The organism is Ensifer sp. Root278 (assembly GCF_001429285.1).
GTDB lineage: Bacteria > Pseudomonadota > Alphaproteobacteria > Rhizobiales > Rhizobiaceae > Ensifer.
Window position 1 is genome coordinate 1 of sequence record NZ_LMJJ01000010.1, and the last position, 55,072, is coordinate 55,072.

General features: G+C 60.6%; 52 protein-coding genes, 1 tRNA gene and 9 pseudogenes (1 of these 62 cut by a window edge). 21 read left to right on the plus strand and 41 right to left on the minus strand.

Annotated elements, in window-relative coordinates:
- From ASE60_RS34510 to ASE60_RS10425, 8 genes and pseudogenes are all read right to left on the minus strand, one after another.
- A pseudogene (locus ASE60_RS34510) lies at nucleotides 1-118 on the minus strand (S-(hydroxymethyl)glutathione dehydrogenase); the annotation flags it as partial.
- A gap of 49 nt (nucleotides 119-167) precedes the next feature.
- Nucleotides 168-854 (minus strand): ABC transporter permease subunit, encoded by a 687-nt coding sequence (locus ASE60_RS10395; protein WP_057249947.1) that lies wholly within the window; start codon nucleotides 852-854, stop codon nucleotides 168-170.
- Between the two features lie 3 nt (nucleotides 855-857).
- Nucleotides 858-1,565 carry an ABC transporter permease subunit gene (locus ASE60_RS10400; protein ID WP_057249949.1) on the minus strand — a complete coding sequence of 236 codons (708 nt, stop codon included), beginning with the start codon at nucleotides 1,563-1,565 and terminating at the stop codon, nucleotides 858-860.
- A gap of 98 nt (nucleotides 1,566-1,663) precedes the next feature.
- A complete protein-coding gene (locus ASE60_RS10405) occupies nucleotides 1,664-2,461 on the minus strand; it encodes a transporter substrate-binding domain-containing protein (protein WP_057250142.1) in 798 nt (265 codons plus the stop codon).
- A gap of 79 nt (nucleotides 2,462-2,540) precedes the next feature.
- Entirely contained in the window at nucleotides 2,541-4,505 is a 1,965-nt protein-coding gene (locus ASE60_RS36025; protein WP_082615802.1) for a DUF2817 domain-containing protein, read from the minus strand.
- Nucleotides 4,506-4,622: 117 nt separating this feature from the next.
- The gene (hisC, locus tag ASE60_RS10415) at nucleotides 4,623-5,732 is read right to left on the minus strand and encodes a histidinol-phosphate transaminase (protein ID WP_280137706.1); all 1,110 of its coding nucleotides are present in this window, start codon (nucleotides 5,730-5,732) and stop codon (nucleotides 4,623-4,625) included.
- A gap of 58 nt (nucleotides 5,733-5,790) precedes the next feature.
- The gene (locus ASE60_RS10420; RefSeq protein ID WP_057249952.1) at nucleotides 5,791-6,891 is read right to left on the minus strand and encodes an FAD-binding oxidoreductase; all 1,101 of its coding nucleotides are present in this window, start codon (nucleotides 6,889-6,891) and stop codon (nucleotides 5,791-5,793) included.
- Between the two features lie 12 nt (nucleotides 6,892-6,903).
- The gene (locus ASE60_RS10425; RefSeq protein WP_057249954.1) at nucleotides 6,904-7,950 is read right to left on the minus strand and encodes an aromatic ring-hydroxylating dioxygenase subunit alpha; all 1,047 of its coding nucleotides are present in this window, start codon (nucleotides 7,948-7,950) and stop codon (nucleotides 6,904-6,906) included.
- Between the two features lie 124 nt (nucleotides 7,951-8,074).
- Here ASE60_RS10425 and ASE60_RS10430 point away from each other — a divergent pair, with 124 nt between their 5' ends.
- Nucleotides 8,075-9,013, plus strand: coding sequence for a LysR family transcriptional regulator (locus tag ASE60_RS10430; RefSeq protein WP_057250148.1), 939 nt, complete (start codon nucleotides 8,075-8,077; stop codon nucleotides 9,011-9,013).
- 230 nt (nucleotides 9,014-9,243) lie between these two features.
- On the opposite strand, the gene ASE60_RS10435 is transcribed toward ASE60_RS10430, so the two are convergent.
- Nucleotides 9,244-9,465, minus strand: a complete 222-nt coding sequence (locus ASE60_RS10435) for a hypothetical protein (protein ID WP_057249957.1) — start codon at nucleotides 9,463-9,465, stop codon at nucleotides 9,244-9,246.
- Nucleotides 9,466-9,526: 61 nt separating this feature from the next.
- Between ASE60_RS10435 and ASE60_RS10440 the strand changes: the two genes are divergently transcribed.
- On the plus strand, nucleotides 9,527-11,233 hold the full coding sequence (locus tag ASE60_RS10440; RefSeq protein WP_057249959.1) for an adenylate/guanylate cyclase domain-containing protein: 1,707 nt from the start codon (nucleotides 9,527-9,529) through the stop codon (nucleotides 11,231-11,233).
- Nucleotides 11,234-11,597: 364 nt separating this feature from the next.
- On the opposite strand, the gene ASE60_RS10445 is transcribed toward ASE60_RS10440, so the two are convergent.
- A complete protein-coding gene (locus tag ASE60_RS10445; protein ID WP_057249961.1) occupies nucleotides 11,598-12,071 on the minus strand; it encodes a YbhB/YbcL family Raf kinase inhibitor-like protein in 474 nt (157 codons plus the stop codon).
- Between the two features lie 368 nt (nucleotides 12,072-12,439).
- Here ASE60_RS10445 and ASE60_RS10450 point away from each other — a divergent pair.
- Nucleotides 12,440-12,767: pseudogene (locus ASE60_RS10450) on the plus strand (LysR substrate-binding domain-containing protein); the annotation flags it as partial.
- Nucleotides 12,768-12,936: 169 nt separating this feature from the next.
- Here the strand turns inward: ASE60_RS10450 and rpsU are convergent.
- Nucleotides 12,937-13,167 (minus strand): 30S ribosomal protein S21, encoded by a 231-nt coding sequence (gene rpsU, locus ASE60_RS10455; RefSeq protein WP_057249963.1) that lies wholly within the window; start codon nucleotides 13,165-13,167, stop codon nucleotides 12,937-12,939.
- Nucleotides 13,168-13,542: 375 nt separating this feature from the next.
- Here rpsU and ASE60_RS10460 point away from each other — a divergent pair.
- A pseudogene (locus ASE60_RS10460) lies at nucleotides 13,543-14,196 on the plus strand (GSU2403 family nucleotidyltransferase fold protein); the annotation flags it as partial.
- A gap of 847 nt (nucleotides 14,197-15,043) precedes the next feature.
- Here the strand turns inward: ASE60_RS10460 and ASE60_RS10470 are convergent.
- On the minus strand, nucleotides 15,044-16,369 hold the full coding sequence (locus ASE60_RS10470) for an FAD-binding oxidoreductase (protein WP_057249967.1): 1,326 nt from the start codon (nucleotides 16,367-16,369) through the stop codon (nucleotides 15,044-15,046).
- Between the two features lie 233 nt (nucleotides 16,370-16,602).
- On the opposite strand from ASE60_RS10470, the gene ASE60_RS10475 reads away from it, so the two are divergent.
- Nucleotides 16,603-17,079: an Lrp/AsnC family transcriptional regulator gene (locus tag ASE60_RS10475; RefSeq protein WP_057249969.1), complete on the plus strand. Its 477-nt coding sequence runs from the start codon at nucleotides 16,603-16,605 to the stop codon at nucleotides 17,077-17,079.
- A 156-nt stretch (nucleotides 17,080-17,235) separates the two neighbouring features.
- On the opposite strand, the gene ASE60_RS10480 is transcribed toward ASE60_RS10475, so the two are convergent.
- The 7 genes from ASE60_RS10480 to ASE60_RS10510 form a co-directional block, all read right to left on the minus strand.
- Complete coding sequence (locus ASE60_RS10480) at nucleotides 17,236-18,891, minus strand: ABC transporter ATP-binding protein (protein ID WP_057249971.1); 1,656 nt, start codon at nucleotides 18,889-18,891, stop codon at nucleotides 17,236-17,238.
- Nucleotides 18,891-19,754: an ABC transporter permease gene (locus ASE60_RS10485; protein ID WP_057249972.1), complete on the minus strand. Its 864-nt coding sequence runs from the start codon at nucleotides 19,752-19,754 to the stop codon at nucleotides 18,891-18,893. The genes ASE60_RS10480 and ASE60_RS10485 overlap by 1 nt, the downstream gene beginning before the upstream one ends.
- On the minus strand, nucleotides 19,751-20,701 hold the full coding sequence (locus ASE60_RS10490) for an ABC transporter permease (RefSeq protein WP_057249974.1): 951 nt from the start codon (nucleotides 20,699-20,701) through the stop codon (nucleotides 19,751-19,753). The genes ASE60_RS10485 and ASE60_RS10490 overlap by 4 nt, the downstream gene beginning before the upstream one ends.
- An 85-nt stretch (nucleotides 20,702-20,786) precedes the next feature.
- Complete coding sequence (locus ASE60_RS10495) at nucleotides 20,787-22,397, minus strand: ABC transporter substrate-binding protein (RefSeq protein ID WP_057249976.1); 1,611 nt, start codon at nucleotides 22,395-22,397, stop codon at nucleotides 20,787-20,789.
- Nucleotides 22,398-22,466: 69 nt separating this feature from the next.
- Complete coding sequence (locus tag ASE60_RS10500; protein WP_057250150.1) at nucleotides 22,467-23,180, minus strand: HAD-IA family hydrolase; 714 nt, start codon at nucleotides 23,178-23,180, stop codon at nucleotides 22,467-22,469.
- 242 nt (nucleotides 23,181-23,422) lie between these two features.
- Nucleotides 23,423-24,799, minus strand: coding sequence for an aspartate aminotransferase family protein (locus tag ASE60_RS10505; protein WP_057249978.1), 1,377 nt, complete (start codon nucleotides 24,797-24,799; stop codon nucleotides 23,423-23,425).
- 13 nt (nucleotides 24,800-24,812) lie between these two features.
- Entirely contained in the window at nucleotides 24,813-25,649 is an 837-nt protein-coding gene (locus tag ASE60_RS10510; RefSeq protein ID WP_057249980.1) for a GNAT family N-acetyltransferase, read from the minus strand.
- Between the two features lie 317 nt (nucleotides 25,650-25,966).
- Between ASE60_RS10510 and ASE60_RS10515 the strand changes: the two genes are divergently transcribed.
- Nucleotides 25,967-26,635 (plus strand): haloacid dehalogenase type II, encoded by a 669-nt coding sequence (locus tag ASE60_RS10515; protein ID WP_057249982.1) that lies wholly within the window; start codon nucleotides 25,967-25,969, stop codon nucleotides 26,633-26,635.
- 15 nt (nucleotides 26,636-26,650) lie between these two features.
- Nucleotides 26,651-27,925 (plus strand): FAD-binding oxidoreductase, encoded by a 1,275-nt coding sequence (locus tag ASE60_RS10520; protein WP_057249984.1) that lies wholly within the window; start codon nucleotides 26,651-26,653, stop codon nucleotides 27,923-27,925.
- Between the two features lie 339 nt (nucleotides 27,926-28,264).
- Here ASE60_RS10520 and ASE60_RS10525 read toward each other — a convergent pair whose 3' ends face one another.
- The 6 genes from ASE60_RS10525 to argE form a co-directional block, all read right to left on the minus strand.
- A complete protein-coding gene (locus tag ASE60_RS10525; protein ID WP_057249986.1) occupies nucleotides 28,265-29,719 on the minus strand; it encodes an NAD-dependent succinate-semialdehyde dehydrogenase in 1,455 nt (484 codons plus the stop codon).
- A 19-nt stretch (nucleotides 29,720-29,738) separates the two neighbouring features.
- The gene (locus tag ASE60_RS10530; protein ID WP_057249988.1) at nucleotides 29,739-30,782 is read right to left on the minus strand and encodes a tartrate dehydrogenase; all 1,044 of its coding nucleotides are present in this window, start codon (nucleotides 30,780-30,782) and stop codon (nucleotides 29,739-29,741) included.
- 10 nt (nucleotides 30,783-30,792) lie between these two features.
- Nucleotides 30,793-32,256: an aldehyde dehydrogenase family protein gene (locus ASE60_RS10535; protein ID WP_057249990.1), complete on the minus strand. Its 1,464-nt coding sequence runs from the start codon at nucleotides 32,254-32,256 to the stop codon at nucleotides 30,793-30,795.
- A 350-nt stretch (nucleotides 32,257-32,606) separates the two neighbouring features.
- Nucleotides 32,607-32,960 (minus strand): cupin domain-containing protein, encoded by a 354-nt coding sequence (locus tag ASE60_RS10545; RefSeq protein WP_057249992.1) that lies wholly within the window; start codon nucleotides 32,958-32,960, stop codon nucleotides 32,607-32,609.
- 26 nt (nucleotides 32,961-32,986) lie between these two features.
- Nucleotides 32,987-33,910, minus strand: a complete 924-nt coding sequence (locus tag ASE60_RS10550) for a glyoxylate/hydroxypyruvate reductase A (protein WP_057249994.1) — start codon at nucleotides 33,908-33,910, stop codon at nucleotides 32,987-32,989.
- 22 nt (nucleotides 33,911-33,932) lie between these two features.
- Nucleotides 33,933-35,057 (minus strand): acetylornithine deacetylase, encoded by a 1,125-nt coding sequence (argE, locus tag ASE60_RS10555; protein WP_057249996.1) that lies wholly within the window; start codon nucleotides 35,055-35,057, stop codon nucleotides 33,933-33,935.
- 244 nt (nucleotides 35,058-35,301) lie between these two features.
- On the opposite strand from argE, the gene ASE60_RS10560 reads away from it, so the two are divergent.
- Complete coding sequence (locus ASE60_RS10560) at nucleotides 35,302-36,195, plus strand: GNAT family N-acetyltransferase (RefSeq protein ID WP_057249998.1); 894 nt, start codon at nucleotides 35,302-35,304, stop codon at nucleotides 36,193-36,195.
- 232 nt (nucleotides 36,196-36,427) lie between these two features.
- Here the strand turns inward: ASE60_RS10560 and ASE60_RS10565 are convergent, their stop codons facing one another.
- Nucleotides 36,428-36,661: a hypothetical protein gene (locus ASE60_RS10565; RefSeq protein WP_057250000.1), complete on the minus strand. Its 234-nt coding sequence runs from the start codon at nucleotides 36,659-36,661 to the stop codon at nucleotides 36,428-36,430.
- Nucleotides 36,658-36,930 (minus strand): hypothetical protein, encoded by a 273-nt coding sequence (locus tag ASE60_RS10570; RefSeq protein WP_113133077.1) that lies wholly within the window; start codon nucleotides 36,928-36,930, stop codon nucleotides 36,658-36,660. Before ASE60_RS10570 ends, ASE60_RS10565 begins: the two co-directional genes overlap by 4 nt.
- Before the next feature lie 996 nt (nucleotides 36,931-37,926).
- Between ASE60_RS10570 and ASE60_RS10575 the strand changes: the two genes are divergently transcribed.
- The gene (locus ASE60_RS10575; RefSeq protein ID WP_057250003.1) at nucleotides 37,927-38,568 is read left to right on the plus strand and encodes a peroxiredoxin-like family protein; all 642 of its coding nucleotides are present in this window, start codon (nucleotides 37,927-37,929) and stop codon (nucleotides 38,566-38,568) included.
- A gap of 435 nt (nucleotides 38,569-39,003) precedes the next feature.
- On the opposite strand, the gene ASE60_RS10580 is transcribed toward ASE60_RS10575, so the two are convergent.
- Entirely contained in the window at nucleotides 39,004-39,387 is a 384-nt protein-coding gene (locus tag ASE60_RS10580) for a type II toxin-antitoxin system VapC family toxin (protein ID WP_057250005.1), read from the minus strand.
- Nucleotides 39,384-39,584, minus strand: coding sequence for a type II toxin-antitoxin system VapB family antitoxin (locus ASE60_RS10585; protein WP_057250007.1), 201 nt, complete (start codon nucleotides 39,582-39,584; stop codon nucleotides 39,384-39,386). Before ASE60_RS10585 ends, ASE60_RS10580 begins: the two co-directional genes overlap by 4 nt.
- Before the next feature lie 509 nt (nucleotides 39,585-40,093).
- Here ASE60_RS10585 and ASE60_RS10590 point away from each other — a divergent pair.
- Nucleotides 40,094-40,327: a DUF6429 family protein gene (locus ASE60_RS10590; protein WP_057250009.1), complete on the plus strand. Its 234-nt coding sequence runs from the start codon at nucleotides 40,094-40,096 to the stop codon at nucleotides 40,325-40,327.
- Here ASE60_RS10590 and ASE60_RS33625 read toward each other — a convergent pair.
- The 5 genes and pseudogenes from ASE60_RS33625 to ASE60_RS35595 form a co-directional block, all read right to left on the minus strand.
- Nucleotides 40,308-40,445: pseudogene (locus ASE60_RS33625) on the minus strand (transposase domain-containing protein); the annotation flags it as partial. The gene ASE60_RS10590 and the pseudogene ASE60_RS33625 sit on opposite strands and share 20 nt — an antisense overlap.
- Before the next feature lie 56 nt (nucleotides 40,446-40,501).
- Nucleotides 40,502-40,834, minus strand: a complete 333-nt coding sequence (locus ASE60_RS10595) for a type II toxin-antitoxin system RelE/ParE family toxin (protein WP_057250011.1) — start codon at nucleotides 40,832-40,834, stop codon at nucleotides 40,502-40,504.
- A complete protein-coding gene (locus ASE60_RS10600) occupies nucleotides 40,834-41,109 on the minus strand; it encodes a type II toxin-antitoxin system Phd/YefM family antitoxin (protein WP_057250013.1) in 276 nt (91 codons plus the stop codon). The genes ASE60_RS10595 and ASE60_RS10600 overlap by 1 nt, the downstream gene beginning before the upstream one ends.
- 78 nt (nucleotides 41,110-41,187) lie before the next feature.
- Nucleotides 41,188-41,460: pseudogene (locus ASE60_RS36185) on the minus strand (hypothetical protein); the annotation flags it as partial.
- A pseudogene (locus tag ASE60_RS35595) lies at nucleotides 41,412-41,637 on the minus strand (AbrB family transcriptional regulator). The pseudogenes ASE60_RS35595 and ASE60_RS36185, both read right to left, overlap by 49 nt.
- 216 nt (nucleotides 41,638-41,853) lie before the next feature.
- On the opposite strand from ASE60_RS35595, the gene ASE60_RS10610 reads away from it, so the two are divergent.
- The gene (locus ASE60_RS10610; RefSeq protein WP_057250017.1) at nucleotides 41,854-42,510 is read left to right on the plus strand and encodes a DUF6766 family protein; all 657 of its coding nucleotides are present in this window, start codon (nucleotides 41,854-41,856) and stop codon (nucleotides 42,508-42,510) included.
- 367 nt (nucleotides 42,511-42,877) lie between these two features.
- Entirely contained in the window at nucleotides 42,878-43,102 is a 225-nt protein-coding gene (locus tag ASE60_RS10615) for a hypothetical protein (protein WP_057250019.1), read from the plus strand.
- A gap of 6 nt (nucleotides 43,103-43,108) precedes the next feature.
- Here ASE60_RS10615 and ASE60_RS10620 read toward each other — a convergent pair.
- Nucleotides 43,109-43,182: transfer RNA gene (locus ASE60_RS10620), tRNA-OTHER, on the minus strand.
- A 61-nt stretch (nucleotides 43,183-43,243) separates the two neighbouring features.
- Between ASE60_RS10620 and ASE60_RS10625 the strand changes: the two are divergent.
- The 3 genes and pseudogenes from ASE60_RS10625 to ASE60_RS10630 form a co-directional block, all read left to right on the plus strand.
- Nucleotides 43,244-43,808, plus strand: a pseudogene (locus ASE60_RS10625) (PIG-L deacetylase family protein); the annotation flags it as partial.
- A gap of 134 nt (nucleotides 43,809-43,942) precedes the next feature.
- Nucleotides 43,943-44,065, plus strand: a pseudogene (locus ASE60_RS35600) (NADPH-dependent FMN reductase); the annotation flags it as partial.
- 474 nt (nucleotides 44,066-44,539) lie between these two features.
- Nucleotides 44,540-44,944, plus strand: coding sequence for a hypothetical protein (locus ASE60_RS10630; RefSeq protein WP_057250023.1), 405 nt, complete (start codon nucleotides 44,540-44,542; stop codon nucleotides 44,942-44,944).
- 91 nt (nucleotides 44,945-45,035) lie between these two features.
- On the opposite strand, the gene ASE60_RS10635 is transcribed toward ASE60_RS10630, so the two are convergent.
- Nucleotides 45,036-45,425, minus strand: coding sequence for a hypothetical protein (locus ASE60_RS10635; protein WP_057250025.1), 390 nt, complete (start codon nucleotides 45,423-45,425; stop codon nucleotides 45,036-45,038).
- A 306-nt stretch (nucleotides 45,426-45,731) separates the two neighbouring features.
- On the opposite strand from ASE60_RS10635, the gene ASE60_RS10640 reads away from it, so the two are divergent.
- The 4 genes from ASE60_RS10640 (at nucleotide 45,732) to ASE60_RS10655 (ending at nucleotide 50,743) form a co-directional block, all read left to right on the plus strand.
- Nucleotides 45,732-46,625 (plus strand): SDR family oxidoreductase, encoded by an 894-nt coding sequence (locus ASE60_RS10640; RefSeq protein ID WP_057250028.1) that lies wholly within the window; start codon nucleotides 45,732-45,734, stop codon nucleotides 46,623-46,625.
- Nucleotides 46,626-46,719: 94 nt separating this feature from the next.
- Nucleotides 46,720-49,344 (plus strand): DNA ligase D, encoded by a 2,625-nt coding sequence (gene ligD, locus ASE60_RS10645; RefSeq protein WP_057250152.1) that lies wholly within the window; start codon nucleotides 46,720-46,722, stop codon nucleotides 49,342-49,344.
- Between the two features lie 6 nt (nucleotides 49,345-49,350).
- Nucleotides 49,351-50,247, plus strand: a complete 897-nt coding sequence (locus tag ASE60_RS10650; protein ID WP_057250029.1) for a hypothetical protein — start codon at nucleotides 49,351-49,353, stop codon at nucleotides 50,245-50,247.
- Nucleotides 50,222-50,743, plus strand: a complete 522-nt coding sequence (locus ASE60_RS10655; RefSeq protein WP_057250031.1) for a DUF4334 domain-containing protein — start codon at nucleotides 50,222-50,224, stop codon at nucleotides 50,741-50,743. Before ASE60_RS10650 ends, ASE60_RS10655 begins: the two co-directional genes overlap by 26 nt.
- Nucleotides 50,744-50,787: 44 nt before the next feature.
- On the opposite strand, the gene ASE60_RS10660 is transcribed toward ASE60_RS10655, so the two are convergent.
- Both ASE60_RS10660 and ASE60_RS10665 read right to left on the minus strand, forming a co-directional pair.
- Complete coding sequence (locus tag ASE60_RS10660) at nucleotides 50,788-51,600, minus strand: Ku protein (protein WP_057250033.1); 813 nt, start codon at nucleotides 51,598-51,600, stop codon at nucleotides 50,788-50,790.
- A 14-nt stretch (nucleotides 51,601-51,614) separates the two neighbouring features.
- Nucleotides 51,615-52,508 carry a Ku protein gene (locus ASE60_RS10665; protein ID WP_057250034.1) on the minus strand — a complete coding sequence of 298 codons (894 nt, stop codon included), beginning with the start codon at nucleotides 52,506-52,508 and terminating at the stop codon, nucleotides 51,615-51,617.
- Nucleotides 52,509-52,770: 262 nt separating this feature from the next.
- Here ASE60_RS10665 and ASE60_RS10670 point away from each other — a divergent pair, with 262 nt between their 5' ends.
- Nucleotides 52,771-52,971 carry a hypothetical protein gene (locus ASE60_RS10670; RefSeq protein ID WP_057250036.1) on the plus strand — a complete coding sequence of 67 codons (201 nt, stop codon included), beginning with the start codon at nucleotides 52,771-52,773 and terminating at the stop codon, nucleotides 52,969-52,971.
- Nucleotides 52,972-53,223: 252 nt separating this feature from the next.
- Here the strand turns inward: ASE60_RS10670 and ASE60_RS35605 are convergent.
- Nucleotides 53,224-53,579, minus strand: a pseudogene (locus ASE60_RS35605) (alpha/beta fold hydrolase); the annotation flags it as partial.
- A gap of 223 nt (nucleotides 53,580-53,802) precedes the next feature.
- On the opposite strand from ASE60_RS35605, the gene ASE60_RS10675 reads away from it, so the two are divergent.
- The gene (locus tag ASE60_RS10675; RefSeq protein ID WP_057250038.1) at nucleotides 53,803-54,066 is read left to right on the plus strand and encodes a hypothetical protein; all 264 of its coding nucleotides are present in this window, start codon (nucleotides 53,803-53,805) and stop codon (nucleotides 54,064-54,066) included.
- A 263-nt stretch (nucleotides 54,067-54,329) separates the two neighbouring features.
- Here ASE60_RS10675 and ASE60_RS10680 read toward each other — a convergent pair whose 3' ends face one another.
- Entirely contained in the window at nucleotides 54,330-54,923 is a 594-nt protein-coding gene (locus tag ASE60_RS10680) for a general stress protein (RefSeq protein WP_057250040.1), read from the minus strand.
- Nucleotides 54,924-54,944: 21 nt separating this feature from the next.
- Nucleotides 54,945-55,072, minus strand: partial view of a PepSY domain-containing protein gene (locus tag ASE60_RS10685; protein ID WP_057250042.1) — the 3' portion only. 193 nt of this gene lie beyond the right edge of the window; the window shows 128 of its 321 coding nt (coding positions 194-321); its start codon lies beyond the right edge, outside the window; it ends in the stop codon at nucleotides 54,945-54,947.

The following is a 55,072-nucleotide window of genomic DNA, read 5'->3' on the forward strand; positions in this document are numbered from 1 at the left end:
AGATGCCGGTGGCCTTGACCTCGATCAGCACTTCGCCGGCCTTTGGGCCTTCGAGTTGAACCGTCATGACCTCGAGCGGCTTGCCTGCCTGAACGGCAATGGCGGCACGTACATCCATCATATTCCTCTTCCTGTTCAAGGTTTTCAGTTATTTCAGGCGGTCAGGCCTATCGGGGCAGGTAGCGTGTAAGACGGGCTTCCAGAAGCCGCACGAGCGTGATCAGCAACAGGTTGATCAGGAGATAAAGCACGCCAGCGATGGCGAATATTTCGAGGATTGCGTAGGTCTGGCTCATCAACCGCTTTGCATGGCCGGTGATCTCCAGAACGGTAATGGTGGAGGCGAGGCTCGTTCCCTTGACGACGAGGACAAGCTCGTTGCCATAGGCTGGCAAGGCTTGCCGGATGGCCAGGGGAAACGTGATCCGGCGAAAGCGGAGGAGCTGCGACATGCCGCAGGCCTGCGCAGCTTCGACGAGCCCTGCCGGAATGGACATGAGGCCGCCCCGCAAGATCTCGGATGTATAGGCAGCGGTGTTGAGCGCGAGTGCCATGACCGCGCAATGGGCGCCATCACCGACGACCCACCAGAGCACAGGATTGTCCCGAACGAACGAAAGCTGGCCGAGGCCGTAGTAGAAGAGGAAGAGCTGTACCAGCAGGGGCGTGCCGCGAAAAACGGTGCTGTAGCCTTTGGCAAAACTGCTCATGGCCCTGTTTTTCGACAAGCGCATGACCGCAAGCGCCAGGCCGAGGTTAAAGCCAATGGCGACCGAGGTGATCGTCAGGATCGCGGTGAGCCACAGTCCCTTGGCGAGGGTCGGAACTGCGAGGAAAACGAGTTCGAAATCCATGACCTATTTCCTCGTACGGGGGCGCAGAATGCGTTCGATCCAGTCGAAACCACCCTGGCTGACCAAGGTGATTGCGAGGTAGACGAGAGCGGCGATGAAATAGAAGATGAAGGGATGGCGGGTGGAGCCCGCGCCGACAAACGCGGCTCTCATCAATTCCTGCAGGCCGACCACGGAGACGAGCGCGGTGTCCTTGATCGTGGTCTGCCAGACATTGTTCATGCCGGGAACGGCGATCCGCAGCATCTGCGGCGCGATAATGCGGCGAAAGATCCGCCTGCCGGGAATCCCGAGTGCGCGCGCCGCCTCGATATGCCCGCTCGGAATGGCTGCCAGCGCCCCTCGCACGACTTCTGTCGAATAGGCCCCCGATATGGCGGCGATTGCGACGACCGCGATGGTGAAGGCGTAACCGTTGCCGGCCAGTCCCTCGTAGCCGAACGCCGCAGCCACTCGGGCCACGAACTCGACGGAGGAAAAAAAGAGGAGATAGATGATCAGAAGTTCCGGCACGCCGCGCACGACCGACGTGTAGAAATCCACTGCCAGTGTCAGCGGGAAAATCCGGGCCCATTTAATCAGGCCACAACCAACGCCGATGACGGCGCCAAAGGCCATGCTCGCCATGCCGAGGGCGATGGTGATTGCCGCGCCGCGCAGGATTGCCGATATCCAGCCGCCTTCCCATACCTGCCAAAGTCCAAGTTCCATCGAGCCCGCCCAACCTATGCCTTGTCCTGTCGGATGAAGCCTCCCGAGAAAGGATCGACCTTCCGGCCTTTCGTTCTCCCGGGAGGGTGCTGTTGCCGTTACTGGCAGGGACGGGAGATGTCCGTCTTGAACCAGGTCTGGCTTGCCTTGCCGATCGAGCCGTCGGCGACCAGTTCGCACAGCGCCTTGTCGATACGGGCCTTCAGGTCGGTGTTCTCCTGCGAGATACCGACGCCGATGCCCTCGCCGAGTGTCGGGTCGAAGGTGCTCAGCACCTTGACGTCGACGAACTGGAAGTCCTTGCCGTCGGGGCGGCCGAGGAAGTCCTGAAGGGCGGATGAATCGGCAAATGCGGCCTCGACGCGGCCACTGGCGAGATCGATCTGCATCTGGTCGAGCGTGTCATAGGTCTTCAGGACCGCGGACGAGGCCCGCTTTTCCATGAAGTGCGCATGGGTCGTGCCAGCCTGGACACCGACCGTACGGCCGTCGAGCGATGTCAGCAGCGTCTCGATGTCCTTGACGCCGGCAAGATCGGAATCCTTCTTGACCACGAACATGTTGGCGAGTTCCGCATAACCGACCGAGAAGTTGATCTGCTTCTTGCGTTCGGCGGTGATCGACATGCCGGAAATGATGATGTCGAAACGCTTGGCCTTCAGCGCCGGAATGAGGCCGTCGAAGGCCTGCACAACGAAGTGACACTTCATTTCCAGTTTTGCGCAGAGCAGGTTTCCTACGTCGGCATCGAAACCGGTGACGTTGCCGGCGGCGTCGGCCATGCTCCACGGCGGATACTCGCCTTCCGTGCCGATCGACAATTCTCCTTCGGCTGCGTGGGCCGCGGCGAGGCCGGTGGAGAAGATCGTGGCGAGCAATAGACTTTTCAGCTTCATGTTTTGGTTCCCCTTGCTGAGCATTCTTGTTGGCCCCCGTTCCGGGGGAGGGCCCCGGACGGGTGATGACGGCGGGCTGTCAGAGCGTACGGGCCAGGAACTGGCGCATGCGTTCGGAGCGCGGGTTGGTGAAGACATCCGCCGGGGCACCCTCCTCCTCCACCTTTCCCTGGTGGAGGAAGAGGATCTTGTGCGAGACCTCGCGCGCGAACTGCATTTCGTGCGTGACGAGGATCATCGTATTTCCTTCTTCGGCCAGTTGCCGGATGACGCGCAGGACTTCGCCGACCAGCTCGGGATCAAGTGCTGAGGTCGGCTCGTCGAGGAGAATGAGCTTCGGGCGCATGGCGAGCGTGCGGGCGATGGCGGCACGCTGCTGCTGGCCACCGGATAGCTGCCCGGGGTATTGGGCATGTTTGTCGGAAAGGCCGACTTTCTTCAGCAGGGCGTGGGCGTGATCGACGGCCGCTTGTCGTCCCTCCTTCAGGACGTGCATCGGCGCCTCGACGATGTTTTCGAGGACCGTCATGTGCGGCCAGAGATTGAAGTTCTGGAATACCATGCCGACGCGCGAGCGGATGCGCTCGACCTGGCGGATGTCGGCTGGCGCAGCACCGCCGTCCGGCGTCTTCTTCATGCGGATTTCTTCGCCGTCGATGACGATGCGCCCGTCGTTCGGTTGCTCGAGCAGATTGATGCAGCGCAGGAAGGTGCTTTTCCCCGAGCCGGAAGAGCCGATCATCGACACGACCTCACCCGGCTGTGCAGAGACGCTGACGCCGTTGAGCACGGAGAGGGGGCCGAAGCGTTTGTGGATGTCGTGCACCTCGATCGCCGGTCTTTCGCCAAGCCTTGGGCCGCCGGACTCCGGATGGGCGACGACGATGACTGCGGCTGCGGTGGGCACGGATTTTTCCGGTCGCGCACCGCCTAATGCCTTGAGATCGGCAAAGGCTCGGTCGAAGTGGCGCAAGGATGCCTCAAGACAGGCGCGCTGCCAGTCGGCGTCTTCGGGAATGAAGGCGGCGCACAGGTCCTTCTTGATCCGGTCGCCGAGCGGCGTGTCGATCTTGCCGAATAGGTGGAGCCAATTGTCCGCCTGGACCGCATCCGAGACTGTGGCGCCGTCGAGGGTGCCGCATTCGACGACCAGCGGCAGGACGCGCGCCTTCGGCAGCGCACCGCACACGGCGGCCGAGACGTAGCCTGTGGCTGTCGCGGCGATGCCGGTATCGGTCGTCGCATCCTCCCCGGTAACGACGACCGAGAGCGCGGGACCGAAGATGCGTCGGCCCCATTCCAGACCGGCGTGCTCGCTCTCGGCGACCGAGAGGAGGGCGGGGTAGCCGTAAGGCCCTGCGCCTGTGTGCAGGTCGAAGATGACAACCTCGGCCGCCTTCTGTGCGAATGTCGACAGGATCTCGATCAGGGTTCGGTTCGACCAGACCGGACCGTCGCCGCCATAGAACAGGCCGTCCGGAAAGTCGTATTGTCCCGCTTCCACAATCGGAGCGATGCCGGCGTAGCCACCGAGCCTCCGCTTGGCGTCTTCGTATGCTTCGATTGCTGCGTCACGCTCCGGGCCGTCCCAGGCGCGACAGACCAGGGCCCTGTGCAATGCGGCGTAGCGTTCGTTCTTCGGCGGCGCCTTTCGCCAGTCGATGAAGTTGCGATTGAGATCGACATTGTCTTCGTTGACACGGCGCGCCCATGCCGTGCCCCAGGGGTTGATGAGGTGGATCGCCAGAACGGCGGTATCGTCAGGAAGTTTCCAGGGAGAGTTCTGCGAAAGCCACGCGCTCTGGCAGGCCGAGCCGAAGGGACCTTCAACGCCATGCGTCCCGGAGATCAGTACCATCAGCTTTTCAGCATCGTTGCGCCCGAGATAGGCAACGTCAGTCGCTAGGCGCTCTCCCTTCGGACCGTGCAACGGGTGTAAATATTCGACCAGGCTAGCGCCAGCGGTGCGCGCGGCGGCGAGAAATCGAGCGCGCAAGGCGGAAAAGTCACCGGTGAAAAGGCCGGATGGCGCTGAAGGGGACATGCGATGGGGCTCCCGGTTTGCTCTGGACAGGCTTGCGTTTCCGCTCATTTGTTCGTTCCCTTGAGGCCGTGCCAGACCCCCTTTTTGTGTTTTGGCTTGAAGCGCGCGCGGCAGCCGTCACGGCCTGGCGAGGCTGCGAAGCGCATCCAGAAAGCGGTCGTTTTCCAAGGGAGTGCCGATCGTCACACGGATGAAGGTGTCGTAACCTTCCTCCTTCCATGGCTTGACGATGATCCCCTTTGACAGGAAGTGATCGAACGCGATCGGGCTTTCCCGCCCGACATCGATGAACAGGAAGTTCGTCTGCGACCTGGCCGTCGAAAGCCCCATGGCGGCCACAGCGTCGGCGACGCGCTCCCTCTCGTGTTTCAACCTCGCGACCGAAGACCGCATCCATGCTTCGTCGGCAAGCGCTGCGACGGCTGCGACCTGCGCGGCGGCATTGACGTTGAACGGCGTCTTGGCGGCGCTCACCGCCCGGGCGAGCCGGACATCGGATGTCACGGCATAACCGACCCGCAGGCCTGCAAGCCCATAGGCCTTGGAAAAAGTCCTGAGCACCACCCAGGAGAGGTTCGTCGCCGAGAGCGCGGCAAGGCCGTCGGGCGTGTCTTCGTCCGTGAACTCGAAATACGCCTCGTCGAGCACGAGAAGCGTTTCATGCCTGACTGCCGCGAGAATGCGCGTCAGCCCCTCGTGATCGAGCGCCGGACCGACCGGATTGGACGGGGACGAGAGGAAGAAAATCGCCGGCCCGCGCTCGAGCATGGCGATGATCGCCGGTATGTCGAAATCGAGATCCGGCCGTATACCGACCTTCTCGACGCTTGCGCCATTGGCAAGCGCCTCGATCTCGTGCAGCCCAAAGCCGGGACAGACCGTTGCCACGAATGCACCGGGACGCAGCACGGCGCGACAGATTGCGGCGATCATCTCCTCCGAGCCGTTCCCGGCGACGATCCGGTCGGGGGAAACGCCGAGCTTTTGGCTGAGCACCGCCCGCAGCGCCGTACAGGCGGGGTCGGAGTAGCGGGAGGGCTCAAGGTTTGCGAGCGCGGCTGTGACACGCGGTGAACAGCCGTCCGGGTTCTCGTTGCTGGCAAGTGCTGCGATGTCTTGCCGACCGCTCTGCCGCCGCGCCGCAGCGATGTTCATGCCCGCGTTGTAGGGCGGAAGGCCGGCCACATGCGGATTGAGCGGGAGCTCGGTATGAAGCGGTTTCGTCACGGATCTTCCTTCAAAGCTTGGACATCTGGATGGCGCCACGGCCATTCGGACAGTGCAGTCAGAGATCGAGCACGATCGAGGACTTTGGCCTGGTGCAGCAGAGCAGCACCCGGCCGTCCGGCACCTGATCGAGAGGCTCCTCGAAGTAGTCGACTTCACCTGAGACGAGGCCCTGCTCGCAGGTGCCGCAGACGCCCGCCCGGCAGGAGAATTTCGGCTCGATCCCCTGCGCTTCCAGGAACGCGAGGATGGAGTCGCTTGCGCTGTCCCAGGTAAGGCTGAGGCCCAATTTGTGAAGGACGACGCAGGGGGCTTCACCGTCGATCACTGGCTTGGGGGTGGAAGCCATTTTCGATCGCTGCGCGGTCTGAGCGGTCTCCGTCAACAGGCTCGCCGGCCCGAAGAACTCGTAGGCGATGCGCTCCTTAGGCACCCCGAGGCCGGTCAGAATGCTGTAGAGCGCCTGCATGAAAGGTGGCGGCCCGCACATGTAGATGTCGTAGTCGTCGAGCGGCAAAAGGCTCTGAAGCGTGCCGCGCGTCAGGAAGCCCGTTGAATGGCAGCGGGCAACCGTGAGATCGGCGCCTTCGGCGAAACGGTAGCAGTAGTGCACGGTGATACCGGGCCTGAGAGCGGCGAGATGTTCGACCTCGTCCCGCAGTGCGTGGACGGCTGCACTGTCGCAGGCATGGATGAACCAGACCGGGCGGTTGGTGTCCCTGGCCAGCACATCGAGCATCGAAACTGTCGGCGTCAGCCCGACGCCACCAGAGAGAAGGACGACGGGCCGGGCGCTCGCGCTGTCGAGCTTGAAGGCGCCGCGCGGCGGGTCGATCTCGACGACCGCACCCGGCTCGATCTGGTCGTGCAGCCAGCAGGAGCTCAGACCATCAGGCAAATCCTGTGCCGGTGCGGCCTCACGCTTCACGGTGATCCGGTAGGTTCCCTCCTCGCGTGGGGAAGACGAGACGGTGTAGTTGCGCAGGACATGCCCGCCCTTGCGATCGGGAACACGCATCGTCAGGAACTGTCCCGCCTCGAACGACCGCCAGTGCTGGTGTTCGAGTGGGGCAAGGCGGAAAGAGGTGATGGTGGCGCTTTCGCGTACCTTCGAGATGACTTCGAAGGGACGGAAGCGCGAGGCGGCTGCATCGAGCATCCGGACCGCTCCCTACTCGGCTGCGACGCTGGAGGGATCGGTTTTCGTCTCGGCGGCGATCAACTGAGCCAGCTTGCGCCGGAAGCGCATCGGGCCGACGTCGATTTTCAGGTCGAGATTCGGTGTCTGCTGGTTCGCCATTCCGTGATGAACCGCTTCCAGAACGACGCGGTCCTCTTCGAAAGCGCCGCGCACGGACTTAGCAAAACTCTCGGAAACCTTGACGTCATCAGGCGCAAAGTTGCGCATCTGGAACCAGTAGTACTTGGTCCGGTTTTGATCGACCGGCGTCATGAAGTTGTAGCTGTCCATCAGGAATGTATTTTCCGGCAGCGCGCGGCCTTCGCCGCCGGTGTGGGCGGGGGCGAAGATAGCCTTGATGATCGCGTTGCTCGGATAGCGCACCTCATAGTGCTGCTTGCGGTCAGTGTTGCCCTTGAACAGCAGGAAGGGCGCATAGAACGGGGCCGGTTCGGAATCGATCATCCAGCGCCAGACGGTGACGCCGTCATCTTTCACGGTCGTCTCAAGCGGCGTTTCCTCGCAGGCGGAGCTGGCGAAGGACGACTGGTGGACCCAGGCGACATGGGACGGATCGAGTAGGTTGTCCGTCATGTAGAGATAATTGCAGTTCAGCGTCATCGACTCGCCGCGATTGATGCCCCAGGCGGGGTCGCCGAAATGCTCGACCTCAAAGATATCCTTCGGATCCGCCTTGTCGGCATCTCCCATCCAGACCCAAAGCAGGCCGTATCGCTCATGGATCGGGTAGGAACGCACCTTGGCGACATGCGGGATCCGCTCGGCCCCCGGCACGCGTGTGCAGATGCCCGAACAGTCGAAGGTGAGGCCATGGTAGCCGCATTCGACGTCGTCGCCCTTGATGCGCCCCATGGAGAGCGGCAGCTTGCGATGGGGACAGGCATCCTCGAGCGCGGCGGCCTTACCGTCCTGCTTTCGGTAGAGGACGATGTTTTCGCCGAGCATCGTGACGGGCTTCAACTCGCGGTCGACCTCGTGATCCCAGGCTGCGACATACCAGGCGTTCTTGAGAAACATTTCGCTCTCCTTGCGTTTTGTTAAGCGAATGTTCGACGTTTTTTACGTGCCAACAAGTTGCCAGCGCCTGCGTTCTTTTTTAGATTTTCTAAATTGGAGCGAATGGCTGAAGGAGTGCTTTACGATGCCGAACCCGTCCTTGCGCGGCTTGCAGGCCTTTGAGGCGATCGGACGATGTGGCACTGTCACAGCTGCGGCGGAGGACCTCGGCGTCTCGCCGGGCGCCGTGAGCCAGTTGGTGCGAAACCTGGAGCACTGTCTTGGCCTGACGCTATTGGAAAGGCGCGGACGCCGCGTTGAGCTTTCTTCCTGGGGCCGGTTGTACTATCGGGAAGTCGCCAAAGGCTTCCAGCAGCTCTCCCATGCTGCCAATGTTCTCACCCGCGCGCGCAACGAGACCGGGATCGTTCTGAGCGCGCTGACGTCGGTCGCCAACAAGTGGGTCAATCGCAAGATCTTCGACTGGCAAACGCTCTGTCCGGAATCGAGCGTCCGCATTCTCGGGCAGGAACAGGAGCCTCGCATCGGTGCCGATCAAGTGGATTTCCGTATTACCTACGGCCGGCGCTCCTATGTGCATGAGCACGTAGCCACGTTGTTCACGGACTGGATGGTCCCTGCCTGCTCGCCGACGCTGCTCGCCGGACGCAGCCTTGAAACGCCGCGCGACATCCTGACGTTTCCGCTCCTCCATGTGGAATGGGAGGCGGACTACAAGGCTTCTCCGCAATGGAACGACTGGGCAACCCTGGTGCACGCCGATGGGGCTAAGAAGTTCTCCGGCCTCTCCTTCACCTTGTCGAGCAGTGCGATCGACGCGGCCGTGAACGGCAGGGGGTTCGTTCTTGCGCAAGTCTCCATGATCAAGGATGAGATCGCCTCTGGATCTCTGGTTGTGCCCTTCGACATTCGTATGAAACTGCCCGAAAGCTATTATCTCGCCTGGGATCGGGCCGCCCTCGAAAAGCCGTTTGGACAGAAGTTTCACAAATGGTTGCTTGGGGTTGCTAGACAGCAAGACCAAATGTCAGATCCAGGCCCTCGTTCGAACCGGCTAACATGAGAATTTAGTCTCAATAAGAGTCTTGTCTGCCCTCGGCTGGGGCGTGGTGGGCGGTTCGATTGCGTTCAAGGAGAGGGATAGGAGACATCCGTGCTGCCGGCTTCCGCTCGTCGAGTGATCTGAACGCCCGAGGAGCGTCAGGAGCTGATACTTGGTCAGTGCGACCCGAGCGTCTCAATTGGGCCGGAAGGAGACTGGCCGCATCTGGAGAGTTGGTCAGAAATGCCGACTTAGCGCAGTTGCAGTTCGGGTCTCCCCCGGAACGCAATTTCGCGAACAGAACTGGGCACTTCCGCCGAAAGCCCCCGCTCTCCGCCCGTCACCAGGCGTTCAAGAACCGTCCGCTTTCCGTGGATACTCATTTCCGTGTTGTCCACTTCGACGCCGTCGGTCACAAAGAAGGATGACGGCTCGATGGAGGTGGAGATCGCCTGGACATTACCTCTGACCATTTGTTGACTCACCCGCGGTCGAACAATAACTTACGAACTCGGTCGTTAGGCTTGTCCTCACATGACGGATCAGTCTCTTCAGCGTCGCCTTGCCGCCATCGTCGTTGCCGATGTGGTGGGATATTCACGCCTGATGGAGGCTGATGAAGTCGCAACGCTGGCGAACCTCAGGGAACTCCGTTCTGGCGTTATCGAGCCGGCTGTGATGCGCCACAACGGTCGCATCTTCAAGCTCATGGGCGACGGATTCTTAATCGAATTCGTTAGCGCGGTGGACGCGGTCACAGCAGCGTTGGAAATGCAACGGGCCACCACTGCTGTTGAGGCTTCCGGAGACCGGCGCCTGCTTTTGCGTGTAGGCGTCAATCTGGGAGATGTCATTGACGACGGTTCAGACGTCCTCGGCGACGGCGTCAATGTCGCGGCGCGCCTGGAGACGCAGGCCGCACCGGGAGGTATCTGCATTTCAGCCAAAGTTCACGGCGAGATCGTCGGCAAGATCGGCGAGCGGTTCTTTGATGCAGGCGAACGCTACCTAAAGAACCTGACTCGCCCGGTCCACGTGTGGCATTGGCCGGATGCGCTGCAGAGCATATTGCCGCTGCCCGAATGTCCCTCGATCGCTGTATTGCCGTTCACGAATATGAGTGGGGATGAAGCGGACGCGCCTTTCGTCGACGGCTTGACCGAAGACCTGATCACCGACCTTTCCCGTACGGCTGGCCTGTTCGTCATCGCGCGCAATTCCGTGTACGGCTACAAGGGCAAGCCGGTCGACGTACGGCTGGTCGCCCAGGAGCTCGGCGTCCGCTACGTCCTCGAGGGGAGCGCCAGACGCGCAATGGGCCGTGTCCGCATCAATGCCCAATTGATCGACGCGCTTGGCGGCCAGCACTTGTGGGCCGACCGGTTTGACAGGACGGTGGAAGATGTTTTCGAATTACAGGATGAAGTTAACGCGAAGATCGTTGAAGCCCTCGTCGGCCGGCTGAGCATCCCGACGCAGCGCAATCGGCCGAAGAACTTTGAGGCGTACGATCTGTGCGTGCGCGCCCGCCTCCTGACGGAAGAGTCGCCGCAAACTGAGCGTGAGGCCTATATGCTGCTCCAACGCGCGGTTGAGCTCGAGCCATCATATGCCGAGGCGCTCGGTCTGCTCGCCTATAACCGTTGGCTTGCCTGGACTCATTTCGGCGAGCCCGAAGATCCTAACCGTCGGATGGCGGCGATGTTCGCGCAGAAGGCGGTCGACCTAGATCCCAACGATGCCGGCTGCCGTTACGTTCTGGGGACCATTTTGGCTTATGAGCGGCGATGGGAGGAATCGGAGGCCGCCTTCGCCAAGGCCCTGGAGCTGGACCCCAACCACGCCGACACCTGGGCCGCCATGTCGGACATGTCCGTGCTGGACGGCAGGGTTGCCGACGGACTAGCGCAGATCGAAAAAGCTCTGCGGCTCAATCCCTATCCAACCTGCTGGTATCTTTGTCATCTTGGGCAGGCGCAATACGCCGCGCGTGACTATGAGGCGGCAACCGCTACACTCCGCAGGAAAGACACGTATCGTACCAACTCACGCAAATTCCTGGCTGCTTCGCTTGCGCAGTTGGGCCACCGTGAGGAGGCGCGGCGAGAAGCAGAATTGTTCCTGATCACCCACCCTCATTTCACGATCAGCCATTGGCTCAGCTCCCAGCCGCTGCGCGATGCATCTGTACGAGACCACTTTGTCGACGGCTTCCGAAAGGCTGGCCTGCCGGAGATGTGATAGCGGTGGGGGCAATCCCGACGCGTTCGAGGACTTGATCAACGGATATGCGCTGCGCGAGAACGGCGGTCTGGATCGCAGTTTCGCAAAGCATCCTGTCTTCATTGCTACGGGGTCATCTCCACCATGATGCAAGGCGGGTGCCAGCTCACGAGCCAAAATCCCAAAATTGACTGCTCAATCTTGGCTATGCGATCTTGAACGACAGCAATGTAAGCATTCGCGGAGGGCCCAGCATCAAAGCATCAACGTTATCGCTGAGGTTCGCAGTTCTGACGTCGGTCAGATCGTAGTCCGCACTACCCCACTCCATCTTGATCAATCGGCGACAAGGTTTGTTCGAGTACATCGGTCCGCATATCGGTCACTTCCCTGTTTTGCCATAGGTGCCGACTAGCTCGGTTCCGGCAATGACGTGATCGCGCATTTGCGCTTCGATTTGGTCCTTGCTAGCCGCCGCCGATAGGGTGAGCCGGTCATCGAGTGCATAGAGCTTGAAGAAGTAGCGGTGCACACCGATCGGAGGACAAGGGCCGCCATACGCATTGCTGTTCCACCCATTCCTCGCTGTCTGAGCGCCTGATGGCAGTTGCGAAATCCCTTCCACAAGCCCCTTCAGATCGGGGGGCAGATTGAAAACAATCCAGTGTATCCAGGTCATTTTCGGATGGGCCGGATCCGGCGCGTCCGGGTCGTCGACGATCAATACAAGGCTTCTGGTTCCGGTCGGGATGTCTGTCCATTCGAGAGGCGGGGAAATACCTTGCCCTTCGCAGGTGTAAAGCCTGGGAATGGTTCCGCCATTGTTAAAGGCGGGCGATGCGATAGTGAACGCCATATGGAGCCTCGGCGAGTTCAAGAAACCGTTTCGTTGCCGCACGCACGATATACCCGTGCCCACGCAATCTGTGGGCGCCTCCAGACCAACGACAGCATCGGCCTATTGGCGCACGATGTCCAGGATGTCGACCCGCAACCAGTTTCAGCATAATTCTATAGCGACCCATATCTACACGCTGCCTGCGAGTGTCAGCAAAATTAGCGCGAACGTCTGTCGATGATAAAGGACGTTATCATAGGATATCGGATGGACGATGATGCCAACGCCCCACATATGGTGGGAGCGCAAATAGCTCCTTGCAGTTGCGGGTTTACGGTTCGAATCCCTTCACATCAGGATTTTTGTCAATGGTTCATTCAGATGACATCGAGGATCTACGCTCGGAAAAGATCATCGCCTTTTCCCGTCAGAACCTCTCCTACAGCGAACGCTATTTCTCCGAGATGTTCGAGACCCATGGTCTGACCGGCAACATCGCCTCTGCGACGACACCTTCTCGCTGGTGTCGCTCGTCTCGGCAGGCCTTGGCATCGGCTTTGCACCGGAATGGACGAAGGATCTTCCGAACCGCAACTTCGAGCTCGGGCCCGTGCGTGGCGTCGATCTGGAGATCGGGCTTGGGGTTGCCTGGAACAAGGAAGACCGGACGACATCATCGACATTGCCCGGTCGCTGACGCGCCCGGGCAGGTGAGGGCGGCGCCTGATATTCGAGCGCTGGTGGAAGCCAGAACACTATCATCGTGCGGCTTAAAATGGTTGAGCCTCCGCAGGGGGTGGAGACTCAACCAAGGTGCGCGTTCGTAAATTGAGGGGCGCGCTCTACCCCACCGTCACAGCGGCGGCCTTGAGCGTTCATCAAGCTATCTGCTCTTTTTCGGCTTCGACGGGAGCAGGCCTTCGCGTTGCATTTGCTTGCGGGCATTCTTGCGCTGGCGGCTCACCGCCTCGGCTTTCTCGCGCGCTCTCTTAACCGAGGGCTTTTCAAAAGCCTCGCGCATCCGCATTTCACGAAAAATGCCCTCGCGCTGGAGTTTCTTCTTCAGAACGCGGAGCGCCTGATCGACATTGTTATCACGTACTAGAACCTGCATTGGCCGCTCGTAGGTTGGAAAAGGTCGCTCAACTTACAAGTTTTCGAGCTGATTCCTAGTTCACAGTTCGCAGGAATTCGAGCTTTCTAAGATGTAAAGCGAGGCGACGCTGAAACCGGGTCAGGTGCGAAATTATGGAGCAAGTGCCACAAGATTCCGATGAAGGCCGATGCTATCTCCTGAGGGTGCCTCGAGAGTGTTGCGTATGGTCGAAGTCGTAGACGAATTGAAAGCGAAACTGGGTGAGATCGATGCCCGGATCGAGGAGCTGCTCAGCGCGCCAGTGGGTTCGAAGTCCCGAAAACCGACCCCCGCGCGGCGGACGCCATTCCTTGCATCGACTACGCCCTCAGACTGAGCCCCCGCGAGGCTTTTCTCGTCGGATCGGTCGCCTTCTCGACCTATGCGGGACATCTTGGCGTCCGTCTGCCTGCTGCGTCATTCCAGACCGGAGATGCCGACTTCGCCCAGGACTATGCGAACTCGGCCGAAGTAGAGGACAGCCTTCCACCTATTCTCGAAATCCTGAAGGGCCTCGATCCGACATTCCGGCCGATCATGCATCGCTCGGGGTCACTGCGTGTGACCAGCTTCATCAATCGCAGCGGCTACAAGGTCGAGTTCTTGACCGGAAACAGGGGATCGGATGACCACATGGACAAACCGGCCGATATGCCCGCCCTTGATGGAGCCTCGGCCGAACCGCTGAGATTCCTGGACTTCCTGATCTATGAGCCGATCAGAGCCGTCATGCTGCACAAGTCAGGCATCAGCGTGATCGTACCAGCTCCGGAGCGCTACGCGATCCACAAGCTGATCGTCGCCAGCCGCCGCGTCGTTGACACGCTTGGTTCCGCGAAACGAGACAAGGACTTGAGGCAGGCCGTTCTCCTGTTCGAAGCACTCGATGTCGCCAATCGGCTCAATGAGCTGTCGGACGCACTGCATGAGGCATGGGAGAGGGGAGAGGCCTGGCGCTACGCGATCAAGACCGGGATCGGCTACATGAGCCGCGCTGATCGGGCGTAGGCGGAAGCGTTGTTCAAGGAGCTCGCCGTCGATCCATTCAAGGAAGATAGGTAGGGGCGGCTATTTCACAGATTTATCCGGGATGAGACTTCAAAGTCGGCGTTGATCTTCACGACGAGTACTTTGCCGAGTTGCCTGATACCTTCACGGAAACCTCGTCCTTGGATTTGAATGGCGTGATCGGTTTGATCTCAACGTGATCGTTGCCAAGCCTACCATCGGCACCCTCCGTAGGTGATGGCGCCGAAGAGTTCTCCTATGTCTCCGTACACATTGGGGTGGGATCGCGGGTTCGATTCCCATCAAGGCGAGGGACTCGCAGTCGGCTTGCCGCCGTGTCGCTTGGGCAAGCGCCTGTCGTGGAGAGCGGGCACTAGTTACCACGGTGCCTGACAGCGGCACTGCGACAAAAACCGGACAATGGACCGTCGCCGTTGCGGTTATGACTCATGCACTAACCGCATAGTAGCCATTCGTTGCGCTAGCCGTGCCGAATCCCGCTCTGGGAGGTCGGAAGTTGCTACCCGGAGTCAATAATCAATAACCAAGATGGTAGACGTCCGCCCGGCGGACTGGTCGCGCGCGACCAATTCCCACTAGCAAAGATCCCAGACGCGATGACGCTGCGCGAACGCTCGGATTTGATAACGTCAGTTGCGAGTGGGCTTGTGGCGACCGCCGAGAAGCCGCAGGAAATCCGAAACGACAGATTTGCGGCGACCTTGATCGGTCTGGCTAGGATCATAAACGGCTGCGCTGGCGACGGTGTTGCCTGCCGCCAGGACTGGATCGTCGCAGTCGGAACCGACTTCAGCGAATTCGCCACAGCACCTCGGGTCCCGCCTCCCTAGAAATCGGCGACCTTACCCCAGGCAGATTTTCGGAAGCGGTCCGGATGGTACGCGCGTGGGTCGACGATTGGCTCGTCACCAGTGACGATGTCGGCGATCAGGTGACCGGCGCCGGGACCAATGCCGAAGCCGTGCCCGCTGAAGCCGGCGGCGAGGATGAACCCCGGTATGGCGGCGATTTCGCCGATGCCAGGCACACCGTCCGGCGTGCTGTCGATATAACCCGCCCATGCGGCGGTGATGCTGGTGTTCTTAAGGTCGGGCAGGAGGTCGAGCGCGCGCGAATGGGTGAGGCGAATAGTGTCTTTATCGACTGCAGGATCAAGAATACGCATGCGCTCCATTGGCGTCGGGGCATCGAGGCGCCAGCGAGTCAGGCTCTCGTGACCGGAACGGAAGCCTTCGGTGCCGCCGGGTGCAAGGCTGCGCCAGCGCCGGGCGAACATCGGCAGAAACTGCGGCGCGAAACGCAATTGCTGCGGCGTCGGATCGACACGGCCGCGGCCACTGATGGCGAGCGTGTAGCCGCCGTCCCCGCGGCGCGTCACCGAAACGGCGGCCGTATGCAGCGCATCCGGAAGGCGGATGGCGCCTGGCGAGACGGCCAGGATTGATGATCGGATCGCGGCTTGGGGAAAGCGGATGCCGAGCTGACGGCAGAAGGAGGAGGCCCAGGCGCCGCCGGCAAGGATCGCCGTCTTCGTGCGGATGGTGCCATGCTCGGTAACGACACCAGAAAGGCGACCGCCTTCTGTCTCTATGCCGCGGGCGGCGCAGGACTGATGCACGGTGCCGCCGAGCTTGAGGATCGCACGTGCGACCGCGGGTGCCGCACTTGCCGGATCGGCGGTGCCGTCGGTCGGCGAAAAGACGCCCCCCTTCCACGGCTTTCCGGTGGCGCGGCCGCGTTCGGTCGCCTCGGCTCTGTCGAGCATATACGTTGTGACGCCGAGCGCACGGGCAAAGTCGCGCCAGCGGGCCCAGCCGGCCAGTTCCTCTTCGCTGTTGCTGAGGTAGAACAACCCGCAGCGTCGGAAGCCGGTATCCTCGCCGCTCTCGGCGGCGAAACGCTCCCAAAGATCGAGGCTCTTCGTCGCCATCGGCAATTCGCGGGCGTCCCGGTTCTGCTGGCGGCACCAGCCCCAGTTGCGGCTCGACTGCTCCGCGCCGATCCGGCCCTTCTCCACGACGGCTACCTTTAATCCGCGGCGGGCAAGATAGTAGGCCGCAAACACACCGACAATGCCGCCGCCGATTACCACGGCATCGGCGTCTTCGGGCAACTGCGGCGTTGTGTCGATGAGTTTCAGCGGTGCGGGCATGGCGTGACCTCCGTTACGACCACAGTCTAGCGGCTTTGGCGCAACGGCGTTGCCGGACTACGACTGCGCGCAGCACAAGATTCCGTATTGCGGGAGCAATGCCGCCCTTTCTGCTTTGGCCTATAATGCCAAACGAAATCGACACGACTCTCCAGTGTGTTAAGGTCATAGCTGGGAACGTCGCAGCACAATCTGCTGTTCCGTTGGCCACTTAGCAAGGGGGAAGGCGCGCCATGAAACTCGACCGGATCGACATCAAGATTCTGTACGAACTGCAGAAGAATGGCCGCATCACCAATGTGGAACTCGCCGAATTGGTCAACCTGTCGCCGAGCCCCTGTCTGATGCGAGTCAAGAAGCTGCAGTCGGAGGGTTACATTGAGGGCTATTCGGCGCAGATCAACGTCAGCAAGCTCGGGCAGACCCTGACAGTATTCACCGAAATCACGCTGAAGAACCACCGGCAGATCGACTTTGCCCGGTTCCTGGCGGCGATAGACAAGGTCGACAACGTTATGGAATGCCATCTAGTGTCAGGAGGCTACGACTACCTTCTAAAATTCGTCACGGCCGGGATCGGCGAATACCAGACGATCATGGAGCGCCTCACCGACATGGACGTCGGCATCGACAAGTATTTCAGTTTCGTCGTCTTGAAGTCGCCGATAGTCAAGGTGCACATGCCACTGACCAGCCTGTTTCGGATGTAGGATCTTGGGATCGGTTTGCGCCGGCTTGCGCGGCCGACGCTTGCGATTTGGCCCGCTCCTCCGGTGCCTCACCCGACAAAGCATGATGTCGTCCGCGTCTCCTTCTGTCCGCCTTCGGGCTGAGGCGATGACAGCAGGTTGGGATGAGCCGGCGCCTCAGCGCCGGCAATAGGCTCGCACGAGCTCCGGATCCTGTTCGAGCCCATCGAGCCACGTGGGATCGAGCCTCGGCACCGACGAGAAGAGCAGTTGCGAATAGGGGTGTTGCGGTGTCTTGACTTTCGCCGGCGTGATTTCCTCTAACTTTCTGCCACCATACATCACGACGATCTCGTCGCAGATCGCCTCCACCACGGAGAGGTCATGGCTGATGAAGATGTAGGAAAGACCGAGCTCGCGCTGCAATTCCTTGAGGAGATCGATGACGGCGGCCGCGACCACGGTGTCCAGTGCAGAGGTGATCTCGTCGCACAGGATCAGCTTCGGCTCGGCGGCGAGGGCGCGGGCGAAGTTGACACGCTGCTTCTGGCCGCCCGAGAGCTCCCCCGGGCGGCGATGACGCAGGTTGCGCGGCAGGCGCACCATGTCGAGCAGCTCGTCGATGCGTGCGCTGCGCGCCTTGGCATTCATGCCGTGATAGAAGGCAAGCGGCCGGGCTAAGATTTCCTCGACGGATTTCGCCGGATTAAGCGCCGTATCGGCATATTGGAAGACGATCTGCATTTCGCGCAGTTCATCGCGCGAGCGCGCGTGGGCGCTGCGGCCGAGTTCCTTGCCGTCGAAGACGATCTTGCCGACAGCGGCCGGCAATATGCCGGCGATGGTGCGCGCGAGCGTCGACTTGCCGCAGCCGGACTCGCCGATGATACCGAGGTTGCGCCCCTTCTCCACCTTGAGACTGACATGCTCGACGGCGCGCACGAGGGGCAGGCCGTCGGCCTGGGCCTGGCCGTAGCCTGCGACAAGATTTTCGATTTCGAGCAGCGGGGCCGGACCACTTTCTGCCGCGCCCGCAGCGCCACGGGGTTTCGGCTCGAAGGCGGCGAGCAGCTCCCGCGTGTAGGGGTGCTTCGCGCCGTCGAGGATCTCTTTGGTGGTGCCGATCTCCTTAGTCTCTCCGCCTTTCAAGACGACGATGCGGTCGGCGATCTGGGCGACCACGGCGAGGTCGTGCGAGACGTAAACGCCGGCGATGCCGCCTTTCTTCATGACCGACTTGAAGGCGCGCAGCACCTCGATCTGCGTCGTCACGTCGAGCGCCGTCGTCGGCTCGTCGAAGATGACGAGCTTCGGGTCGCCGATCAGCGCCATGGCCGCAGAAAGCCGCTGCAACTGGCCGCCGGAGACCTGGTGCGGATAGCGGGTGCCAATCGTTTCGGGCTCAGGCAGCGACAACGCCCTGAAAAGCTCGACGGCACGGAGGCGGGCCTCGTCGGCGGACATAAGCCCATGAATTCGGGTGACCTCGATTACCTGGTCCATGATCGTGGCGGCCGGGTTGAATGCGGCGGCGGCTGATTGCGGAACATAGGTGACCTCGGTGCCGCGCACCCTGGCGCGCTGCTTTTCGCTCAGCGTCACCATGTCCTTTCCGGCGACGGAGACGCTGCCGCCGGAGATGCGACAGCCGGGGCGGGCGTGGCCCATCAGCGTGAGCGCGATCGTCGTCTTGCCGGAGCCGCTTTCGCCGATCAGCGCCACGATCTCGCCCTCGGCAATGTCGAAGCTGACGCCGTTGATGATCTCGACGCGTCGGCCGGAATCGGTGGTGGCTTCGACCTTCAGGTCACGGATTTCTACGAGATTGACCATCATTCGCTCCGATCGCGGATCTTCTTTGGCAGGTTGTCGATCAGCAGGTTGACGCTGATGGTGAGGCTGGCGATCGCAAAGGAGGGAGCCATCACCGCCGGTGCGCCAAAGGGCAGGCCGCCGATGTTTTCGCGCACAAGAGCCCCCCAGTCGGCATAGGGCGGCTGGACGCCAAGGCCGAGGAAGGAGAGGCCGGAGAGCAGGAGAACGATGAAGACGAAGCGGATGCCGAGGTCGGCAAGTACCGGTCCGACGATGTTCGGCAGGATTTCCGAGCGGATCAGATAAAGGGTACTTTCGCCTCGGATGCGGGCGACGGTGATGAAATCCATCGCGTTGATGTTGACGGCAAGCGCGCGGGCGAAACGGTACGCGCCGGGGATATAGATCACCGACAGCGTCAGGATCAGCACGGGAATGGAGGAGCCGACGGCAGCGACGATCACAAGGCCGAACAGCTTGCTCGGGATCGAGCTGAGGGCGTCGAGGAAGCGGCTCAGGACCGTGTCGAGCCAGCCGCCGGCGACCGCTGCGATCATGCCGAGCATCACGCCGCTGAAGCAGGCGATCGTAACTGCCGCAAGCGAGATGCCGACCGTGTAGCGGGCGCCCATCAGGATTCGCGAGAGCATGTCGCGGCCGAGATAATCGGAGCCGAGCCAGAAGTCGCGGCTCATCGGGCCGAAGTAATCGAGGTCGACAATTTCGCCGACAGGGTAGGGGATGATCAGCGGCGCGAAGATCGCGATCAACACCCATAAAAGGATGACCGAGAGACCGACCATGCCGATGATGTTGAAGCGATAGCCGAGCCGGGTTCCGGAAATCCGGTCAGACTTGGTCTCAGAACTGGTCATTGTCATCGGAGCCTCGGATTGGAAAGAATGGCTATGATATCGGCGGCCGTGATCAGGAGCAGGTAGCCGAGACAGAAGATCATCGCGCAACTCTGGATCAGCGGCAGGTCGCGAGTGGCGACGGCGTCGACCATCAGCTTGGCAATACCTGGATAGTTGAAGATGGTCTCGACAATGATGACGCCGCCGAGCAGGTATGAGAGCGAAAGCGCGACCGCGTTGACAATCGGGCCCAGAGCGTTCGGCAGCGCATGCCGAAACACGATGCGCGGCCGCGAGGCGCCCTTGAGCAACGCCATCTCCACATAGGGCGTGTTGAGCGTCTCGATCACCGCTGCCCGGGTCATGCGGATCATTTGCGCCGAGATGACGAAGGTAAGGGTGATCACCGGCATGGCATAGATGCGCAGGAGGTCTGTCAGCGAGGTGACTTCGTTCGCGAAGGAGAGCGCCGGTAGCCATTTCAGGTAGACGGCGAAGATTAACACCGCGGAGGTCGCTATCATGAATTCCGGCACTGAGATGACGCCGATCGTCAACACGGTGACGGCACGGTCGTACAGCGAGCCACGTAGCATCGCCGCGGTGATGCCGAGCGTCAGCGCGATCGGCACCGAAAAGAGCGCGGTGACGCCCGCGAGCTGCAGCGTATTGATGAAACGCCCCCCGATCAGATCCGCGACCGGCATCTCATTGGCATAGGAGGTGCCGAGGTCGCCCTGCAGCAAACCAACGATCCAGCGCAGGAAACGGAAGATCGCCGGGTCGTCGAGATGCATGGCCTTGCGCAGACCTTCGACTGCCTCCGGCGTGGCGGCCTGGCCAAGCAGGATCGTCGCTGTGTCTCCCGGCAGGAGCGTCGTGGCGAAGAACACGGCGAAGGAGACGATCACCAGCGTGATCAAGGCGATGAGCAATCTGCTCAGCACGAGTGATAGGACACGGTTGTTCACGCGCGTTCCCTTTCGGCATTCGAGATTTCAAACCAAAAGGGTCAGAGCTGCAACCGAGGGGCTGCAGCCCCGACCGTTCGCCTCATCAGGCTTCGAGCCAGACATATTCCGCGAAAGCATAACCCATCTGGCCGCCAAGCGGGTTGGCTTCCAAGCCCTTGAGCTTGGCGGTGATCGCGTCGACGTTGGAGATATAGGCCGGAATGATGGTGCCGGCTTCGCTTGCGACCATCACCTGCATCTCGTTGTAGATCGCCTTGCGCTTCTCCTGGTCGAGCGAGCCGCGCGCCTCGATCAGCATCTTATCGAATTTCTCCGACTTGTACTGGCTTTCGTTCCAAGGCGCTTCCGTAGTGTAAAGCAGCGAGAACAGGATGTCCGGTGTCGGGCGCGGGTTGATGTTGCCGAAATGGATCGGCGCCTTGAGCCAATAGTTGTCCCAATAGCCGTCGGCCGGTACGCGCTGAACGTCGAGCTTCAGTCCGATCTCGGCAGCGGAAGCCTGGATGATCATGGCCATATCGATCGACGAGTTCGCCGCCTCGGATGCGATCACCGGGATCGACTGACCGAGAATGCCGGCCTTCTCGAAATGGAATTTCGCCTTTTCCGGATCGAACGCCCGCGGCTTCAGGTCGGCATTGTGGTAGAAGTTTGCCGGGGAAACCGGCTGGTCGTTGCCGACTTCTCCGAGGCCGCGGAGCGCCGACTTGACGATCTGCTCGCGGTTGACGAGGTACTTCATTCCCTCGACGAAGTCCCGTTTGCTGCCGGGCTCCAAGTCCATGCGTATGTTGAGATTGGTGTAGTTGCCGGAGGTGGTTTTCGAGAGTACGAAGCCGTCGCCTTGGGCCTCGACCAGGCGCATCGAGCGCGGATTGATCGTAGCGGCGAGATGGATATCGCCCGAGAGCAGTGCGTTGACGCGCGAGCTATCGTCGCTGATCGCGAAGTACTCGAAGGAGTCGACGTTCGGGCCGGACTTCCAATAGTTCTTGTTCTTGATGCCGACCGAGCGCACGCCGGGCTCGAAGACTTCTCTCACGAATGCGCCGGTGCCGTTGCCCTTGGAAAAATCCGTCGTGCCATCGGCGACGATCATGAAGTGGTGCATCGACAGGATGGTCGGCAGGTCGGCGTTCGGATTTGCGAGCGTGATCTCGACCGTCTGCTTGTCCACAGCCTTGAAGCCCGTCATCTGCGCGGCGATCTTCGCGACCTTCGAACCGACGGATGGATCGAGATGGCGTTTCAACGAGAAGACCACGTCCTCGGCGGTCAACGGCTTGCCGTCGTGGAAAGCGACGCCGCTCCTCAGTTTGACCGTCCAGGTCTTCGCATCCTTGGACTCGATCGCTTCGGCGAGCTCCATCTGCGGGGTGCCGCTCTTATCGAGGAAGGTGAGACGGTTGTAGAAGGAGCAGCACCGGACATAGTCGGTGGAGAGCGATGCCTTGGCCGGGTCGAGCGTGTCGGCGGTCGAGGACGACCAGCCGGCCGCTTTGAGCGCGCCGCCGGAGACCGGCGTTGCGGCAACCGCGTTGGAGGCGCGGCCGAGCACTAGACTGCCGGCGGAGAGGGCAACGCCACCGGCGAGCATCATCTGCAGCAGTTCACGGCGCGTTGCTCCGCGGCGGATGGCGTTTTCGACCATGGCGTCGTCGGATCTGGTCCAATTAATGATTTTGTCGTTCATGTCATTCCCCTTTTCGTCTGTTGGTGGGCTGCCCGTCTTCCGTGGGCTTAGACCCATCCGGTGAACTGGTCAGCTACGTGCGACGGCCGCGGCATCGGCAAGGCCGGTCATGGAGGTGAAGTGGTAGTCGGGTTCGGTGAACTCGGCCGGCTCTATGGTGCCGCCGTAACCTTTCTGCCCGTGGCGCCGCTCGATCCAGCAGTTGGTCAGCCCAAGCTTCCGCGAAATGCCGATGTCGTGGTACTGGCTCTGGGCGACATGCAGGACGTCGTCCTTCGAATTGCCTTCCGAGCCGACGAAGTCGAAAACCTTCTGAAAGAAGGCGGGGTCAGGTTTTTCGGTACCGGTATCGTCGGCGGTGAAGGCGGCATAGAAGGGATCGCCCAGTTCCTTGGCGAAGAAATCGAATGCCCAGCGGCGCGCATTGGTCATAGCAACAAGCCGGTAATTCTTCGCAAGGCGCTCCAGCGCTTCGGCGCTGTCTTCGAAGGCCCTCCAGTTCCCGGCGGAGTCCCTGAGACGCTCGCCATATTTCCGCTCAGTCGGAAGGCCGAGCTTCGGCGCGATTTCGAGATAGACGCGCACCAGATCGTCCGGGAAGAGGTCGGCGTCCTTGGAGTAGCGCGCCGCGCGGTAGAGGCTGAGCGCCTCCTCACCATCGATGGCGACACTGGCCTCGGCGGCGATGCCGGCGAGGCAATCCTTGAGGCCGCCCTCGAAGTCGATCAGCGTGCCGACGACGTCGAAGGTCATGTATTTGAATTCGGGCAGGCTCTTGTGCACATCGATTCCCCAGTTTTTTCGCGTCCCAGGTCGGAACGCCGACTTCATGAAGAAGAATATTCTGTTCCCGTCGGCGGGATGTTTTCCCCGCTCTTGCTGGAAAGGCCGCATATGCTGGGATCCGGCCGCTTCCTTGATTTGAGTTTGGCAGTTGCGCCGCGCCGGAGTCTCCGAAAGGGCGCCGTGGCGCGGCACAAAATTTCGAATATGGCGGTTCCGCGATATATCGCGTCAGTCGTCCATCAGGCCCTCAAAGCCTGGCGAACATCCGGGTCTTCCAAGGTCTCGTCCAATGTTTGGCGGGTGCGCTCGACAATCGCGTCGATCTCCGCGGCGGTGCAGCAGAGCGGCGGCGCATAGCCGAGCACGCCATTGGCGAAGGCGCGGATGACGAGGCCGTTTTCCCAGGCCCGGTCGAAGATGCGGCGCGCCGGCTCCGCGGCCGCCGGCAAAGGGGTCTTCCTCGACTTGTCGACGACGAGCTCGACGGCGGCCAGCATGCCGCGGCCGCGCACATCGCCGACAAGGGGATGGTCCCTCAGGCTTTCGAGACCTTCCATCAGCCGTGCACCGGCCGTGACGCCGTTTTCCAAGAGGCCGTTCTCGTAGAGCCTCAGCACCTCGAGGCCGACAGCGGCGCTGACCGGATGTGCCGAATAGGTGTAACCGTGGCCGACGGCGGAAGCGCCGGCGCCGTCGGCAATCGTCTGATAGACGTGGTCGGCCATGAACACGGCCCCCATCGGCACATAGCCGGACGTGAGACCTTTGGCCGTGGTGATGAAGTCCGGCACGATCTCGTCCTCGGTAGAGGCAAAGAGCGGTCCGGTGCGACCGAAGCCGGTAATCACCTCGTCTGCAACGAAAAGGATGCCGAGCTCGCGGCAGAGTTCGCGCATCGCCTTCATCCAGCCCTTGGGTGGCACCAGCACGCCGCCCGAGCCCTGGATCGGCTCTGCATAGAAGGCAGCGACACGCTCGGGGCCAATTTCCCCGACCTTGCGCCGGAGAGCGGCCAGCGACGCCTCGATGATCGCCTGCGGGCTCTCTCCCACCGGATTGCGGTAGGCATAGTGAGACGGAATTTTGTGTTGCCAGTCGAAGGGAATGCCGAAGCCGGCGTGGAAGGCCGGCAGCGCCGTCAGCCCGGCGCCGACCGTCGATGAGCCGTGATAGCCTTGCTCGACCGAAATGAACTGATCGCGTTGCGGCTGGCCGCGGGCAATCCAATAATAGCGGATGAAGCGGATCGTGCTGTCGACGGCGTCGGAGCCGCCGAGCGTGAAATAGACGTGGTTGAGATCGCCCGGCGCGCGCTCGGCGAGTTCCGAGGCGAGGCGGATCGCGGGCTCGGAGCCGAGCCCGAAATAGGCCGTCGCATAGGGAAGCTCGCGCATCTGCCGGGCGGCCGCTTCGACGATCGCTTCGTGGCCATAGCCGGCATTGACGCACCAAAGGCCGGCAAAGCCGTCGATCAGTTGCTTGCCCGAAGCGTCGGTGACCGTCGCGCCTTTTGCCGAGGCGAGTACGCGCACGCCGAGTTTTTCATGGCCGCGATAGGAGGCGACCGGATGGATGAGGTGGGCGCGATCGAGTTCGATGAGGGAATTGCTGTACATGATGATCTCCGGATCAGCCGAGCGCCTGATTGGCGAGGGCGAAGGTGGTAGCGGCCGGGTCGGCGGCGCGGTGGATCGGGGGCTTCATCATGGCGATACCCCCGCCGACATGGGCGAGTCCTTGCTCGGCAAGCCAGAGAGAAAGGCCGGTCTCGGCAGTGGTATCGAGCCTGATGAACCGGCCGGTTCGCGTGGACATGAAGTGGGCCACGAGCGCCTTGGCGTCTTCGAGACCTTTAGCGACGACGGGCCCAATGGCCTCGCCGCGGCCGAAGGGGCGGATGCCGCCGAACCCGCAAACGCGCCCGTCCCGGCGGATCACCGCAAAGTTGCCGACCTTCCCGAGATAGGCAATCATCCCTTCACGGTCGGCGCCGAAGGCGAGGCGGTCGAGCGCGACGATCGCTTCGATGTCGGCCGCGACCGCCTGTTCCGTTTGCCCAGGCTCGGCGATTGCTCTGACGATGCCCTGATGCTGCAACACGCGACCCGTCTCGCGGAAGCCGAGCCTTTCGTATAGCGGCAGGCCCTCAGTCGTTGCCACGAGTCTGAGCGGACGATCGGCCGCTAGCCGCAACGCGGCGTCCATTAGCTTGCGACCGAGGCCGCGGCCGCGCATGGCCTCGTCGACGATGACCATGTTGATCGTTGCACAGTCGGACTTGTAAGGGGTGACGAGTACAGTGCCGACGACCCGGTCGCCCTCAATCGCGACGACGCCTTGGCTCAGGGTCAGCGCCATCTGCCAATCTTCAAGGCGATGTGGCCAGCCGGCCTGCCGGGATAGCTTGACGGCGGCTTCCAGATGCTCAGGTCCGAAGGCGGCAATATCGATCTGACTTGTCTGCATGGCATTTCCTTCAATTTCTGCCCGCAAGTCTGAAGGAGTGCCGGCCGGCAGATCGTCTGAAGGCTTTGGCTTGCGCGGTATCTTATAGCTTTGCACCTGCCGGTCGCCGCATCTTATGCTGGCAGGGAAGAGCGCTGGGAGGGCGCCGGGGCGGAAGGGCGCCGTTGACCACCAGCAGCCACACAACCTTCTGCCAAAGCCGGCGCTCGATACGATAGATTCTGCTTCGAACGCCGCCAAATCAGGCGAGGCGATGGGAGTCGCAGCGCCTATGATCCTCACAGAATACCTGGTCACGTTCTTTCAAGGATACGCACATGACGACGTTCCGTCCGAAATACATCACCTTCGACTGCTACGGCACGCTGACGAACTTCCAGATGGCGGAAGCGGCCCGCGACCTCTATCAGGAGCAGCTCGACGAGGCGCGCATGGCTGAATTCATCAAGAATTTCGCGGCCTACCGCTTGGACGAGGTCCTGGGCGCCTGGAAGCCCTATGCCGAGGTGGTGCACAATTCGCTGGAACGGACCTGCAAGCGCAACGGCATTAAATTCCGCGATGAAGCTGCGAAGATGGTCTATGAGCGCGTGCCGACATGGGGGCCGCATGCGGACGTGCCGGCGGGGCTTGCCAAGGTCGCCAAGGAGATCCCACTGGTGATCCTGTCGAATGCAATGAATTCACAGATCATGTCGAATGTCGAAAAGCTTGGCGCACCCTTCCATGCGGTCTACACCGCCGAGCAGGCGCAGTCCTACAAACCGCGCTTTAAGGGCTTCGAATACATGCTGGATATGCTCGGCTGTGATCCGCAGGACATTCTTCACTGCTCGTCCTCCTTCCGCTACGACCTGATGTCGGCGCACGACCTCGGCATCAAGAACAAAGTCTGGGTCAATCGCGGTCATGAGCCGGCCAATCCCTACTACGGCTATGTCGAGATAGCCGACATCTCCGGCCTGCCGGGCGTCGTCGGTCTTTAGAAAAGGCAGTGCGCCATGAAGTTCCTGTCCTACTGGCATGATACGGCCCCGGCCTTTGCCGGAGCTGCGCAAGGCCCGGTCGATGGCCATTACGACGTCGCCGTGATTGGCGGCGGCTTCACCGGCCTCAGTGCGGCCCGGCAGCTTGCCAGGGCCGGGGCGAAGGTCGTCGTGCTGGAGGCCGAGAAGATCGGCTGGGGCGCCTCCGGCCGCAATGGCGGACACTTGAATAACGGGCTCGCCCATAGCTATCTTGCGGCCAAGGCGGAACTCGGCGGGGAGCGGGCGATTGCGCTCTACAAGGCGTTCGACGATTCAGTCGACACGATCGAGGCACTGATCACCGAAGAAGGTATCAACTGCAACTTCCGCCGCGCCGGCAAAGTGAAGCTTGCCTCGAAGCCCCAGCATTTCGAGGCGATCGCCCGCAACTTCGAGGCGGTCAACGCGGAGGTCGATCCCGATACGGCGCTTCTCAGCGCCGAGGATCTGAAGCAGGAGGTCGGCTCGCCCTTCTTCGGGGCAATGCTCTCGAAGAAGAGCGCGATGATGCATATGGGGCGGTATGTCGTCGGCCTCGCCGAAGCGGCTACGCGCCATGGCGCCATGGCTTTCGAGAGCGCGGCCGTCACCGAGCATCGCCAGGCGGGCGGCCGGCACACATTGAAGACCCCCCGCGGCAGCGTCACCGCGGATGCGGTTCTTGTCGCCACCGGCGCCTACACGCCTTCGATCTTCGGTTATTTCCGCCGCCGCATCATCGCCGTCGGCAGCTTCATCATCGCCACCCGACCGCTGACAGCGGCGGAGATCGGGGCGACAATGCCGGGTAGCCGCACCTGTGTCACGTCGATGAACATCGGTAACTATTTCAGGCTCTCGCCCGACAACCGTCTGATCTTCGGCGGCCGCGCGCGCTTCTCGGCGACATCCGACCAGCGTTCGGACGAAAAAAGCGGCGCGATCCTCAAGGCGAGCCTTACCGCGATCTTTCCGCAACTCGCCAATGTCGAGATCGACTACTGCTGGGGCGGCCTCGTCGATATGACCAAGGACCGATTCCCCCGCGCCGGTTATCAAGACGGCGTTTGGTACGCCATGGGCTATTCCGGCCACGGGGCGCAGCTTTCGACGCATCTCGGCATGATTATGGCGGATGCGATCCTCGACCGGCCGGACCGCAACCCGCTGAAGGGTCTCGAATGGCCGGCCGTGCCCGGGCATTTCGGCAAGCCTTGGTTCCTGCCGCTCGTCGGCATGTATTACAAGATGCTGGACAGGATCCAGTAGACAACGCGGGGGTAGGAAGAAGGGCGCGGACCGGACAGGTCCGCGCCCTTCTTTGTTTGGATGATCTAGCCTGGCGTGCCGCGTCAAGTGTGCAGCGGTCTTGCAATAGAGCTGAAGCGCCTCGCGCGCGCTTGAGAGCGGGATGAAGAAACACGGGCGGCTTTTCGCGCGCATCCCGCTCTACTCCCAGAGCCGATCACGTTTTAGGCTTCGATTCGACCCAAGATCGTCGTGACCTACGGCGCGTCGCGTTCAATCGAATCACGCGACGCGCCGTAGATCCCTTGTTTGTGCCTGCCGTTGTCCCAAAAGCCGCGGCACACTTTTGGGCAACATGCATTAATCCAGTCCGCCGATGTGGAAGCTCTTCATCTCGAGATATTCCTCGATGCCGACCTGGGCACCCTCGCGGCCCAGGCCGGATTGCTTGACGCCGCCGAAGGGGGCGACTTCGGTGGAGATGGCGCCGGTGTTGAGGCCGACCATGCCGAATTCGAGTGCTTCCGCCACACGCCACGAGCGTTTCAGGCTCTCAGTGTAGAAATAGGCAGCCAAGCCGAAGGGCGTGCCGTTGGCGATGGCGATTGCCTCCTCCTCTGTCTCGAAGCGGAAGAGCGGTGCGACTGGACCGAAGGTCTCTTCGCTGGCAAGCAGCATCTCGGTGGTGGCGCCCGTGAGCACGATCGGGGCCTTATATTGTCTCCCCTCCGGCACCGACCTGCCGCGCGCCGCAAGCTTCGCGCCCTTGGCAAGCGCGTCCTCGACGTGGCGGTCGATCTTGTCGATCGCCGCGTCATTGATCATCGGTCCGATCGCGATGCCGGGTTCCGTACCGGGGCCGACCTTCATTGCGTTAACGCGTGCGCCGAGCTTCTCTGCAAAGGCGTCATAGACGCCGGCCTGCACCAGGATGCGGTTTGCACAGACGCAGGTCTGGCCGCCATTGCGGAACTTGGACGCGATCGCGCCTTCGACTGCCAGATCAAGGTCGGCGTCGTCGAAGACGATGAAGGGGGCATTCCCGCCGAGTTCGAGCGAGAGGCGCTTGACGCTGTCGGCCGCGCCTCTCATCAAGAGAGAGCCGACGCGCGTCGAGCCCGTAAAGGAGATCTTGCGTACTGTTTCGTTCGCCATGAACTCGTTGCCGATTGCGGTCGGCATGCCGGTGACGATGTTGATCACGCCTGCGGGAATGCCGGCGCGCTCTGCCAGAACTCCGAGGGCGAGCGCTGAAAAGGGCGTGAACTCCGAGGGCTTGATCACCACCGTGCAGCCGGCCGCCAAGGCAGGTGCCACTTTGCGGGTAATCATTGCGTTCGGGAAATTCCACGGCGTCACGATCGCGCAGACGCCGACCGCCTCTTTCAGAACGACGATGCGCCGATCGGCCGTCGGAGAGGGAATGGTGTGGCCGCCGATGCGACGAGCCTCCTCGGCGAACCATTTGACGAACGAAGCGCCGTAACGGATCTCGACGCGCGCCTCGTCGAGCGGCTTGCCCTGTTCCATCGTCAAGAGCAGAGCCAAATCCTCGAGGTTTTCGATCATCAGCGCATACCAGCGCTCAAGTAATGCGGCCCGTTCGGCATGCGTCTTCTTCTTCCACGGTCCGAAGGCGGCATTGGCGGCTTCGATGGCGGAGCGCGTTTCCTCTTCGCTCATGTCCGGAATGGTGCCGAGGCGCGTCCGGCTAGCGGGGTCGAAAACGTCGACGATCTTACCCGAGGCTGCGGCCAGCCAGGCTCCGTCGATGAGGCCCTCTTGCCGGAAAAGTTCCCTGTCGTTCAACTTCATGATTTCTCTCCTCTAAAGATCAGTTGAGCGCGGCAAGCACCGCCGCCTTAATCGTTTCGGTTTTGTCTTTGCCCGGCACGGTGCCGATCCCGCCGGCGGTCGTTCTTTCGAGCGCGGTCATGACAATGCGCGCGGCTTCACTTTCTCCGAGGTGGTCCAGCATCATCGCGCCGGACCATATGGCGGCGATGGGGTTGGCGATCCCGAGATGGGCGATGTCGGGTGCGGAGCCGTGTACCGGCTCGAACATCGACGGGGCGCTTCGATCGGGGTTGATGTTGGCGGAAGCCGCAAAGCCGAGCCCGCCCTGGATGGCGGCACCGAGATCAGTCAGGATGTCGCCGAAGAGGTTCGAGGCGACCACGACATCGAGGCTCTCGGGCGCCATGACCATGCGGGCGGCCATCGCATCGATGTGGTAGCTCGTCACCTCGACATCCGCGTATTCGGCGGCGAGCTCTCGCGTAATCTCGTCCCAGAACACCATGGAGTATTTCTGGGCGTTGGATTTGGTCACCGAAGCGAGCTTGCCCCGGCGTTGTCGCGCCTGCTCGAAGCCGAAGCGCAGGATCCGTTCGACGCCCGTGCGCGTGAAAATCGAGGTCTCGACCGCGACCTCATCGCCCGTTCCCTGATGCACGCGGCCGCCGGCGCCGGAATATTCGCCTTCGGTATTCTCGCGGATGCAGAGGATGTCGAAATTGTCCGCCTTCAACGGACCTTGGACGCCCGGCAGCAGCCGGTGCGGGCGGATATTGGCATATTGCACGAAGGCCTTGCGGATCGGCAGGAGCAAGCCGTGCAGTGAGACGGAATCTGGCACTTCCGCGGGCCAACCGACGGCGCCGAGCAGGATCGCATCGAAGCGGCGCAAGATCTCTATGCCGTCCGTCGGCATCATCGCGCCGGTTTCCTTGTAAAAGGCGCAGGACCACGGAAAGGGCGTGCCGGTGAGCGAGAAGCCGGAGTGCCTGGCAACGGTCGAAAGGACCTGCCAGGCCGCATCCGTTACGTCCTGGCCAATGCCGTCGCCGGGGATGAGTGCGATCGAATAGGATTTCATGGAGGCCTCCCTATAGGCTGATGAGCACGCTCTTGCTCTTGCGGTTGGCGTGATAGGCCTCGCGTCCGAGATCTTTGCCGATGCCGGAGCGCTTATAGCCGCCGGTCGGCAGGATGTGGTCGCGTGAACGATTGTAACGGTTGATCCAGACGGTGCCTGCCTGGAGTCGCCGCGTCAGCCGCAGCGCGCGCGACAGGTCGCGGGTGAAGAGGCCAGCGGCCAGGCCGTAGGTCGGGTGATCGGCGAGTGCCAGTGCCTCCTCTTCGTCGGCGAAGGTCTGCATGGTCAGGACAGGACCGAAGATTTCTTCGGTAATCGCTGGCGAGGAGCTGTCGCGAACGGCCATCAACGTCGGTTGATAGAAATAGCCCGGCGCATCCATTGGGGCGCCCCCGAACAGGCATTCGCCGCCCGCCGCAACGGCAGCCTCGACGATGCCGTGGATGCGGTTCAACTGGCGCTTCGAGATGATCGGCGAGTACCCGCTCGCCTCATCCCAGGTCGGACCCGGCTTCGCCGCCTTCATGTGCGTGACGATCGCCTCGGCGAGCGGCGCAGCAACGCTTTCCTCCACGATCAGACGGGAGCCGGCAACACAGGCCTGGCCGGCATTCGAAAGCATGCTCTGGGCGATCGCGGCGGCAGCCTTGTCGAGGTCCGCGTCGGCGAATACGAGTTGAGGACTCTTCCCGCCGAGTTCAAGCGTCATGGGCTTGACCCCGGTGCGGGCGATATTGGCCATGATGGCCGAGCCGGCGCCGGTCGAGCCGGTGAAGCTGACCTTGGCGATGTCCGGATGGCCGGTGAGGGCAGTGCCGGTCACCGGACCGTCGCCCAGCACGATATTAACGAGACCGGCCGGCAGGCCGGAGCGGATTGCAAGCTCGGCAAGATAGACGGTCGAAAATGGCGTCATTTCGGAGGGCTTCAAGACGACGGCATTGCCGGCGGCAAGCGCGGGGCCGAGCTTCCAGGCGGCCATCGAAACGGGGAAATTCCACGGAGTGATGGCGCCTACGACACCATAGGGCTCGGTCATCACCATGCCGAGATTGTTGTCATCAGTCGGCACGAGGTCGCTGCCTTCCTTGTCGGCGAATTCTGCGAAAAAGCGGATCTGCTCGGCGCTGACGGCGATATCGCCGGCGATCAGGTGTCCGACCGGTCGGGTCGAGGAAAGCGCCTCGAGCTTGGCGAGGGTTTGCGCCTCGCTTTCGATCAGGTCGGCCCAGCGCTGCAGCACGACTGTGCGTTCGCGCGGACGCACGCCGCCCCAGTTGCTCGTCTTCAGCGCATTCTTGGCGGTTTCGACGGCGCGGTCGACGAGTGCCTTACCCGCGAGCGGGCAGCCCGCATAGGCCCTGCCGTCGGACGGACGATGCATGTCGATAACGCCCTCGGCAGGGATCAGCCGGTCGCCGATGAAGTGCCCTACGGGCAGGGGAAGAGTGTCGGGGTCAAAGCTGAGAGTCATAGCGGGTCCTCGGATAATCTCATGCGAGGCTACCGGAAGAACGCGAGCAGCATGCATCGAGTGGCGATGCGGCGACGGCGGAAAATTACGTTTTCGGTGACGAGACAGCGAAATCTTCGGAGGATGAGATGGCCGGTCGGTGACGTATCGGCGATGCGCTGGAGCAATCCGAGGGGCACGAGAAAGCGATTGCCGGGCTTGAGCAGCGACGACACGCCAGAAAGCCGCGAGCGTGCCGTGGTGGGCGAGGATGCCGGTTGCCGGCAAGTTTCCGCCGAAACCAGTTTGAGCGCGATCCGAGGGAGATAGGCCTGTATCAAGGGGCCCTCGATCGGATCGCGCTGCGGGCACTACATGACCGTTACGTAGATCTTACGTACGGTCTCGATCGTCTTCCAGACACCGACAAACCCCGGCTTCATGACGAAGCTGTCACCGGCTTTGTAGACGACCGGCCTGCCGCCTTCCGGCGTGAGTTCGACGACACCGGAGAGGATATGGCAGAATTCGAATGTCTCGCCCTTAATCGAGCGCGTCTCTCCGGGGGTCGCCTCCCAGACGCCTGTATGGATCATCTCTCCCCGTGCCACGTCTTGAGCCCAGGTCTTGAAGGAGGGACTGCCGGAGATCAGGCGTTCCGGAAGCGGACCGGACTCGCGCGGCGGGAAAGAGGGATTGGTGTCGATGTTCTTCAAGAGGGACATGGGTTTCCTTTCCTAGGATTGAGAGCTTAATAGCCGCGGCGGCGATCGATGAGCCCGATGGGATCAAGTCCGGCCCGATGACGCTTGATGTTCTCGATCACGGCCTCGGCGGCTGTTTCTGGTTGGGTGACGCTTGCTATGTGCGGCGTCAGCAGGATTTTTGGGTGGCTCCAGAGGGGATGACCCGTTGGCAGCGGTTCGGGATCGGTGACGTCGATGACGGCGGCGGAGAGATGGCCGGTGTCGATTGCCTCGAGAAGTGCCTGGTGATCGAGCTGCGGACCGCGGCCGACATGAACGAGCGCCGCACCGGTCGGGAGCTTGGCGAAGAGGGCGGCATTGAGAAAGCCGCGCGTCTCGTCGGTTAAAGGCAGTAGACAGATGAGGATGTCGGTATAGCCCAACAGATGGTTGAGACCGTCAGTACCGTGCAGGCATCTGACACCCTCGAGTTGGCGCGCGCTGCGGCTCCAGCCGGATAGCGGAAAGCCGAAGGGCTGCAATCGTTCGAGCACCGCGGTGCCGAGCATGCCGAGGCCGAGTACGCCGATGCGGCGTTCCGACGCTTGAACCGGTGAAATGGCCCGCCAATGTTCGCTGCGCTGCTGGTCCAGATAGGCCGGCAGGTTGCGATGAAGCGCGAGCACGGCAAGTGTCACATATTCCTGCATCATCCGGACGATGCCGTCCTCGATCATGCGCACGACCTTCACATGCGGCGGCACGGCCTCGATGCGGAACTGGTCGACGCCGGCGCCAATCGAGAAGAGGATTTCAAGGTTGCGATAGCGCGAGAGATCTTCGGGAACCGTCCAGGTGATCAGGTAGCGCACCGCATCCGGATCGACCGCCGCCGCATCCTTGGCGAAAGGAACGTCCGCAAGCTCACGCGAAAAGGCTTCGGCGAAAATCGCACCGCGTTTTGCGTCGGAATTGAAGAGGAAGGTCATCACGCGTCTCCTTCTTCATGCCTCAGGCGCGGCAACATTCGCCGAGCCGCTCGATCATCGCCTGGCAGGCCAGGAGCTCATCGACGAGGATGAATTCGTCGGGCTTGTGGGCGCGGCCGATCTCGCCGGGGCCGCAGATGATCGCGTCGATGCCAGCCCGTTGGAAAAGTCCCGCCTCGGTGCCGTAGCTGACGGCCGGGAGAGACTCGAGACCGGTCAATTCTTCCAGCAGCCGCGCAAGCGGCGCATCGGGGCCGAGCGAAAGTGCCGGATAGGAGCTCAGTTCCTGCCATTCCACTTCGAAGCCGCGTTCCGACAGCGCCTCGGCCGCGTCTCGCATCGGCGCGAGCAGTTCCGCCGGATCGACGCCGGAAATCGCCCGTGCCTCGAACTCGGCCTCGCAGGTGTCCGGGATGATGTTGACCGCCTGGCCGCCCTTCACCGTGCCGATCTGCAGAGAGGAGTAGGGCGGCTCGAAAACATACTCGAAAGGACCCCGGGCCAGTCGGTCGGCTTCGGCGACCGCCCGTGCTAAGACGCTCGCAATGGCATGGATAGCATTCAGTCCCATGTCGGGCCTCGACGAATGGCCGGAACGACCCTTGACCGTAAGTCTGGCGGCGGCCTTGCCCTTGTGGGCGCGGATCGCGTGTAAGCTGCTCGGCTCGCCGATGATTGCGCCTAGCGGCGCCGCGCAGAGTTCCGGCAGGCGCGCGATCATGTGTGGCACGCCGCGGCAGCCCGCCTCCTCGTCATAGGAGAAGGCGAGGTGCAGCGGCCGGCGCAGGTGCATCTCGGCGAGCTTTGGCGCGACGGCGAGGGCGGCGGCCAAGAAACCCTTCATGTCGGTGGCGCCCCGCCCATAGAGTCGGCCCGCCTCTTGACGCAGACGGAAGGGATCGCCCGTCCAGCCGCTTTCGGCCGCCGGAACGACGTCCATGTGACCGGAAAGTATATAGCCCGGCACCTCTTTCGGACCGATCGTGGCGAACAGGTTAGACCGATCGCCCTCAGGGCCGGGAAGCAGGGTGACGGCGATGCCGTGGTTTTGCAGATAGCCGCGGATCCAGGCAACGATGTCACTATTGGGGGTGCTGACGACGGAGGGGAAGCCGACGAGCTTTTCGAGGATTTCCACTGCCTGCATTCTTGTCCTCACAGCATCCCGGTTCGCTGGGGTCGGCGCCGTCGATCATGCCCAGTACTTTAGAAGCCTATCCAGGCTTTACATGCCGAAAGCGCGTCGGATTTGGAGGATTGTGTTGCGTCAGACGGCCTCTCAAGTGAATTGTATCGAGCGCACCGTCCTAGTCTAACGGGTAAAGGTTTTGGCCGCGGGCCGGTTGGAAAGCGGGACGAGACAAGACGCCGGCAGGGACGGGAGGCAAGGAGTGGACACACCGACATCCGAATCCAAAGTCATTGACAGTTTCGAAATGCGCATAGCCGGGATCGAAAGCGCCGATCTCGAGCAACTGCACGCCCTGTCGGTTTCCGTCGGATGGCCGCTTCGCGCCGAGGACTTGCAACTCCTGCGCGAGGTCGGCCGCGGCTATGTGGCGCTTGATGAAATCGGCAGGCTGACAGGTTCGGCCATGTGGTTTCCGCACGGTGATGATTTCGCGACCATAGGCATGGTGATTACTTCGCCGCGGCTGCAGACAAACGGCGCTGGGCGTTGGCTCATGGGCCACGTGCTTTCGGATTGCCAGGGACGCGATCTGAGGCTCAATGCGACGAGGGCCTCCCGCCGCCTCTACCATTCGCTCGGTTTTGAGCCTATACGGACCATATACCAATGCCAGGGCATTGCCCGCCGGCCGACCGACTCTGTTACGCCAACGGAGCAGCCGGTGGTCCGGCGACTGGAAGGGGAGGACCTCGCCGCGGTCGTCGAGCTGGATGCAGGGGCATTCGGTGTTTCGAGGGCGACGCTGATCGGCAAGCTCTTTGCACAATCCATAGGCTACGGCTTGGTTCGCGGCGGTCGGCTGTGCGCTTTCGCACTTTGCCGTCCTTTCGGCAGGGGGCATGTCATTGGCCCGGTCGTGGCAGAAACTGATGCGGACGCCGTCGCAGTGATCCGGCAACATGTCTCCACCCACGAAGGTCATTTTTTGCGGCTCGACACACCAGTCGAGACCGGCACTTTCGCCACATCCCTCTCGCAATCCGGCCTGACCGTCTTCGACACAGTGCTCGCAATGTCCCGGCGGGGCAAATGCGCAGCGGTCGTAGTACCTGGACCGAACCTCTACGGGCTGGCAAGCCACGCGCTGGGCTGACTTGCGGCGATGGTGGGGGCGGAATCTGGCGATTGCTGCAAGCCTGTCTTGCATTAGAAGGGCGGCGCGCGAATACCGGGCTTGGGTGTTCGACCTGGTTGTCCGCCCAAACGAGCTCAGAGATGAAAGCGGTGGTGAGGGACATGACGGGCAGCGTACATCGCTGCGGCGGGGCGTCAATATTCGCTAGGCAGCCCCTAGTGCCCGTGCCTTCAGAGGCGATCTCTACGTATCAGCCGATCGACCATAGGTAATTTACAATCTCCCGCCGGATTGAGTCTCGGTCGCCGTACTTCTCGCAGATGCGGTTGAGCTCTTCGATGACGGCCTCCTGTTCCTCGTCGTCGCAAATCACGTACATGTTGTGCCCCACAGAGTTGATGTGGCACCCAGCCTCGATCACGTTTGCCACGAATGCAGGAATTTCTTCTTCGTTCATCAGGTGCAACAGGGCCGCATTGCTCATGCTGAGGTTCCTTCTGCTTTCGGACCCCTAGTAAGGTTTGGGGCAAGGACAACGCCGGAGAAGTCAGCCAAAATGGCAAGAGAGCAAAGATGCTCATCAGCGATCTCGATCAATGCGACGGCGACCTCATCGTCGGACCAGCCCGCCGCCGTACAATAAGCGGCGAAGGCGCCGAACGCCTCTTTGAGAGCTTCTTGGCATTCATCACTGCTCTGCTCGTATCTAGTCTGGCGAGTGGGAGGGACAATTTTCGGTAAGTCTACCTGCATCATAGTTTCCCCGAGCGGCCTCATTGTTCTTTTGAGCTCCAGCCGAGCCATGTATGTGACCGTGGCGCTGAGGCGGTAACGCCTTGGTTGAAAACAGAATATGCGGCGATTGGTTTCTACCGCAATTGACCTCAGACCATTGGCGGGCCACCTAAGACTTGAGCCCTACAGCGAACGGGTACTCCCCCAGCAGCTTCCTACCTCAACTTAGCTATTTGTAATTTCAAAAAGGGATTACCTACCGCGCCGGGCCGATCACGAGGTCGTAAATGAAGAGGTTCTCGCGGTTCCGAGCCTGATCCAGCCGCAGGCTGACCCCAGAGCGCTACGTCGCTTGGGGCTGGGGCGCGCTCTGTGAGATTCATCGTTCGAAGTTGTCGGTGGGCTAAGGTTCGACTCACATCATGGCGAGGGAAAAGAGTCGACATCCCCGTCTGGGCGGCATGTTGCCGGCTTCCGATCGTCTCGGGTGGTTTTCGGCCTTCCGATCGGAACGTGCAGGCAGCGCCATCGTCTGACATTGCGAGTGTGGCGATCCGACCCCGTTGACGACCTTGGTCGTTGCAGACTTAACGTCATAAAGAAGTCGAAAACTGACTTTCAGCTTAAGAGCATTCGGGCGTGCGCTCGTCTGGGGTTATTCACCACATTTCGTGTCCAGTCACATCGGGGCCGCCCAAGTTTCAAGACGTTGAACACCGCTAGGACGTGCGTATGTGGAAGATCCAAATCGGTCTCGCCGCTGTATCGTCCGGTGGCACGGATGAGACGACCCACAGTTTACCGCGGCGCGCGAGACGGCTAGCGGGCAACCCGCGGATGCTCTTTTCGTGTTATGATGGGCTTGCAGTGCGTAATCACGACCTTCGACAAGATGGCGGAGGCCGAACGCTATTTTTGCTCTGGCGCAGGAAGTTTTGCGTCCCCAGCATAGGCCCAACGCCGAAGCTGGATGTGCTGCCTTTTCCTGACTGATCCGGGGCGAGGAGGTAGTCCATGTCCACGAGTAGTGTCGACCGCCCGCTGCAGCCGGGCGACCAGGCCCCGAATATAGTGCTCGATGCGATATCGCGCGACGGCAAGATCGCGCTCGATGATTTTCGAGGCCGTAACCCGTTGTTGCTCGGTATGTTTCGCGGCCTACATTGTCCGTTCTGCCGGCGCCATGTCGCGGCGATGGCGCAACTTAAGCCGGCTCTGCGTGAGAAAGGCGTCGAATGCCTAGCAGTCGTCATTACGCCAGTCGAGCGGGCGCGGCTCTATTTCCGTTACCACCCGGCGCCCGATCTTCTCACCGCATCCGACCCGGAGCGGGCCTCGCACCGTGCTTTCGGCTTGCGCGAGGTCGGGATGGGCACGGTCATGGCGATACGGGTCCATCTCCCGGGCGAGTTGCCCGAGCCTATGGATGTCATGGCAATGGACGAGTTTCTCAACAAGAAGGAAGGATATGAGATTACGGAAGCCGATCAGCAGGCGATGGCTTCCAGCCAGGGGCAGCTTGTCGGTCAGTTCCTGATCGACCGAGGGGGCATCGTACGCTGGAGCTTCACTGAAGTTCTGGAGGCTGGCCTCAATACGTTCAGGGCACCGATTCCTGAGGAATTGATGTCGGCAGCTTCCCAAGTTACACATTAATAGGCTGCTGAAAACTCGTTCGACGACCACCGTCCTGTGGTGATTCTGTAAATTTGGATGATGCTCAGGCGCGGAGGGTTAAAGTCTGCCCGTGGGCTTCATAGCGATTTCCATTCAACGGCCGCGGAGCGACCAGACGCTAGAGCGAGCAGGCCTCGCGCATGGGCGGGGCGACGTCCCCTCCTTGCCGCAATCACGCCGGTCCGACGGGCGCGCCATATGGCAAGTTTCCACACCCCTGATTTTCCTTGGCGAAGTGGAGGTCAGGATTGGGTCGATTCTTCACCTTCCTCATCGCGCGTAGCGCGTCTAGGACGAGCCGGCTCTAGGCGGCGAGAACCAGCCGGATGTTCATAATTTATCGAGCGGAACTCTGCGCTCTGGCGGCTCAACCACAGACGAGCATGAGCAACGGCTATCGTTTGGATTCAGCATTTAGTTCCGCGAATTGGCAGGGGTATGCAGTAAAGCCCCCGCCTTTTCTGCCGCTGCCCGCAGACGCTTGTCTCTGGTCCACAAGGCCGCTCGCGGATCAAGGAGAATTGAGGCCAGCAAGTGGGCATCCGTGTAGCCAATGCCCATACTGAAAATGGCGTGGCGATCAATCATCATCATGACTTCGTCGTGCGTTGCGACGAACGCTTCACGTTGAGCCGCCAGGAAAGCTATCACGCTACCCCGGTCCCGAAGGCTGCCAAGTGCCAATTCACCAATCACGGCCGGATGGCAGAGGAGATGATCGTCCTCAATAATCCTACGCAACTCCGCATCGCCATGTCGAAAATGATCAATCCAGATGGAGGTATCAGCAAGTATCACTTGGCCGCTGCGCTCCGGCGGCGTGGGGCTGCCCCCGCATCCGGCATAGTTCCCCCGAGCGCGATGAGGCGTTTTCCCGACTCAACACGAACAAGCGTCTCCAACGCTTGGCGGACCAAAGCGGCGGTTTCTTTCGTGCCGGTTAGGAACCTAGCCCTTTCCATGAGCGTGTCGTCGAGGTTGATAGTCGATCGCATTTTGGTTTCCTGATTGTGGTACTTAAAAATAGCACCAATTGGTGATGAAATCTACGCCTACCCCCACTCTGATAGGCCCGCCGTAGGATGTACAAAGCCGGCAACGCGGGACGTGTTTGTCGCGCGATGAGCGCCATCGTGCGTAAAGCGATTGCGCATCCTAGCCCTCAAAAACTGCAAGGGCCGCGGGTTCGCCCATCAAGGCGCGGCCCGTCACCCCATCTCTCTGCGCACATTGATGATGTGCCGAAGATTGGTAAGCATCCGGCAAAGGCCGCAGTCTAATGGACTTTCGTGAGCGCCACGAACTCCTCGCTTTTATCGGCGTGATTTAAGTCTGAGATTCGGCTCGTTGATTTGGAAGGGCGGATTTGAATGTAAGCCCGTAGGGACCCCACCTTTCATTTGGCCCGCTGATCGGGGCATTTTCTGCATGAAACATGCGGAGTATCGTATCCATCCGAGCAGGGCCGCGGGATTTTGAGCGCCGCGCGTGGTAATGTCGGTTCATGGAGATCGATGAGGACAGGATCGACGATGCCGTTTTGGCGCTGTTGTGGCTGACGCTGCATAACGTGCGTTGTGCCTGGAAGGGCTTCGACTGGGCAGCGACGGATCGGCTTCACAAGAAGGGCATGATCGGGGACCCGGTCAACAAGTCGAAGTCATTGGTCCTGACCGATGAAGGCTTGGAGCGTTCGCAAGCGTTGTTCCGGGAGCTGTTTACGCGGTCGCCGCAATAGTCGTCCCTTTGTTCGACTTCCATTGCCAAGGCAGCAGTTCGTGCAGGCGGGAGACGGGAAGATCGGCGATGCGGGCGAACACATCGACAAGCCACGCCTTCGGGTCGACGTCGTTGATTGACGCGCCCGAAAAACAGGCAGTCAGAAGAGCGTAAGCGCAGTGTCAACACGGGCTCAGTTTGTGGCTCGGAACAGACGGCTTTCGAGGAATGACTGCATGTCTCGCCGCCCATCGGCGACGCAATAGACGATCACGTCCGAGCCCACGACTCGGTAGATCATCCGCCAAGGTTTATGGTGTAGCTCGCGATATTCTGTGATCCCAACCGGCGCGAGTTCTTTGGGCACATTTCCGCGAGCAGGTATGTCCTCAAGGCTCGAAGCTGCAGCTTCGAGTTCACCAAGTATTCGCTCGGCAGTTTCCACCCCCTCGCGGCCGGCGATGAAGCGATAGAGATCCTCGATGTCCTGTTCCGCGTCTTCGGAGAATAGAACTCTGTAAGACATCAGGTCCCGGACACGCGTTGCCGGATTCGTTTGAACGCTTCAGATGTAGGACGGAGCTTGCCCGCTTCGACCTGCTTGTTTGTCAGCGCCAACACCTTCAGGAGGGCGATTGTCTCTTGGGTTTCCTCGTACACCGTGACGTCTTGGAGCACCGCTTTCGCTTCGCCATGGACGGTGAGCACGACGGGCTCCCGATTTTCGGCGAGCGATCGAACGATCTCGGGTGCATGCGCCTTGAGATAGCTGATCGGTTTGACTTGTTGCGAGAGCTTCATAGGTCGGGTCCCCGTTTGGACCAAAATATAGGCCTTTAAATGGTCGAATGCAACTTAGCGGTCCGGCATTAAAGCCCTCTAGAGATTCATCCGCCAAGAACCTGAGCTTTGCCACTCAGTAGCTGTCAGGGCGATTGTCCCAGTTGCGATCTGCTTTGAAAGCTCCGCCCAGATGGGATCTCTGGTGAAACTTCCAAGATCACCGCTCGGCTGCTCCAAGTGCATCTCCGCGTATTTTGAAACAGAATCTGCGGGTCCTCCAAACAGGTAGATCTCCAGGAATCGATAGCCGCCGGCAGGCTTCAAGGCACGATGACCCCAAAGCCCGGGTCGATGGTCTCCCTGGAGCTCGCGACATCGCCACGGGTGAGGGCCATGATCGCGTCAGTATCCAGCCCTTTGCCAGCGGCTGGGCTGCTGTTTTTTGGCGGCATGGACGAGCTCGATGCTTCCATCCGGCGCGCGACGGAAATCAGCCTTGCTCCCAGGCACTATACCCAAGAGGTCGCGCACCACCGTGCCGATCATGGCAGCAATGATGATGGTGGTCAGCAGTAGGGATCTTATGAAGGTGTTCACGGCGTTGCGAGCGATGCTGGCCGTCGGATGGGGAGCCACTGCAGTGATCGCGTTCGCAGCCGTTGCGATGATTGCATTATAACACAGAGCTGAACGCTATCTCTGGAACAGGATGAGCAGTGCGCAGTTACATGCAAGTCGCGTCACGCCTAAAGGGGAGAAAAAATGCGCTTTCTCAGGGATAACGGGCTCTCCATTGTCTTAGTCGCTCTGTGGCTCGCCACAGTTGCGGGAATGCTATTCAGCGGATGGAGCGTTTATGTACGCGAGCTCGCCGATCACCGTTCGGCTCAGATCGGGCTGGCCGCTTACGCAAAATCTGGACACTTCTTCTCATCGCTTTTTGAAAACTGGGAATCGGAGTTCCTGCAAATGTCGGCCTATGTGATGCTCACAGCTTTCCTGTATCAGCGCGGCTCAGCCGAATCGAAGGACCCCGACGAACTGGCGGAACAGGACGAAGGCCCTGAACTGAAGCCGGATGACACGGAAGCTCCGTGGCCGGTTCGCGTCGGCGGTTTCGCGAAGTGGTTATATTCCTACTCATTGGGCCTTGCTCTCGGTCTTCTTTTCCTCCTGACCTTCGTCCTCCATCTCCTCTACAGCAGCGAGGCTGCAAATGCCGAAGCCTTGATGCACGGACAGCCAGCGGCCTCGGTTGCCGAGCATCTCGTCAGCGCGCAGTTCTGGTTCGAGTCTTTCCAGAACTGGCAAAGTGAGTTCCTTTCGACAGCCGTTATCGTCGTGTTCTCGATCTTCCTGAGATTCCGGGGCTCACCCGAATCGAAAGCGGTCGCTGCGCCCCACGGGAAAACGGGGTGAGCGACCTTGCAAGATATCAAAGGCGGGCCTCGCAGTTATCAAACACATGCCCCCGGTGGTTGAGAACGCCTCATTTCATCACTTGCTTATATTAAACCGGTGGGCGATCCTGCTGCCGGTGGATCATGGAGGGGAAAATGATTGGCTTTACCGACAAGGAGATAGCGGCTGAGCTAAAGCGCCGTGCTGATGCGATGCAAACGCCAGACCAACGCCAGAGAGCAGCGGCGCGCAGTGCCGAGCTACAACGGATGGATCTCATGTCTCCACTGTCGCAACCCAATGCCCTCATGGGAAGCAACCGACCCAGAGAACCCGATCTGCGATACCTGCATGGGCTGGTGACACATCGTCGTTGGAGGCGGATATGGAAAACCACTGGGCGTCACTTGAGGCTGAATATCAGGGCAACGACATTGAAGTGATCTCTACTGATCCGCTGCTTGGTCGCCTTCAACTCATGGCCGAGCAAGATGAAGTCGTTGAGGTCATGCTGGACCGCGCGACCGCGGAACAACTCCTATCTGCCCTGGTGCAGTTCCTCGCCCACGGAGAGGGCGACGACGCCACCAGCTTCTCCGCGGCGCAGTAGTAACATTGGTTCAGGCTCCACGGTTCGAACGTGGGACGTTGGTGCCAAAGGCGGATGCCTTACCGCTTGGCTAAGCCTGGTGAGATGGCAACTTGATAATTGCTGGTGCCTCCACCCTGGAGCCGTGGAAGCAGACCGTCGATGAACACGCGCGATGAAGCAAGCAAGGCTCCGGCACAGCCTATTCCGCTCTCGTTCGGTCGAACCCTGGTGATCGCACCTCACCCCGACGACGAGGTGCTAGGTGCAGGCGGAACGATTGCGCGTCTGGCCGCGGAAGGCGAGCGAGTTTTCGTGGCGATCGTGACTGAGGGGCGCCCGCCCGCCTTTTCGGCAGAAAGCGTCGCAAAAGTCCGGTCGGAAGCTAATCAGGCTCATGCGCTGCTTGGGGTGGAGGAAACCTTCTGGCTAGGCTTTGAGGCGGTCGGTCTCGATCTTGCCGGGCATTCGGCCGTCAACAGTTCGCTTTCGGGTTTGGCTCGCTCCCTGTCACCCGAAACTAGCCTTCTCCCGTTTCCAGGCGATATCCATAGAGACCACCAGCTGACTTTCTTGTCGGCGCTTGTGGCGAGCCGACCGCACCAGGAAAGCTTTCCCCTTCGTATCCTGGCCTATGAAACGCTGTCCGAGACCAACTGGAACGCGCCCTACCTGAACGCCCGCCTTCACACCGAACATCTTCGTCGACATTTCGCATCATCTCGACAACCATAATTAACCGGTTCGAAGCCTCTGCGCGTCATTCCAGCGTAACATGGCTGCCCGTGAGCTGAATGTACCCCCAGCGCTGCGTGCCGGCAGGCAAAAGCCGTCAAAAAAGTTAGGCGAGCAACTGCTCAGGCCGGTCCTTTTGCCGGAGTGGATCGCTATATCGGATACTGAAAATCTTACGCATCGAGCCATGGGGGATTGGACGCCGACAACGCGGTACAGGGCGAGGTCCGCAACGCCTCTCGAACCTTGTCGGCAGCGGACTGACGCAACCACGAGAGAAGGTAGTCGATGTTTACGCGACCGTTCAGATCTCTGGCCTGAGGTTTTGCAACTCCTAAAGGCATTTGCGCGAGAGGATCCAAACTGCGTCCGAGGAAAAAACGGGAAACCCAGCGACCGGACAACCGAAGTAAGACTGAGACCTTTGCGGCGAGCAATGGGACTGAAGTCCCATAGCGGAACCATTAGCGCCACCATACCTCTCTTAGAAGCTCCGCACGCCGGAGCGACAATCGATGAATTTCTAGCCTCGCATGCTTTCAAATGCAGACAACCGGGGCCAGAATCGACCCTGACCATGGCCCCTTGACTACCTCACCGGCTCCTCAGGGAGCCGTTTTTTTGGCTGGTGCGAGTTTGACTGTGGGTCTCAGTCAGGGGCAAAGGCAGTTCGTTGCCCACCGCGCTAAGTGCGTTTTGCGTACGAAAAGCCGTGGAGACACTATGATCACGCGTCGGATGATCCTGACAGCATTCTGGCCGGCAGTCTGCATCCTCGCCATCTCTTTGCCCTACAGCCTCGAAATGTCCAGCGCCGGGCTTGCGGTCGTCAAGACGGGCGCCTTCGCTGGCAATGGTAATGGAGGCGGGGGCGGAAATGGCGGGAGTGGTGGCGGCAGCGGAGGTGGGAATGCTGGCGGCAACAGCGGTGGGAATTCGAAGTCCAACAGCTCCGGTCGTGGGAACGCAAAGGCAAACGGGCAGGATGTCGGCGTTCGCCACCAAGGCGGCATTACCGAAGAGATTGTGAATGGCCGCTACATCATGAAGGATGGCCGCGGACGCACCATCATCAACCGCCGCGCGACGGCAAACGATAGAAAACGGATAGATTCATTCTTGCATTAGGTGAGAATAGGCGCACGGGGCCGGTTGCGCTTGCTTCGGCTACGGCTGTGCGATTGTCCTTTGAGTACGATCTTTTGCACTGTCTGGGGGATCACGTGTCTGTGTCGGGAGATCCCGCCCGTCCGGTGGTGATAGAACTTCCAGTGGCGGAAAGTGGATCGCTGGCGGGAAAGGAGTTCTTCAATCCTTCGTCGAGCTGCTCTTCCAACGTACCGGTGTCCTTGGCGCTACGAGCACTTCGCAATGATTCAACGGCAGGCGAGCCGATAACGTCAGGTTCATCGGCCCTGTCGCTCTCGACGTCACCGAATGTGGCCACTTGCACCATCAGGGCCTTCGCCTTTGCCACGGCGGCATCGACGCCTAGATCGTCCGGCGAGCTTTCCAGACGGACAGAAATCACGTCGCCGCCTTCTGCGACCCATTCGACTGTCATTATGCCGCCTGGATCAGATAAAACCTGTTGCCCGACAATGTTCATTGTGGCTGCCTCCATTTAGGACCAAGACTAGAACCCGTTTGAGCGTCAGTTGTTCCGAGCTTCCGATGGATCGGCGGTTTCAACGGGGTCCTGCAGCACGAGGATCTTTTTGGCCCAACGCAATGGCAGTCAAGCTCCCTAGCCATCCGGCCTGCAACCGTCTCCGCAGACCGAGAGCTGTAAACGGTGCGGGAGGGCCGCCTGCAAGCGCCACCGTCGTCATCGTAGGCCTTGATCGTCCTGCCTTGTCGGAACCCCAAATCAATAGACGAGTTTATTGCGTATACATCACGTGAGGATTGCCCAATGACCGATCGTCTGACTATGCAGGACCCCCGAATGCAATACCCCTCGCCACCCTTCGAACCGCAACCGCAACCCGCGCCAGGTCTCGTTGGCGAAATGCATCCCAAACCTGATCATGGCGAAGAAACGTACCAAGGGGCAAATCGGCTGAAGGGGCGGAAGGCCCTCATCACCGGCGGTGATTCAGGTATCGGACGCGCCGTAGCGATTGCGTTTGCGCGTGAGGGGGCAGACGTCGCCATTTCCTATCTGCCGGAGGAGGAGCCGGACGCACGAGAAGTCATAGATTTGATCGAAGCGGAGGGGAGGAAGGCCCTGGGTTTGCCCGGCGACGTGAAGAATGAAGATTGGTGTCGGGAGCTGGTTTCGCAAACGCTGCGGGAGCTTGATGGGATTGACATCCTGGTGATCAATGCGGCTCGCCAACAGTTTCGCAAAGACGTGTCGCTTGTAACGTCAGAGGATTTCGACGCTACGCTGAAGACCAATCTCTACGCATTGCACTGGATTGCTCAGGCCGCCGAGCCTTACCTACCCCCCGGCGCCTCGGTGATCACCACAGCATCCATTCAAGCCTATCAACCCTCTCCAATTCTGCTCGACTACGCCACAACCAAAGCGGGGATCGTCGCGTATACCAAGGCGCTTGCAAAGCAATTGATCGGAAAAGGTGTTCGGGCCAACGTCGTGGCTCCAGGACCGTTCTGGACAGTTTTGCAGCCGAGTGGCGGACAGCCTGACGAGAAGGTGAAGAATTTCGGAAAGGATAGCGATTTCGGCCGGCCCGGCCAGCCGGTGGAACTGGCCCCCATCTACGTGTTTCTCGCCTCGCAGGAAGCAAGCTTCGTTAACGGCGAGGTTTACGGTGCGACCGGTGGCAAAGGCGTAGACTGATGCCTCGACGGCCTTCGCTGCTTCGGACCGGCTTTGGAGCGGGCCTTGCGGACATGACCAGCGCAGGGCGGAAAACAATCTGTGAGCGATGTCGATGACTGAAGACAGACTATCGACCTACAGGAACAAGCGCGATTTCCGGCAAACGCAGGAGCCGAGCGGCAAGGCACATGTCGCATCTTCGAACCGCCGGCGCTTCGTCATCCAGAAGCACGATGCCACGCGACTGCACTACGACCTGAGGCTGGAGCTGGACGGTGTCTTCAAATCCTGGGCTGTTACCAAAGGGCCTTCCCTCGACCCACATGACAAGCGGCTCGCCGTCGAGGTCGAGGACCACCCACTCGATTATGGCGACTTCGAAGGGACGATCCCGAAGGGCCAATATGGCGGGGGGACGGTCATGTTGTGGGACCGAGGCTATTGGGAATTCGAGGGGGAAAAGTCTCCAGAGGCGGCGCTGAAGAGAGGCGACTTCAAGTTCTCGCTGGACGGAAACCGGCTTCACGGCAGTTTCGTGCTGGTCCGCATGCGCGCTGGCGGGAAACGATCAAACTGGCTGCTGATCAAGCACCACGACGATTTTTCCGTCGCGAAAGACGGCGCCAAAGTGCTGGAGCAGCATACGACTTCCGTGGCTTCCGGCCGAAAGATGGACGACATAGCGAATGGCAAAGGCCGCAAGCCGAGCGCCTTCATGCAGACAAAGGGCGCGGTCGAGGCGGATGCGGTCTGGGATAGCAAGCAAGGTTTAGCGTGGGTAGAACCGAAGAAGTCGCGAAAGCGGCTGGCAAAGTTACAGGACGGAACTCTGCCGGATTTCATCGCGCCGCAGCTTTGCGAAACGGTCCAACGTCCACCGGCCGCTGACAACTGGTTGCACGAGATCAAGTTCGACGGCTATCGAATCCAATTGCGCGTCGTTGACGGCATGGCAACGCTAAAAACCCGAAAAGGGCTTGATTGGACTGGCAAATACAGGGAGATCGCTGAAGCCGCATCCGCATTGCCGGATTGTATCATCGACGGCGAAGTCTGCGCGCTCGATGAAAACGGCGCTCCGGATTTTGCCGCACTCCAGGCGGCACTATCTGAAGGAAGGACCGGCAATCTCGTCTATTTTGCCTTTGACCTCCTGTTCCGTCACGGCGAAGATTTGCGAGCCGATCCGCTTGCCGAACGCAAGGACCGCCTGCAGGTGGTACTCGGCGAAGCCGGAAACAATCCTCGACTTCGTTTTGTCGAGCATTTTGAGACAAGTGGAGATGCGGTGCTTCGATCCGCGTGCAAGCTGTCCCTGGAGGGCATCGTCTCCAAACGCGCCAACGCTCCCTATCAGTCGGGCCGGACCGACACCTGGGTCAAATCCAAGTGTCGCGCTGGCCACGAAGTGGTGATCGGTGGCTATGCGAAGACCGATGGTCGGTTCAGGTCCCTCTTGGTTGGCGTCTACCGAAGCACCCATCTCGTTTACGTCGGTCGTGTCGGCACGGGGTTTGGTGCGAAGAAAGTTGCAAGCTTGCTTCCCAAGCTGAAAAAGGCGGAAGTCGAAAAATCACCCTTCACGGGCATTGGCGCACCGAAGAAGGGAAGCGAGATTGTCTGGGTAAAGCCGGAACTTGTTGCCGAGATTGAGTTCGCAGGATGGACGGCGGATGGGCTTGTTCGGCAGGCTGCCTTTAAGGGGCTTCGCGATGACAAGCCGGCCATCGAAGTGAAGGCCGACAAGCCAGCGTCGCCCGCAAAAACGCCGACACCGGAAGCGACGCGAACGTTCAAGTCAACCTTGTCCCGCAAAGGGCAAAAAGCAGAGATCATGGGTGTCCTGATATCCAGCCCCGACAAACCCCTCTGGCCGGACGCCGGCGACGGTGAACCCGTCACCAAGGAAGATCTTGCTCGTTACTACGAGGCCGTCGGGACCTGGCTCATCGATCACATCCGGGGGAGGCCCTGCTCCATCATCCGTGCGCCTGACGGAATTGCCGGTCAGCAGTTCTTCCAGCGCCACGCGCTGCCCGGTACTTCGAACCTTCTCGAACTTGTGACAGTCTTTGGAGACAAGAAGCCATACTTGCAAGTTGATCGTGTAGAGGGCCTCGCCGCGATCGCGCAAATCGGCGGCATCGAACTCCATCCCTGGAATTGCAAGCCCGGTCGTCTCGAAATTCCCGGACGCTTGGTGTTTGATCTCGACCCCGGACCCAATGTGCCATTCTCCGCGGTTGTTACTGCGGCACGGGAAATGCGCGACCGGCTCGATGATCTCGTCCTTGTCAGCTTCTGCAAGACGACAGGTGGCAAGGGGCTTCATGTTGTCACGCCGCTTGCTGTTGGAAATCGCAAGCGGCTCTCATGGACAGAGGCCAAGGGGTTTGCCCACGACGTGTGCCGTGAAATGGCTGAGGACAATCCGGATCTATATCTGATCAAGATGACGAAGAGCCTGCGGGAGGGGCGTATTTTCCTCGACTATCTGCGCAATGATCGAATGGCTACGGCAGTCGCCCCACTGTCACCGCGAGCCCGGCCCGGTGCGACGGTATCGATGCCTCTCACGTGGACACAGGTGAAGTCCGATCTCGACCCGAAGCGTTTCACCGTGCGCACGGTGCCGGCGCTGCTTGCGAAAACCATCGCGTGGAAAGATTACTGCGACAGCGAGCGGCCCCTCGAGCAGGCAATAAAGCGTCTTGCAAAGGCCAAGCAGGCAGCGTGATCTGTCATGAACAAGAAAGACGATGCCAAGCCGTCAGAAGGCGCCCGCATTGGCGCAACCACCGACCTGCCGCACGATCGCGTAACCGTCGAACGGTTTCGCGAAGCGTTTCCGCGGGCGCGGTGGAGCGACCGACTGAATGCCTGGTTCGTGCCAGGCCGCACGGCTGAGCGACGGATCGGACGCTGGCGGGCGGAGTTGGAGGCGCAAGAAGACATTTTTGCCGACGAGAAGGGCAGGGACGCGTTCGTATTCGAGCCGATCGAAAGCCGATATCTTAACGCAGGCGCCACGGCATTGGAGATCCGCACACCCTACTCACGGTCTATCGTCAACGAGATCCGCGAGATACCTTATGCGCGATGGGATGCGGATCGCCGCCTTTGGACCGTACCCTATCGTTCGCTCTTTGAACTTCGTCAACGCTGGGCGGACATTGAAGCCGAGGCCGAGCGCAGCGAACCTGAAGCAAGGAAAGCGCGTAGAGACGCGTTGAAAGGTACGGAAGAGGAAGAGGACTCGAAGGCAAGGGCGAGGGAAAGGCGTCGCAAGCGCTACCCGATATCCTTGGGTCACAGCCCGCCCTTTGAGCGCGCGATCGCCACGCATGTTGGAGTGGTCTTCTTCACCGGGACCAACGGGGAGCTTGCGGATGCCGGAACCGTCAGCGATTTCTATTTTCCGGCTCCGGATGACGACTTGTTTGTCTGGGCTACGTGGCGGCGGGGCTCACTGGAGGAGCTTGTAAGAACCTGGCCCGAAAGAACGCCACCCACATCGGCCGACCTTAAACGCGGGTGGTGGTTTCCGATGCTTGATGAGTTGCGACAGGCGCGCCGCGAAGCCCGGTCAAAAACGAAAGCCGGAAGGCGCAATAGTGAGAAGAGCCAATCCGGTGGATGACCAGCAACGGGCAGTGGAGCGATTTCGCCGGCTGTCACCTCTCGAACCATGTGAACTCGAGGGCCTCTGGATGGGCCGGGGAATTCCGACTGGTCATCCCTTCGACGGCGTGCTGGAGAACCTTGGCTGGTTCGGCAAACGGTTTAATTCAGACCTGCGGGCAGACGCATTGCTCTTTCGCGCTGGAGGTCGAAGGCTTCGGGCCATCGATCCGAAATGGGTACCGCTGAACCTTGCGCTTCGCTTTCATAAGTTCGGAAGAACGCGGCTTGCCCGCACGCTTTTTTCCTGGGTCCAGCGCGGTTTTCAAGCCAAAGGCCCTGTCGCCTCGCTTAAGACGATGACGTTTGAGGGCGCGGCAAGTGCGGCCCTCATCTATGACGATCAGCCGATCATCGACCATTTTCGCAGGATCGATCAAAACGTAATCATGGGACTAATGGCCATACGAAATGACGATCGCTTGTTTGCCTTTGAGCTGGAGCGAATGACCTAAAAGGTGCCTCGGTTCGCCGGCTGTGGCGGAGCGTTGCGCGGTGGTTATTTTCGCCCGCGACTTTCCGATGCGACCGACTTTTTGAGGGCATCCATTATGTTGATGACGTTGTTCGGCGTTGCTTGCGAACTCGATGATCCGGGCTTTGCCTTGGCGGGTCTCTTCATGGCCTTCTTTTTGGCAGCAATAATATCGACCAGACGTTCCTGCACCGGGTCGGCCACCATTTTGGGGTTCCAGTCCTTTGTCAGCTTCTTTATCAGTCGCTGCACGAGCGGCATCATCTCGGAGTCCGCCTTCACCTCGCTGGCTGCGGTAAAATAGGCGGCTTCACCACGAACCTCGTCGCCGTAGCGCAGCGTCCACAGAACAATGCCCTTGCCACGAGGCTCAAGCATGACGGCACGTTCGCGGCGCGAGATGACCAGCCGTGAAATGCCGACCATTTTCTGGGCCTCCATCGCGTCGCGAATGACGCAGAAAGCCTCCTCGCCGACCGGTTCATTCGGAGACAGGTAGTACGGGGTATCGAGCCAGATCCATTCGATACTGTCTCGCGGGGTGAACGTCGAAATATCGATGGTCCTGGTGCTGTCCAATGCGACGGTCTCGAGCTCCTCATCCTCGAGGATGACGTATTCGTCTTCCCCGCGCTGGTATCCTTTGACCTCGTCTTCTTCCTTGACCTCTTTTCCGGTTACCGCGTCGACGAAGCGGCTCTCAACGCGATTTTGGGTTTCGCGATTAAGCGTATGAAAGCGAACCTTCTCGCTTTCTGATATCGCCGGCATCATCTGGACCGGGCAGGTTACCAGTGAGAGCTTCAGATAGCCTTTCCAGTAGGGGCGAACAGCCATGTCTCAATCTCCTGTCAGCTGGCCTGGCGCGACGGCGCCGCCGGCTTCGACTTGGCAGAGGGTTTTTCCGCCTTTTGTCGGGAGGCGCCTGCGTTGGCATTGGCGGCTTTTCGTTTGGACTTGGACTTGCTTGCACTGAGGCCGGCACTCTCGCGAAGCGCCTTGAGCAGATCGCCCGGCTTGGATGCGATGGGCGCCTTCTTCTTCGGCAGAGAACGCCCCTCGATTTTCGCTTTCACCAGTTCAGCGACGGCCGCCTCGTAACGGTCGTCGAAAGCACCGGCGTCGAAACTGCCCTTCTTGGTGCGAATGATGTGCTCTGCAAGTTCGAGCATCTCGCCCTCGATCTTCAGGTCGGGAAGGCCGGCGAAGGCTTCCTTCGACGATCGCACTTCGTAGTCGAAATTCAGGGTCGCAGCGATCAGCCCCTTACCATGTGCCCGTATCAGGACTGTTCGCATCCGACGGAAAAGCACGGTTTTGGCGATCGCCGCGACCTTCGCCTTGGACATCCCAGCGCGAAGGAGCGCGAAAGCTTCGCCCCCCGTCTTGTCGGGTGCAAGGTAATAGGGCTTGTCGAAGTAAGTGGTGTCGACTTGTGAGCAAGGAATAAACGCCTCGATCTTCAGGGTCTTGTCGCTGTCGGGGACCGCAGCGGCAATCTCCTCGGGTTCGAGCACTACATATCGCCCGTCATCCACCTCATAACCCTTCACCTGGTCGTCGGCGTTGACCGGACGTCCGGTCTCGCTGTCGATAAACTCGCGCTTGACTCGATTTCCGGTTTTTCGGTTGATCGTGTTGAAGCTGATGCGTTCCGACGATGAAACCGCCGTATAAAGCGCGACCGGGCAGGTCACTTCCCCGAACTTGATATAGCCTTTCCAGTTCGCTGTTGGGGCAACCATGACACCAATCCTCCAGATCCGAATAAGGCTCAACCCTGTCAGCGGACAAACGTTCCACGCCTCTTCACGTCGACCTGGTCTGCGTCTTACTGGATGCGGTTAAGGGCTGGATTGGAACTATAGGAGCTGCTCTGTAACCGAGCGGGGTCTTTGTGGTTCCGTGAGGAACAGGAGCGGCGAGGGCATTTCCGAACTCGCCCGATGCTCACCATAGAAGCAAGCGCAGCGCGGAACCGCTCGGAGTTCCGGTCGTTATAGCTTCATGGCCGGCACACTCGAAACCCATGAACGGAAACTGGTCGCAATTCTGCGCGCTTCCGCCAGATTGCATTTTGTTGACGACGACAAGGCAGACGCCGAAGTCGAGCGGGTGCTGCGCTTAGCAATCAGAGAAGCCGAAGCCGGCCGCTCCCGACTCGATAAGAAACGGTGGCTTCTACGCATGATGCACGTGCCATCGTGAGCTGAATTCGCGATCAATGTCGCTGCCTGGGTTCGGCATCTTCCTGGTCAGTCGAATAGCAAATTCGTGGTGATAGGAAGGCATTTCATTCGTGCATGCTTTCCCTAACGCGCCTGCACGACAACCCCGAAGAAAGGCAAATGTTCCGGCTGCCACAGCTCGCGCGAGCGATCATGCCGAGTGAACGCGCGGGAGGAAGCCTACAACCAACGCAACGACTTCGTCGAGATGGGTTCCGAGCAGCTGGATGTCCACCATACGTTCGGGTCGTCGAATGGCCAATCGTGCTCCGATTGGGGGATCGAAATCGTGTAGGTAGAGGACAAACCGGTCGACTTTCATCGCGTCAATGAAGACCTCGAGCCAGGTGGCCTAGCCGTCAGCGCTGTAGTCGACATCTTCCGGAGTTGCGCTGTAGCCGGCGCCTGGAAATTCCGGCGCGAGCAGCCTCCAGCGGTCTGCAAGACGCGGCATGAGGTTGCGAAATTCGTAGGAGGAGCAGGATATCCGTGCGGAAGCAAAACCATAGGGGCGTCCGCCCGTCCCGCTTCACGAAAAGTGTCGATGCCGGCGACCGAGACGCGATGATGTCGAACACGGTTGTCCATCGAAAATCCTCAAGAATCGTGCCTCCAGAGGGGTAGGAAACGAAACAATGCAACGCAGTTGTCGGTTCCCCAAAGCTCGCACCGCCTGGCTACCTGTTCGGATCGAGCAGCGCCTTCCGGGCACTAACGCAGTGGGCTCCAGGGTTGGGAAATTGTCGACGGGAACAAATGGATGCTCAGCCTGTTCGGCGTGTAAAGCGACGATTGCGAGAGGAGAACGCTGATGACCAAGGCTGAAACGACTCGAGATCATGACGAGATTCGACATTGGGCAGAGGCACGCAACGGGCGGCCAACCCGAGTGAAGGGCGCCGATGATGGTGGGATTTTACGGATTGATTTCGGCGAACGGGATGATCACCTGGAGCCGATTTCATGGGAGGAGTTTTTTCGGATATTCGACCACAACCGATTGTTTTTCCTGCACCAGGACAAAATCGCCGATGGCAGCCTGAGCCGGTTCAACAAGTTTGTTGATCGCGCCTAGGACAAAATATGAGGCGGGCTTTTGAAGGGCCTGGCCGCGCAGGCGTCTGCCCAACCGCTAAGAGGGTCCGAGATTCTGCCGGACTGAGAGGGCTACTTGGGGATTGAAAGGGATCTCGCTGGCCGATGAGGTCGCACGAGGACGAGACTGACGTGCGATTGTGATCGCGCAGTTGTTAGCAATAAAAAATCGGCCCCGAGCGGGGCCGAAATCGAGTTCTAAGGGCTGGCTAATAAACGCTTTTGAAGCCCTCCCGGTTCCCGTCAAGGCCTGTAGCGGAGACGCTCTTTCTCGATCTCTTCGGGAGTGTAGGGATCGAGCTTTTCGTCGAAGCGTGTCCAGCCTTGCTCGAGGTAAGCCGCGCGGCGTTGTTCGGGATCTACCCAGCTGCCCCGGCGTAGGATGGCCTGGGCGTCCGCGTAGAGGCTCTCGTCAACCCGGGCGGTGACAACGGCTCCGCCGCGGCGCACGCCCTCCGCATAGACATGGGCATGCTCTTCGGGGACGCCGGATTCGGTCATCGCGCCGATCAGTCCCCCCGCAGCGCCACCGGCGACTGCGCCGGCTGCTGCACCGGCTGCCGTCGCGGCAAGCCAGCCCGCCGCCACCACAGGTCCGACACCGGGAATGGCCATGACGCCAAGCCCGGTCAAGAGACCCCCGATGCCACCAACTGCAGCACCTAGGCCTGCGCCTGTACCTGCGCCCTCGGCAGCATTGCTGTCGTTGGAGTACCGGTCACCGACATTGTTGGAAACGATACTGATATCGTCAGACGGCACGCCGCGATCTTCCAGCGCGCTCACCGCCGCGTGTGCATCGGAGTAATCGTCAAAAAGTCCACTAACGGTTTTCATGGGGGTTCCTCGCTGCTGGGATTAGTTGGCGACCACGTTGCCCTGGTAGTCGAGTGCGATCTGGACAGACTTTCCGTCCTTCATGGCGCTGCCTCGCCAGACGCCCTCGCTATCGAGTTTGAGACCAGCAACGTCGGTGTAACCGGCTT

Coding starts and splice junctions, on each gene's coding strand:
- ASE60_RS10630 (WP_057250023.1), top strand. CDS start 44,540: ATGATCACGCGTCGGATGATCCTGACAGCATTCTGGCCGGCAGTCTGC.
- ASE60_RS10545 (WP_057249992.1), bottom strand. CDS start 32,960: ATGTCCCTCTTGAAGAACATCGACACCAATCCCTCTTTCCCGCCGCGC.
- ASE60_RS10575 (WP_057250003.1), top strand. CDS start 37,927: ATGTCCACGAGTAGTGTCGACCGCCCGCTGCAGCCGGGCGACCAGGCC.
- ASE60_RS10635 (WP_057250025.1), bottom strand. CDS start 45,425: ATGAACATTGTCGGGCAACAGGTTTTATCTGATCCAGGCGGCATAATG.
- ASE60_RS10530 (WP_057249988.1), bottom strand. CDS start 30,782: ATGAAATCCTATTCGATCGCACTCATCCCCGGCGACGGCATTGGCCAG.
- ASE60_RS10440 (WP_057249959.1), top strand. CDS start 9,527: ATGACGGATCAGTCTCTTCAGCGTCGCCTTGCCGCCATCGTCGTTGCC.
- ASE60_RS10515 (WP_057249982.1), top strand. CDS start 25,967: ATGACGACGTTCCGTCCGAAATACATCACCTTCGACTGCTACGGCACG.
- ASE60_RS36025 (WP_082615802.1), bottom strand. CDS start 4,505: ATGTCCCCTTCAGCGCCATCCGGCCTTTTCACCGGTGACTTTTCCGCC.
- ASE60_RS10565 (WP_057250000.1), bottom strand. CDS start 36,661: ATGAGCAATGCGGCCCTGTTGCACCTGATGAACGAAGAAGAAATTCCT.
- ASE60_RS10600 (WP_057250013.1), bottom strand. CDS start 41,109: ATGAAGCTCTCGCAACAAGTCAAACCGATCAGCTATCTCAAGGCGCAT.
- ASE60_RS10395 (WP_057249947.1), bottom strand. CDS start 854: ATGGATTTCGAACTCGTTTTCCTCGCAGTTCCGACCCTCGCCAAGGGA.
- ASE60_RS10430 (WP_057250148.1), top strand. CDS start 8,075: ATGCCGAACCCGTCCTTGCGCGGCTTGCAGGCCTTTGAGGCGATCGGA.
- ASE60_RS10485 (WP_057249972.1), bottom strand. CDS start 19,754: ATGACAATGACCAGTTCTGAGACCAAGTCTGACCGGATTTCCGGAACC.
- ASE60_RS10520 (WP_057249984.1), top strand. CDS start 26,651: ATGAAGTTCCTGTCCTACTGGCATGATACGGCCCCGGCCTTTGCCGGA.
- ASE60_RS10585 (WP_057250007.1), bottom strand. CDS start 39,584: ATGCGATCGACTATCAACCTCGACGACACGCTCATGGAAAGGGCTAGG.
- ASE60_RS10640 (WP_057250028.1), top strand. CDS start 45,732: ATGACCGATCGTCTGACTATGCAGGACCCCCGAATGCAATACCCCTCG.
- ASE60_RS10675 (WP_057250038.1), top strand. CDS start 53,803: ATGACCAAGGCTGAAACGACTCGAGATCATGACGAGATTCGACATTGG.
- ASE60_RS10435 (WP_057249957.1), bottom strand. CDS start 9,465: ATGGTCAGAGGTAATGTCCAGGCGATCTCCACCTCCATCGAGCCGTCA.
- ASE60_RS10680 (WP_057250040.1), bottom strand. CDS start 54,923: ATGAAAACCGTTAGTGGACTTTTTGACGATTACTCCGATGCACACGCG.
- ASE60_RS10610 (WP_057250017.1), top strand. CDS start 41,854: ATGCGCTTTCTCAGGGATAACGGGCTCTCCATTGTCTTAGTCGCTCTG.
- ASE60_RS10550 (WP_057249994.1), bottom strand. CDS start 33,910: ATGACCTTCCTCTTCAATTCCGACGCAAAACGCGGTGCGATTTTCGCC.
- ASE60_RS10670 (WP_057250036.1), top strand. CDS start 52,771: ATGGCCGGCACACTCGAAACCCATGAACGGAAACTGGTCGCAATTCTG.
- ligD (WP_057250152.1), top strand. CDS start 46,720: ATGACTGAAGACAGACTATCGACCTACAGGAACAAGCGCGATTTCCGG.
- ASE60_RS10570 (WP_113133077.1), bottom strand. CDS start 36,930: ATGCAGGTAGACTTACCGAAAATTGTCCCTCCCACTCGCCAGACTAGA.
- ASE60_RS10525 (WP_057249986.1), bottom strand. CDS start 29,719: ATGAAGTTGAACGACAGGGAACTTTTCCGGCAAGAGGGCCTCATCGAC.
- ASE60_RS10420 (WP_057249952.1), bottom strand. CDS start 6,891: ATGCTCGATGCAGCCGCCTCGCGCTTCCGTCCCTTCGAAGTCATCTCG.
- ASE60_RS10665 (WP_057250034.1), bottom strand. CDS start 52,508: ATGGTTGCCCCAACAGCGAACTGGAAAGGCTATATCAAGTTCGGGGAA.
- rpsU (WP_057249963.1), bottom strand. CDS start 13,167: ATGCAGGTTCTAGTACGTGATAACAATGTCGATCAGGCGCTCCGCGTT.
- ASE60_RS10495 (WP_057249976.1), bottom strand. CDS start 22,397: ATGAACGACAAAATCATTAATTGGACCAGATCCGACGACGCCATGGTC.
- ASE60_RS10400 (WP_057249949.1), bottom strand. CDS start 1,565: ATGGAACTTGGACTTTGGCAGGTATGGGAAGGCGGCTGGATATCGGCA.
- ASE60_RS10595 (WP_057250011.1), bottom strand. CDS start 40,834: ATGTCTTACAGAGTTCTATTCTCCGAAGACGCGGAACAGGACATCGAG.
- ASE60_RS10480 (WP_057249971.1), bottom strand. CDS start 18,891: ATGGTCAATCTCGTAGAAATCCGTGACCTGAAGGTCGAAGCCACCACC.
- ASE60_RS10470 (WP_057249967.1), bottom strand. CDS start 16,369: ATGCCCGCACCGCTGAAACTCATCGACACAACGCCGCAGTTGCCCGAA.
- ASE60_RS10425 (WP_057249954.1), bottom strand. CDS start 7,950: ATGTTTCTCAAGAACGCCTGGTATGTCGCAGCCTGGGATCACGAGGTC.
- ASE60_RS10535 (WP_057249990.1), bottom strand. CDS start 32,256: ATGACTCTCAGCTTTGACCCCGACACTCTTCCCCTGCCCGTAGGGCAC.
- ASE60_RS10660 (WP_057250033.1), bottom strand. CDS start 51,600: ATGGCTGTTCGCCCCTACTGGAAAGGCTATCTGAAGCTCTCACTGGTA.
- ASE60_RS10650 (WP_057250029.1), top strand. CDS start 49,351: ATGAACAAGAAAGACGATGCCAAGCCGTCAGAAGGCGCCCGCATTGGC.
- ASE60_RS10505 (WP_057249978.1), bottom strand. CDS start 24,799: ATGTACAGCAATTCCCTCATCGAACTCGATCGCGCCCACCTCATCCAT.
- ASE60_RS10445 (WP_057249961.1), bottom strand. CDS start 12,071: ATGGCGTTCACTATCGCATCGCCCGCCTTTAACAATGGCGGAACCATT.
- ASE60_RS10590 (WP_057250009.1), top strand. CDS start 40,094: ATGGAGATCGATGAGGACAGGATCGACGATGCCGTTTTGGCGCTGTTG.
- ASE60_RS10405 (WP_057250142.1), bottom strand. CDS start 2,461: ATGAAGCTGAAAAGTCTATTGCTCGCCACGATCTTCTCCACCGGCCTC.
- argE (WP_057249996.1), bottom strand. CDS start 35,057: ATGCAGGCAGTGGAAATCCTCGAAAAGCTCGTCGGCTTCCCCTCCGTC.
- ASE60_RS10475 (WP_057249969.1), top strand. CDS start 16,603: ATGAAACTCGACCGGATCGACATCAAGATTCTGTACGAACTGCAGAAG.
- ASE60_RS10510 (WP_057249980.1), bottom strand. CDS start 25,649: ATGCAGACAAGTCAGATCGATATTGCCGCCTTCGGACCTGAGCATCTG.
- ASE60_RS10615 (WP_057250019.1), top strand. CDS start 42,878: ATGGAAAACCACTGGGCGTCACTTGAGGCTGAATATCAGGGCAACGAC.